General features: G+C 69.3%; 37 protein-coding genes and 1 pseudogene. 22 read left to right on the forward strand and 16 right to left on the reverse strand.

Translation table 11 applies throughout. The features are described from left to right. A partial coding sequence (locus tag WH85_RS49370) for an aldo/keto reductase (RefSeq protein ID WP_211275568.1) occupies positions 1-428 on the forward strand: 428 nt, incomplete at its 5' end. 116 nt (positions 429-544) lie between these two features. Here WH85_RS49370 and WH85_RS37400 read toward each other — a convergent pair. Beyond that, on the reverse strand, positions 545-913 hold the full coding sequence (locus tag WH85_RS37400; RefSeq protein ID WP_045746869.1) for a VOC family protein: 369 nt from the start codon (positions 911-913) through the stop codon (positions 545-547). A gap of 94 nt (positions 914-1,007) precedes the next feature. Here WH85_RS37400 and WH85_RS37405 point away from each other — a divergent pair, with 94 nt between their 5' ends. After that, positions 1,008-1,973 (forward strand): helix-turn-helix transcriptional regulator, encoded by a 966-nt coding sequence (locus tag WH85_RS37405; protein ID WP_045746870.1) that lies wholly within the window; start codon positions 1,008-1,010, stop codon positions 1,971-1,973. Between the two features lie 231 nt (positions 1,974-2,204). Further along, on the forward strand, positions 2,205-2,543 hold the full coding sequence (locus WH85_RS37410; RefSeq protein WP_045746871.1) for a hypothetical protein: 339 nt from the start codon (positions 2,205-2,207) through the stop codon (positions 2,541-2,543). On the opposite strand, the gene WH85_RS37415 is transcribed toward WH85_RS37410, so the two are convergent. The 4 genes from WH85_RS37415 to WH85_RS51060 form a co-directional block, all read right to left on the reverse strand. Continuing rightward, the gene (locus WH85_RS37415; protein ID WP_045746872.1) at positions 2,513-3,397 is read right to left on the reverse strand and encodes an IS3 family transposase; all 885 of its coding nucleotides are present in this window, start codon (positions 3,395-3,397) and stop codon (positions 2,513-2,515) included. The genes WH85_RS37410 and WH85_RS37415 overlap by 31 nt on opposite strands. Next, positions 3,394-3,705: a transposase gene (locus tag WH85_RS37420; protein WP_045746896.1), complete on the reverse strand. Its 312-nt coding sequence runs from the start codon at positions 3,703-3,705 to the stop codon at positions 3,394-3,396. The genes WH85_RS37415 and WH85_RS37420 overlap by 4 nt, the downstream gene beginning before the upstream one ends. A gap of 61 nt (positions 3,706-3,766) precedes the next feature. Then, positions 3,767-4,480 carry an IS3 family transposase gene (locus WH85_RS51055; protein WP_157411461.1) on the reverse strand — a complete coding sequence of 238 codons (714 nt, stop codon included), beginning with the start codon at positions 4,478-4,480 and terminating at the stop codon, positions 3,767-3,769. Positions 4,481-4,530: 50 nt separating this feature from the next. Next, positions 4,531-4,848, reverse strand: a complete 318-nt coding sequence (locus WH85_RS51060) for a transposase (protein ID WP_045746873.1) — start codon at positions 4,846-4,848, stop codon at positions 4,531-4,533. A gap of 345 nt (positions 4,849-5,193) precedes the next feature. Here WH85_RS51060 and WH85_RS53410 point away from each other — a divergent pair, with 345 nt between their 5' ends. Next, positions 5,194-5,460: a TetR/AcrR family transcriptional regulator gene (locus WH85_RS53410; RefSeq protein ID WP_157411462.1), complete on the forward strand. Its 267-nt coding sequence runs from the start codon at positions 5,194-5,196 to the stop codon at positions 5,458-5,460. Here the strand turns inward: WH85_RS53410 and WH85_RS37440 are convergent, their stop codons facing one another. Then, entirely contained in the window at positions 5,461-5,949 is a 489-nt protein-coding gene (locus WH85_RS37440) for a MarR family winged helix-turn-helix transcriptional regulator (RefSeq protein ID WP_157411463.1), read from the reverse strand. A gap of 161 nt (positions 5,950-6,110) precedes the next feature. Here WH85_RS37440 and WH85_RS37445 point away from each other — a divergent pair, with 161 nt between their 5' ends. The 4 genes from WH85_RS37445 to WH85_RS37460 all read left to right on the forward strand — a co-directional run bounded on the left by WH85_RS37445 (position 6,111) and on the right by WH85_RS37460 (position 8,656). Continuing rightward, the gene (locus WH85_RS37445; protein ID WP_045746875.1) at positions 6,111-6,851 is read left to right on the forward strand and encodes an SDR family NAD(P)-dependent oxidoreductase; all 741 of its coding nucleotides are present in this window, start codon (positions 6,111-6,113) and stop codon (positions 6,849-6,851) included. Positions 6,852-6,886: 35 nt separating this feature from the next. After that, entirely contained in the window at positions 6,887-7,798 is a 912-nt protein-coding gene (locus WH85_RS37450; protein ID WP_045746876.1) for an NmrA family NAD(P)-binding protein, read from the forward strand. A gap of 2 nt (positions 7,799-7,800) precedes the next feature. Beyond that, the gene (locus WH85_RS37455) at positions 7,801-8,223 is read left to right on the forward strand and encodes a DUF6069 family protein (RefSeq protein WP_045746877.1); all 423 of its coding nucleotides are present in this window, start codon (positions 7,801-7,803) and stop codon (positions 8,221-8,223) included. Between the two features lie 76 nt (positions 8,224-8,299). Then, positions 8,300-8,656 (forward strand): antibiotic biosynthesis monooxygenase family protein, encoded by a 357-nt coding sequence (locus tag WH85_RS37460; protein ID WP_045746878.1) that lies wholly within the window; start codon positions 8,300-8,302, stop codon positions 8,654-8,656. Between the two features lie 460 nt (positions 8,657-9,116). On the opposite strand, the gene WH85_RS37465 is transcribed toward WH85_RS37460, so the two are convergent. After that, entirely contained in the window at positions 9,117-11,312 is a 2,196-nt protein-coding gene (locus WH85_RS37465) for an MMPL family transporter (protein ID WP_045746879.1), read from the reverse strand. A 174-nt stretch (positions 11,313-11,486) separates the two neighbouring features. On the opposite strand from WH85_RS37465, the gene WH85_RS37470 reads away from it, so the two are divergent. The 8 genes from WH85_RS37470 to WH85_RS37505 all read left to right on the forward strand — a co-directional run bounded on the left by WH85_RS37470 (position 11,487) and on the right by WH85_RS37505 (position 24,772). Beyond that, positions 11,487-12,677, forward strand: a complete 1,191-nt coding sequence (locus WH85_RS37470) for a sensor histidine kinase (protein WP_169792542.1) — start codon at positions 11,487-11,489, stop codon at positions 12,675-12,677. Beyond that, a complete protein-coding gene (locus tag WH85_RS37475) occupies positions 12,674-13,372 on the forward strand; it encodes a response regulator (protein ID WP_045746880.1) in 699 nt (232 codons plus the stop codon). Before WH85_RS37470 ends, WH85_RS37475 begins: the two co-directional genes overlap by 4 nt. 115 nt (positions 13,373-13,487) lie before the next feature. Continuing rightward, on the forward strand, positions 13,488-15,650 hold the full coding sequence (locus WH85_RS37480) for a beta-glucosidase (RefSeq protein ID WP_045746881.1): 2,163 nt from the start codon (positions 13,488-13,490) through the stop codon (positions 15,648-15,650). 31 nt (positions 15,651-15,681) lie between these two features. Continuing rightward, positions 15,682-16,440: an SDR family NAD(P)-dependent oxidoreductase gene (locus WH85_RS37485; RefSeq protein WP_045746882.1), complete on the forward strand. Its 759-nt coding sequence runs from the start codon at positions 15,682-15,684 to the stop codon at positions 16,438-16,440. 184 nt (positions 16,441-16,624) lie between these two features. Further along, positions 16,625-18,367, forward strand: a complete 1,743-nt coding sequence (locus WH85_RS37490) for a family 43 glycosylhydrolase (protein WP_045746883.1) — start codon at positions 16,625-16,627, stop codon at positions 18,365-18,367. A 1-nt stretch (position 18,368) separates the two neighbouring features. Further along, complete coding sequence (locus WH85_RS37495) at positions 18,369-20,768, forward strand: glycoside hydrolase family 2 TIM barrel-domain containing protein (protein WP_052721077.1); 2,400 nt, start codon at positions 18,369-18,371, stop codon at positions 20,766-20,768. 31 nt (positions 20,769-20,799) lie between these two features. Continuing rightward, positions 20,800-22,089 carry an MFS transporter gene (locus tag WH85_RS37500; protein WP_045746884.1) on the forward strand — a complete coding sequence of 430 codons (1,290 nt, stop codon included), beginning with the start codon at positions 20,800-20,802 and terminating at the stop codon, positions 22,087-22,089. A 1-nt stretch (position 22,090) separates the two neighbouring features. Beyond that, positions 22,091-24,772 (forward strand): alpha-L-rhamnosidase, encoded by a 2,682-nt coding sequence (locus tag WH85_RS37505; protein ID WP_045746885.1) that lies wholly within the window; start codon positions 22,091-22,093, stop codon positions 24,770-24,772. Positions 24,773-24,809: 37 nt separating this feature from the next. Here the strand turns inward: WH85_RS37505 and WH85_RS37510 are convergent, their stop codons facing one another. The 6 genes from WH85_RS37510 to WH85_RS37535 are packed head-to-tail and all read right to left on the reverse strand — an operon-like array spanning position 24,810 to position 29,836. Continuing rightward, positions 24,810-25,493, reverse strand: coding sequence for an SDR family NAD(P)-dependent oxidoreductase (locus WH85_RS37510; protein WP_045746886.1), 684 nt, complete (start codon positions 25,491-25,493; stop codon positions 24,810-24,812). Positions 25,494-25,500: 7 nt separating this feature from the next. Continuing rightward, positions 25,501-26,241, reverse strand: a complete 741-nt coding sequence (locus tag WH85_RS37515; protein ID WP_045746887.1) for an SDR family NAD(P)-dependent oxidoreductase — start codon at positions 26,239-26,241, stop codon at positions 25,501-25,503. A 10-nt stretch (positions 26,242-26,251) separates the two neighbouring features. After that, complete coding sequence (locus WH85_RS37520) at positions 26,252-27,265, reverse strand: zinc-dependent alcohol dehydrogenase (protein WP_045746888.1); 1,014 nt, start codon at positions 27,263-27,265, stop codon at positions 26,252-26,254. Further along, on the reverse strand, positions 27,262-28,113 hold the full coding sequence (locus WH85_RS37525) for a fumarylacetoacetate hydrolase family protein (RefSeq protein WP_281179126.1): 852 nt from the start codon (positions 28,111-28,113) through the stop codon (positions 27,262-27,264). Before WH85_RS37525 ends, WH85_RS37520 begins: the two co-directional genes overlap by 4 nt. Positions 28,114-28,139: 26 nt before the next feature. Then, a complete protein-coding gene (locus WH85_RS37530; protein WP_045746890.1) occupies positions 28,140-29,015 on the reverse strand; it encodes an SMP-30/gluconolactonase/LRE family protein in 876 nt (291 codons plus the stop codon). Further along, on the reverse strand, positions 29,012-29,836 hold the full coding sequence (locus tag WH85_RS37535) for an IclR family transcriptional regulator (protein ID WP_083449556.1): 825 nt from the start codon (positions 29,834-29,836) through the stop codon (positions 29,012-29,014). The genes WH85_RS37530 and WH85_RS37535 overlap by 4 nt, the downstream gene beginning before the upstream one ends. A gap of 44 nt (positions 29,837-29,880) precedes the next feature. On the opposite strand from WH85_RS37535, the gene WH85_RS37540 reads away from it, so the two are divergent. Genes WH85_RS37540 through WH85_RS37550 form a run of 3 tightly spaced genes read left to right on the forward strand, consistent with a single transcriptional unit; the run spans position 29,881 to position 34,989 of the window. Then, a complete protein-coding gene (locus WH85_RS37540) occupies positions 29,881-31,596 on the forward strand; it encodes an IlvD/Edd family dehydratase (protein ID WP_045746891.1) in 1,716 nt (571 codons plus the stop codon). Then, positions 31,583-34,369: an FAD-binding and (Fe-S)-binding domain-containing protein gene (locus WH85_RS37545; RefSeq protein ID WP_045746892.1), complete on the forward strand. Its 2,787-nt coding sequence runs from the start codon at positions 31,583-31,585 to the stop codon at positions 34,367-34,369. The genes WH85_RS37540 and WH85_RS37545 overlap by 14 nt, the downstream gene beginning before the upstream one ends. 32 nt (positions 34,370-34,401) lie before the next feature. Further along, complete coding sequence (locus WH85_RS37550) at positions 34,402-34,989, forward strand: TetR/AcrR family transcriptional regulator (protein ID WP_045746893.1); 588 nt, start codon at positions 34,402-34,404, stop codon at positions 34,987-34,989. On the opposite strand, the gene WH85_RS37555 is transcribed toward WH85_RS37550, so the two are convergent. Genes WH85_RS37555 through WH85_RS37565 form a run of 3 tightly spaced genes read right to left on the reverse strand, consistent with a single transcriptional unit; the run spans position 34,979 to position 38,753 of the window. Beyond that, the gene (locus tag WH85_RS37555) at positions 34,979-35,818 is read right to left on the reverse strand and encodes an SDR family NAD(P)-dependent oxidoreductase (protein WP_045746894.1); all 840 of its coding nucleotides are present in this window, start codon (positions 35,816-35,818) and stop codon (positions 34,979-34,981) included. The genes WH85_RS37550 and WH85_RS37555 overlap by 11 nt on opposite strands. Positions 35,819-35,853: 35 nt before the next feature. Next, a complete protein-coding gene (locus WH85_RS37560) occupies positions 35,854-36,432 on the reverse strand; it encodes a TetR/AcrR family transcriptional regulator (protein WP_045746895.1) in 579 nt (192 codons plus the stop codon). A gap of 41 nt (positions 36,433-36,473) precedes the next feature. Further along, positions 36,474-38,753, reverse strand: coding sequence for an MMPL family transporter (locus WH85_RS37565; protein WP_063775580.1), 2,280 nt, complete (start codon positions 38,751-38,753; stop codon positions 36,474-36,476). A gap of 572 nt (positions 38,754-39,325) precedes the next feature. On the opposite strand from WH85_RS37565, the pseudogene WH85_RS53415 reads away from it, so the two are divergent. From WH85_RS53415 to WH85_RS51070, 3 genes and pseudogenes are all read left to right on the forward strand, one after another. Continuing rightward, positions 39,326-39,649: pseudogene (locus WH85_RS53415) on the forward strand (transposase); the annotation flags it as partial. A gap of 138 nt (positions 39,650-39,787) precedes the next feature. Next, on the forward strand, positions 39,788-40,066 hold the full coding sequence (locus WH85_RS53890; protein ID WP_281179127.1) for a transposase: 279 nt from the start codon (positions 39,788-39,790) through the stop codon (positions 40,064-40,066). Positions 40,067-40,211: 145 nt separating this feature from the next. After that, the coding region (locus WH85_RS51070; protein WP_211275570.1) for a hypothetical protein at positions 40,212-41,015 on the forward strand (804 nt) is incomplete at its 3' end.

Genomic DNA, 41,015 nt, shown 5'->3' on the forward strand with positions numbered 1-41,015 from the left:
GAAAGATCGTCCCGATCAGATCACACGGGCATCATGATCATGCACAGGTCAGACCACATAGGATCCCGGGTCCTCGACCACCGTTTCTGCGCCAGAGCCGTTCTTTTTACAGTCCCCTCGCCGAGGGCCGGGCCGAGCTTTTCGCTCACCCGTTGTTGAACGGGATCGGTGAGCAGCACGGCAGATCGGTGGCCCAGGTCGTGCTGCGCTGGCTGATCCAGCGGGGCGTGGTGGCGATCCCCAAGTCGGTGCGGCCCGAGCGTATGGCGGAGAACATCGCCGTCTTCGACTTCGAGCTGAACGGCGACCAGATGGCGGCCATCGCGGCCTTGGACTCGGGCGTCTCGCTGTTCATGGACCACCATGACCCGAGGATCGTTTCCTGGCTCGCTAGTAAACGCCTGAGCGGCCATATCGAAGTTCATTAGATCCCGGAGTGTTGGCGGTCTGCACATTCGCGTGTAGCAGGTGCTTGGCGTCTCGGCGAAGACGGACAACGGCAGGCGCGAAGGCTGACCGTACGCGCCTGCCGCACAGTGGCCTCTCAGTCCTTTGGTGCGACCCGGATACGGTTGCCGTCAGGATCGGCGGCGAGGAAGGTCAGCCCGAACCCCGCGTCGTGCGGCTCGTGCAGGATCAGGACGCCCTTGGCCTGCCACTGCTTGAAGACCGCGTTGATCTCGTCAGGGCTGCCACCCTCGATGGCCAGGCACACCTCGCTGGTACGCGGGACGTCCGGCGACAGGTCCTCGAACTGGCCGGACCACAGAGCGAGTTCAGCGCCTGGCCCAAGTTCGAAGGTGATGTATCCCGACGTCTCGAGCGAGGGGCTCAGGCCGAGAAGGTCGCCGTAGAAACGAGCTGCTGCGGGAGCGTCGTTCACATAGACGATGGACACGATGGAGGTGGTCATGGGTTGTTCCTCTTCCAGAAAACAGGTGGGGCATACATCAGCCTGGCTGATATATGCGCCACATAGTGTCGTAATTTCTTGAAAGACTTGGTGGGTGAACCCGGACCGCTTCTTCGCCCTAACGCTGCTTCTCGAATCAAGGGATGGCGCGACCACACAGGAGCTGGCCTCGGCGCTCGGGGTTTCTCTGCGAACCATCACCCGGGATCTGAACTGGCTCCGCGACGCCGGTCTGCCGGTGACCGCGCACCGGGGCCGCCTCGGTGGTGTGACCATGATGCCCGGGTCCGGACTCGATCTCACCCGACTCACGCCTGACGAACGTGATCATCTGTCGTTGATCGGGCTGGACGAGAAGCAGCGCGCGGATCTCAACGCATCGGTCGAAAGCCAGCGAGCACTTGCCAAGATAGCCGCTCCCCGGTCACGTCGAGATGCCGAACTCCTGCCTCTCACCGACGTGGTGTACATCGACAACCGCCCCTGGCTCCAAAACCGGGCGACTGGCACGACTCCGGCGTCGTTGATCGGCTCAGTGCGGCGAGGTCGCCGACTACGGATCGAGTACGACAGCCCGCGCGAGTCCCGCTCCCACGACCTGGTCGTAGACCCCTACGGGCTGTTCACCAAAGCCGGCACCTGGTACCTCGTCGCCGACTGCGCCCGAGTGCCACGGCTGTACCGACTCGAACGGATCACGACGTGGAAAGAAACCGGTCAGCCACGAAGGATCCGCAAGGATCAAACCCTTGCTACCGTCGCTACAGCGCTCCTCCACCAGTGGGAACACGACCATGGGATCCAGGTCAGCGTCACCATCGACCAAACCCAGATCGAACGAGCACAACGGATCTTCGGCCTACGCCTCGTCCGGGAGGACCATGACGAGTCCTCCACCGGCTCCAAGGTGACAATCCGGTTCCTACACCTGGAGGACGTCCGAGCATTGCTCCCGTTCGGAAACGCCATCACCGTCCACAGCCCCACCGAAGCTAGAGCTTACCTGCGTGACCTCGCGGCTGGCCTCGCCCGCCACTATGCGCCCTCGTCAACGCCCTAACTGCCTGCGCCGAACCTGCTGGGGCTGATACGGGACTGCCACGGCCGCGCTCGCTCCGTTCTGCAGCGGTGCCCGCCCTGCGGATCCGTCGACTTGCCCTCTGTCAGCACTTCCGGATCTGCGGGCAACGATGCCGGCGTGCGGCGAGGAGCCACCGCGAGATCGTGGATCCGGACGCCACAAAAGCCGTTTGGACACCAGTTCGGTCTCTGATTCACTGGGCGCCCTGACGTGACGAACGAGGACGTGATGAGCGAGTCGGACATCCCGACCGCCGCTACCGGCAGCGACATGATCGGGCGGCCGGGGCAATACCGGCACGATCCGAGCCGGATACCGGCACTGGGCCAAGTGCTCGACATGGCCGGTACCGACGCCGCAGATCCGCACGAGGCCGCCCTGGCCGTGAGCGGCGCCCTAAGCACCATCGATGCCCAGGCCGGTGAACCGACAGCGGCAGCGCTTTTCCACACCCTGATGTACGTGATCGAGGTGGCACCGGCCGGTGAAGTTCCACCCCGGGACCGGACACCGGAGTTTCATGCCGCGAGGGCGATGGGTGGACGATAGCAGACACGCGCTTCGCGTGGTGTCTGGTGTTTCACGGTGGAATGCAGTCTTTTGTTGTTGTAGTAGTTGATGTAGGCGAATACCTCCCGGCGGGCTTCGGCGCGGCTGGCGAAGACCCGGGTGCCGATCTCGGCCTTGAGGCTGGCGAAGAACGACTCCGCGACGGCGTTGTCGAAGCACGAACCGGTCCGGCCCATCGACGGCCGCATGTTCAGCCTGGTCAGCGTGGCCCTGAAGTCCTTCGACGTGTACTGGCTGCCGCGGTCGGAATGAAAGATCGCGTCCGGGCGGACCAGGCCGCGCCGGTGGGCCAGCGCGACGGCGTCGCTGACGAGTTCGGCACGCATGTGGGTGGCCATGGCGTGCCCGACGACCTCCCGGTTGAACAGGTCGATCGTGGTCGCCAGGTACAGCCACCCCTCGGCCGTGGGCAGGTACGTGATGTCCCCGGCCAGCCGCACACCGGGCGCCGGCGCGGTGAAGTCACGCCGGATCAGGTCCGGCGCCGGCGCCGCCTTCGAGTCCTGCCTGGTCAACGACCGGCGCCGACGGCGGGTGATCCCGGCAAGGCCGCGCTCGCGCATCACCCGCTCGACGCGCTTGCGGTTGACCCGCAGCCCTCGACGGCGCAGCTCAGCGGTGACCCTTGGTGCCCCGTAGCCGCGGTGTTCGGCCTGGATATACCGGATCAGAGCAGCGAGATGCTCGTCGTCGGCCTCGCGGGCCTGCCTCGCCGGTGCGGCGGCCAGCCACTCGTAGTAGCCCTGCCTGCGCTTGACCGCCAGAACACGGCACAGCAGCGTCACGCCGTACACCTCGGCAAGCTCGGAGATGAACCGGTAGCGGCCGGTCAATGACCCATCTCCCTCGCAAAACAGGCGGCCGCTTTCCGGAGGATCTCCTTCTCCAACTCCAGCTCGGCCACCGTCTTACGCAGCCGACGCAGTTCGTCACGCTCGGCACCGCTCAACTCGTCACCGGCCGGGCGACCTACACCGGCACGCTGCTCGTCGGCGCGTTTGGCGGCAGCGACCCAGTTACGCAGGGTCTCGTGATTGACACCGAGTTCACGGCCGACATCGCGGATCGTGCGACCCGAGGACCGCACGAGCTCGACCGCGTCCCGACGGAAATCCTCGGAATACTTCGAAGGGCGGGGCACCCGGACATCCTTCCCCCAGACCACTGTCTGGTTTCAAGGTGGCTGACTCGAAGGTGGAACCTCAGCCGCGCCACGGTCCTTTATTGCGGACGAGTTCGGCCTTGAACAGGGAGTTGAACGCCTCGGCCATGGCGTTGTCGTAGGAGTCGCCCTTCGACCCGACCGAGGCGACGGCGCCGGCGGGCCGCTGGCTGTAACGGATCGCTCGGTATTGGACGCCGCGGTCGGAATGGTGAACCAGTCTGCGCAGGTCAGAGCCCTGAGTTTCGCGGCGCCACACGGCCGTTTTCAAGGCGTCGAGGGCCAGGTCGGTGTAGAGCGAGGTGGATACCTGCCAGCCGACGATCAGCCGGGAGTACACGTCGAGGACGAACGCGGCGTAGACCCAGCCGACGCTGGTGCGTACGTAAGTCAGGTCAGCGACCCACAGCTGGTTCGGCCGCGTCGCGGTGAAGTTCCGTTTGACCAGGTCACGCGGCCGATCGGTCTCCGCAGCAGGCCGGGTCGTGCGCGGTGACTTGTCGCGCAGCAGCCCGCGCAGCCCTGCGGCGCGCATGAGTCGCTCGACGGTGCAGCGGGCCACCGGCACGCCCGTGCGGCGCAGCTCGTGCCAGATCTTGCGGGCGCCGTAGACGCCGTAGTTCTCCTTATGGACCTGCTTGATCGTCGCGGTCAGTTCGATGTCGCGGACCGTCCGGGCGCTGGCCGGGCGGGTCTTGGCTGCGTAGTAGGTCAATGGTGCGATCTGTGCCGGCGTGTCTCCGAGGGCCTGCAGGACCGGCTGGACACCGTGTTCTTCCTATTGGGAGTCGACGAAGGCGACCCTCATCGCGACGGACGGTCCAGCTCCGCCGCGACGAAAGACGCCGCGGACTTCAGGATCTGATTCGCCCGGCGCAGCTCACGATTCTCGCGTTCCAGCGCGGCGAGGCGCTCCGCGTCGCTGCTGGCCGTGCCCGGCCGATCACCGGCATCGACCTCAGCCCTCTTCACCCACGTCCGCAACGCTTCGGGATGAATCCCGAGCTGATCAGCGATCCGCCGGATCGCCCCGACGCTGGATACCGGATCCCGGCGGGCCTCGACCGCCAGCCGGGTCGCCCGCTCACGCAGCTCATCGGGGTACTTCTTCGGTGCCGCCATAACGAGATTCTCTCCCAGGTTTGGATGTCTCCATCAAACCCGGGGCGGAACATGCTCACCAGCGGGTGCGGTCAGCGGCCCGGCAAGGGTAGGTAGGCGCGACAGTCAGGCTGTGACATGAACGGGGTGACGGGGACTGTAACTCGTGTTGTGCACCCTCCTGCCCCGGTCGTTGTCGGGGCCGCCTGCCTTATCGCGGTCGGCGCCGCTCCGGGCGGCCTGCTGAGGCGGCGCTGCGTGTCCGAGCCGGGATTGTGGCAGTCACCGAAGCGCGGCGGCCGGAAGCGTTGTGACCGGGCAGGTTCGCTTCCGGCCGCCTCGATCGTTCGGTGGCTCGACAGGTGGTTGCGGCGTCCGCTCTGCGTTTCTACGAGAGCAAGGGGCTCATCGTCGCCGAACGCAGAGGGAGCAATCAAGGTCGTCGACGCCATCGCGGCGACCGTCGACGACCCCGAGGCCCACCTGCGCGCTTCCCTGGCCGGCGCCATGATGATGGGCATCGCCGCCCAGCGCTACCTGCTGCGCATGCCGCACATCGCCGACGCCGGCCTCGAGGATGTCCTGCGACTGGCCGAGCCGGCGATCCGCGCCGTCATCGCCCCGACGGCCTAGTCACACCGCACTGCGGCCGGCGGCCTCGAAATCACCGAAGATGGCCGGCACCTGCTCGGCCATGATGATGCTGAACGCCGTCTCCTCGAACTGCTGCCGCTCATCGGCCGGCAGATGCGCCACGACACCCTGAAGACTGGCGGTCACCTCGGCGTAGAACGCCTCGGTCACCTTCTTGCCGGTCCGGGTCAAAGAAACCATTACGGTACGCCGATCGTTCGGCCGCACCTCGCGGCGAAGTAGCCCGCGTCGCTCGATGCGGTCGGCCAGGCCGGTGAGCCCGGGCCGCTCCAGGCCGAGCATGTGGGTGAGCTCGGTCATCCCACGCGGCTGGTCCTTGATGACACACATCAGCTGCGCCTGCGCCGGGCTGAGATCGTGCCGGGAGCAGGCCTGCGCGTAGAGACGCTGCACCAGGAACGACAGCCGGACCAGCGCCGCCGAGATGCCCGAGTTGTCCGGCACGGTTCCGTCCCCTCGTTGATCCAACTTGTCGATCTTACCGCCCCGAGTCCAGGGTTGCGAAAATTCGCGACGCGAAGTAACTTTATTCGTGGCGCGAATGTTTGAAGAAGTTTGCGCACCTCAGACGGCATATCCGAATGCGGTTCCCCTTCTCTGCCGTCGCACAGCATCGGAAGAGGCGCACCATGACCAGTCTCAACGGCACCGAACTCAAGGGGTACGACACCGTCGTCGTCGGCGGCACCGGCAACGTCGGCTACTTCCTGGTGGACGGCTTCCTGCGGGCCGGCGCCCGCGTCCTGGTCCCGTCGCGATCCACAGCGAACGTGGACCGGCTGCGTTCCCGCCTGGGATCGGCGGCAGACCGCCTCGTACCGGTCCTCGGTGACATCGGCACCGCCGACGGCGCGGTGCAGGTCCAGGAGCAGGTGCGGCAGCTGTCCAGCGAGCTCTTCGCGGTCGCCTCCGCCCCGGCCAGCTGGCACCAGAGCCACTCGATGCTGCACGCCGGCTTCGCCGAGTTCAAAAACGTCATCGAGACCCGGCTCTACCCGCACTACCTCGCCGCCGAGGCGCTGCTGCCGCTGATCGCCCTCGGCGGCTCGTACACCACGATCAACGGACCGGCCGGTTTCATCAACCCGCCGCCGCCCGGCATCGGTGCGATCGCCGTCGCTGCCGCCGCGCAGAACAAGCTCATCCAGGCCATCGCCGCCGAGACCGCCGGAACCCCGAGGGTCAACGACGTTGTGATGAAGGCCTTCCTCGGCCCGGACGGTACCCGGCCCGGCTCCCCGCTGCGTGGCGAGCAGGTCGGCGACTTCATCGCCGCGCTCGCCGCGCACGGCACCAGCGTCCACAACCGCACCATCCAGCTGACCGAGACCGGCCAGGTCACCGAGGCACTGTCCGGCACGTTCGCCTGAGCCCACCCGCTCCCCTCCACCGGAAGAAGAACATCATGGACACCAAAGTCATCGCCCTGGTCGGCGGCAGCGGACAACTCGGCAAGCTCATCGCCGACGAGGTCCTCGCCCTACCGGACACCCGGCTGCGCCTGTTGGTACGCCCCGGCAGTCGCAACAAGGTCGCCGACCTCGAACGCCGCGGCGCCCAGATCGTGGAGGGCTCGATCGAGCCCGGCGCCGACGGCCCCCTGGCCGCGTTCACCGCCGGCGCCACCACCGTCGTCTCCGCCGTGCAGGGCGGCCCGGACATCATCGTCGACGGGCAGGCGGCCCTGCTGCGCGCCGCCCGCAACGCCGGGGTGCGCCGCTTCATCCCGTCCGACTTCTCGCTGGACATGTTCAAGGTCGCGCCCGGGCAGATCACCAACTCCGACATCCGCCGCGCCTTCGCCGGCCACGCCGCCGCCGAACGCGGCGACGTCGAGGTGGTCCACGTCCTCAACGGCCAGTTCCTCGACCGCCGCGTCATGTTCGGCTTCATCCGGGTCGTCGACCCCGAGGCCAAGGTCGCGTACGTGTGGGGCGACGGCGAACACGCGATGGACTTCACCACCTACGCGGACACCGCCCGCTTCACCGCGGCCGCCGCTGCCGACGACAACCCGATCGGCAAGGTCCTCGGTGTCGCCGGCGACAGCCTCACATTCCCCGAGATCGTGAGCGCCTACGAGAAGGCGTCCGGCAGCACCCTGCGTGTGGAGCGCCTCGGCTCGCTGGCCGACCTCGACTCCCGCATCGCCGAGTTCCAGGCCGGTGGCCCCGCGAACTTTCTCAAGTTCCTCCCGCTCATGTACTACCGGGCCCAGCTCAACGGCACCGCCAAGATCAACCCGGTGATGAACGACCGCTACCCCCAGATCCAGCCCACCACTGTCGAGCAATACGTCATCAACGAAGGACTCTGATAATGAGCAGCACCCCGCAGGCCGCCGCACACGCCAAACGCAGCACGGCATCCGACCCCTTGCGGATCGGCGTCGCCACCGTCGCGGCCGTCGTCGCCAACCTGGCCATCTTCTGGATCGCCGACGCCGCTGGCGCTTCCCTGGAAATCGACGCGCCGTACGATCTCACCGCCTTCGCGGTGATCCTCTCCACCGCCGTGCCGCTGCTGCTCGCCAGCGCCGTCGTCCTCTACGTCCTGGTCCCCCGCTTCCCGGCCGCACACCGCTGGCTCGCCTGGGGCGGCGCCGCTTTCGCCCTGGTCACCGCAGCGATGCCGTTCACCGTGGCCGAGGACACCGGCACCGCCGTCGCCCTCGCGCTGATGCACGTCGCGGTCGGCGCCGCCTGGCTCTTCGCCGTCGCACCGCGCGAAACCGCCCGCTGAACCGAGACACCTCGGCGATGTCCGTGCTGCCCGGCAGGGGCGCGGGTCACCCGAACGCCACAAGGAGCACCACACCATGAGCGACAGCAGCATCAGCATCCGCGTCGGCGCCGACGGCGCCACCACAATGATCAACCTGTTCACCGTCGAACCCGGCGACCAGGCCGAACTCGTGCGGCTCGAGGTCACCGGCATGACCGACATCGCGAGCAAGATGCCCGGTTTCGTGCGGGGCAGCATCCATCGCAGCCTCGACGGCACCCGCCTGGTGAACTACATCCACTGGGCGGACAGCGACGCCTGGCGAAACGCGCACGAGACGCTGAAGGCGAACCCGGAATACCTCGAACACATGGCGAACGTCCGGCGTATCGCCACGGCCGACCCCCATCCGTACGAGGTCATCGCGGTCATCGACGGCGCTGGCGCCTGATTCCTCGCCTACGGCCCTACCCGGCCCGCCTGCATCGCCACCGAAGCCGCCGTGAGGCTCACCGTGATCGCGGCGAACCACACGGCCCGCGGGGTGCTGGTTGGCGACAGTGTCGGTGGCCGGGTCGCTGTAGACGGCCGGACCGTAGGGGGTGGCCAGTCTCGTGAGTGTCTCGGAGGCCAGCAGGTGGATTTTTAGGCTCACCTCGTTCGGCAGGCCCAGCCGGCTTTCGAGGTCCCACACCGGGCTTGCATGGCGAAGCGCTTCAGCGGCCTGACCGGCGGCGGCCAAGCGGCCGATCCGGTAGGCAGGAAGATCGCGGCGACGAGCATGAGTTCGCGGATCGCCGGTCACCAGTGGGATCCGCGTTGCTGTAGAGACAGTCTCACCGGAGGGCTTTCTCGGACGCCGCGGGGTCGCGGGCGGGCCTCCACCCGCCCGCGACCCCGGTGGTGGTGAGTCAGGCCCTCGTGGTGGCGAACTCCTGGTCAGTGGACTCCTGCTCGACGGCGGCGAGTTGCTTGGTGAGCTGCTCGCCCTCGACGTCGACGTTGGGCAGGAGTTTGTCGAGCCATCCGGGCAGCCACCAGGCGGAGCGGCCGAGCAGGGACAGCACAGCGGGGACGATCGTCATACGTACCAGGAAGGCATCGACGGCGACGCCGAAGGCGAGCCCGAGACCGAGAGATTTGATGATGGTGTCGTCGGCGAAGATGAAGCCGGCGAAGACGCTCATCATGATCAGCGCGGCTGCGGTGACGACGCGAGCGCCGTGGCTCATGCCGGTGACGACGGCGTCGTCCGGGGATGCGCCGTGCACGAACTCCTCGCGGGTGCGGGTGACCAGGAAGACCTCGTAGTCCATCGCCAGGCCGAACAGGATGCCGACCAGGAAGATCGGCATGATGCTGACGATCGGGCCGGTGGACTCGATGCCGAGCGCGTCGGCGAGGTGGCCCTGCTGGAACACGAAGACCAGCGCGCCGAACGAGGCCGCCACGCTGAGCAGGAACCCGACGGTGGCCTTGATCGGCACCAGGATGCTGCGGAACACCAGCATGAGCAGGATGAACGCGAGCCCGACCACGATCACCAGGTACGGGCCGAGAGCGTCGGTGAGCTTGTCCGAGACGTCGATGTTGATGGCGGTGGTGCCAGTGACCGCGAGGGTGGCGCCGGTCAGGGTGCTGGCGTGCTCGCGGATGTCCAGGACCAGGTTCTTGGTGGCCTCGCTGGTCGGGGCGCTGGCCGGGATGACAGTCAGCAGCGCGGTGTCGCCGGCCTGGTTCAGGGTCGGCGGGGTGACCAGGACGATGTCGTCGAGCCCGGTGATCGTCTTCTGGGCCTGTTCGGCGGCGGTCTTCGCGGTGCCAGCGGTGGCTTCGACGACCACGATCAGTGGGCCGTTGAAGCCGGCGCCGAAACCGGCGGCGAGTTGGTCGTACGCCTTGCGCTGGGTGGAGTCCACGGCGGCGGTGCTGTCGTCGGGCAGCGCGAGACGCAGGTCCAGGGCGGGCAGGGCGAACGCCGCGATCAGACCGAGCGGCAGCAGCACCGCGGCGACCCGATGCCGCAGCACGCCACGGGCCCACCGCTCACCGAACGGCGCCTTCACCGCGGGCTTCTCGTGCTGGCCGGTGTTACGGTGCCGCTTAGCGATGATCTTGCGGCCGGCGAAGCCCAGGATCGCCGGAACCAGGCTGAGCGTGACCAGCACCGCGATCGCGACGGTGCAGGCGGCGGCGATGCCCATGGCGGCCAGGAACGGGATGCCGGTCACCGAGAGCGCTGCCAGAGCGATGACCACGGTCAGTCCGGCGAACACCACTGCCGAGCCGGCGGTGCCGACCGCGCGGCCGGCGGCCTCCTCGCCGTCGCGGCCGTCGGCCAGCTCCTGCCGGTAACGGGACACCACGAACAGCGCGTAGTCGATACCGACCGCCAGGCCGAGCATGGTGGCCAGCGCGGACGTGGAGCCGGAGAGATCGAAGAAGCCTGTGGCGATCTGGATACCGAGCATGCCGAGGCCGACACCGACCAGCGCGGTGAGTAGTGGCAGGCCGGCCGCGACCAGCGAACCGAACGTGATCAGTAGGACGAACGCCGCGATCACGATGCCGAGCGCCTCGGTGCCGCCGCCCTCCTCGGCGATCTGGCCGACCTCGCCGGAGTACTCGACGCCGAGCCCGGCGGACGTCGCGGTGTCGCCGGCGGTGTGCAGCGCTTCGCGGGACGTGTCGGTGACGTCGGTCGCGGCCACCGTGTAGGTGACGGTCGCGTAAGCCGTCTTCTGGTCCTGGGAGATCGTCTTCGCCTCGAACGGGTCGGCCACCGACGCCACCTGCGGGGCCGCCTCCAACTGCTGGACCGCGGCCTCGATCGCGGCCTTCTGGGCGGCGCCGGTCAGCTTGGCGTCACCGGAGACGGTGAAGACGACCTTCGCGGAGGCGGCATCGTCGCCGGTGCCGAATTTCTCAGCGAGCACGTCCATGGCCCGCGACGACTCAGTGCCGGGGATGGAGAACGCGCTGCTGGTCGGTCCGGACAGCTGTGCCGCCGCGAGGCCGAAGACGGCGAGCAGCAGAACCCAGGCAGCCAGGGTCAGCTGGCGTCGCCGGAACGAGAACCGGCCCAGCCGGTACAACAGGGTCGCCACGAAAGTCCTCCGTCGAGCTCGCTCGGTATGACCGTTCAAAGATCGCGAGAATCGGCGCGGGAGTCGTCCTGTCAGCGCAGGCGGGGGCGTACTGCGGATGCCGTACGCACACGGGGCGCCGATACTGCGGCGACAGGACGATGTGGCTGCACCCGGCGGCATACCGTCGTGATCATGCAAGACGTCGCCGCGCCGTGGATTCCGCCCTGGCTGCACCAGCACCGGGCCCGGCTGGGTGACGCGCTGCTGGCGGCCGTTCTGTTCGCGCTGGTGCTGTGCATGGACCAGCGGCCCGTCACCGCGTGGACGTTCGGGCAGGCCGGGTTCGCCGTCGTCGCCACATCGCTGCGGCGCCGTTACCCGGAGCGGGTCCTCGCGGCGGCGACCGCGTTCACCGCGCTCGCGATCCTGTTCGGTCCGCCGGCCGCGGGGCTGTTCGTCACCCTGGGGGTGTTGACCTTCTCCGCCACGCTCTACAGCGGGCGCCGCCGGCCCTGGTTCTATGCCGCGCTGGTGTGGGTGACGCTGATCGTGGCGGGATCGATCGCCTACTTCTCGCAGTGGTGGGGGCCGGATCAGTTCGGCCTGTTCGCGTTCATCTTCGGTGGGGCGGGTGCCGGGGATTCGACCCGGATGCGGCGGGCGTACATCGACGAGGTGACCGAGCGTGCCCGGCAGGCCGAGCAGTCTCGGGAGCAGGAGGCTCACCGCCGGGTGATGGACGAGCGGCTGCGGATCGCCCGGGAACTGCACGACGTCGTCGCACACCACATCGCGGTGATCAGCGTGCACGCCGGCGCCGCAGGCCACGTGTTGCGTAACCAGCCGGACAAGGTGTGGCCGGTGCTGGCGCACATCCGTACCGCCGCCGACACCGTCCTGGAGGAGATCAAGTCGGTGATCAGTGTGCTGCGCGACCCGGACGAGATGGACAGCACCGAGCCGACGCCGGGGATGGACCGGCTGCCGGACCTGCTCGACGGCCTGCGGACGATGGGCTTCCCGGTACGCCATCAGCAGCGGGGCGCCGCCCGCCCGCTGCCCGCCGTGGTGGACCTGGCCGCGTACCGGATCGCGCAGGAAGCCCTCACCAACGCCCACCGCTACGGCGACGCGGTGCTCGACGTCGAGTACACCGCCGACGCGGTCGTCATCACGGTCACCAACCGGATCGCCTGGCCGCGGCCGTACCGCGCCGGATCCGGGTTCGGCCTGCTCGGCATGCGCGAACGTGCCGCCGCAGCACACGGCACCATCACCACCGGCCTGCTGCCCGGCGGAGCGTTCCGGGTGCACGCCCGGCTGCCCGCCGACGAACACCCGGCCGGGCGCCTCAGCACCGTCGACGAAGGAGTCTACCCGTGACCATCCGTGTCCTGCTCGCCGACGATCAGGCCCTGATCCGGGCCGGCTTCAAAATGATCATCGACGCCGAGCCTGACTTCGAGGTCGCCGGAGAGGCCGCCGACGGGCGCGAGGCCGTCGATCTCACGCACACTGCCCGCGTCGACGTCGTGCTGATGGACATCCGGATGCCGCACATGGACGGCATCGAGGCGACCCGGCGCATCTGCGCCGACGAACGCCTGGCCGGGGTACGCGTCCTCGTGCTCACCACGTTCGACAACGACGACAACGTGGCCCTCGCGCTGCACGCCGGCGCGAGTGGCTTCCTCGGCAAGAACGTGGCGCCGGCCGAACTCGTCGCCGCGATCCGGGTGGTGGCCGCCGGCGAGGCCCTGCTGTCTCCGCGGGCCACCCGGGGACTGATCAGCCGGTTCGGCCAGCAGAGCGCTCCCCCGGGGAAGTCCCGGCTCGCCGCCCTAGACCTGGTCACCGAACGGGAACACGAGGTCCTCGTCCTGGTCGCGCACGGGCTTTCCAACGACGACATCGCGAATCGGCTCTACGTGTCGCCACTGACCGTGAAGACGCACGTCAACCGGACCATGATCAAGTTGGGCGCGCGCGACCGTGCTCAGCTGGTCGTCATCGCGTACCAGAACGCTCTGGTGAGGCTGGGCGACGCCCTGCCGGAACCGCCTCGGTTATCTTCCTGACGGTAGATAAAACCCGGAATCCGTTGACCAGCCCGCAACGCGTCCGTAACGTTTATCTACCGGACGTCAGATACACGGGCGGCTCCGAGCGTTTCGACCCGAGAGGAACACCGCGGTGGCATCGCAGAACACGAGCACTACCGTCACCTTCACCTTCGCCGAGGGCGTCCAGCGGATCCGGGCGGGCGAGGTGACCGCGGCCGAGGCCGCCGACCTGCTCATCGGCGAGATGACCGACGACGAGCTGTTGTGGCTGCTGGACGGCGACACCCCGGCACGGTCGATGACCCGGCTTCCCGGCAAGATCAAGGCCGGGCCGATCGCCGGTGGCGCCGTCGAGCGGCTCGGCATCCCGGGCGTGCTGTTCACCGACGGCCCCCGCGGCGTGGTCATCGACGGCTCGACCGCCTTCCCGGTCAGCATGGCCCGCGGCGCGACCTGGGATCCCGAGCTCGAACAGCAGGTCGGCACCGCGATGGGCCTGGAGGCCCGGGCCCGTGGCGCGAACTACTCCGGCGCGGTCTGCATCAACCTGCTGCGGCACCCGGCCTGGGGGCGGGCGCAGGAGACGTACGGCGAGGACCCGGTGCTGATCGGGCTGATGGGCGCCGGGCTCACCCGTGGCCTGCGCCCCAACGTGATGGCCTGCGTCAAGCACTACGCCCTCAACTCGATGGAGAACGCCCGCTTCCGCGTCGACGTCACCGTCGACGAGCACGCCCTGCACGAGGTCTACCTGCCGCACTTCAAGACGGTGATCGACGCCGGCGCTGAGTCGGTGATGAGCGCCTACAACTCGGTCAACGGCAAGTTCCTGGACGTCAACAAGGTCCTGTTGACCGATGTCCTGCGCGATGAGTGGGGCTTCGACGGGTTCGTCACCAGCGACTGGGTCTTCGGCACCCACGCAGGCCTGGAGAGCCTGGAAGCCGGCCTGGACGTCGAGATGCCGCTGCGGTTGCTGCGCGCCCGGGAGTTGCCGGCGGCGCTGAAGGACGGCCGCCTGTCCCGCGACACCGTGATCCGGTCCGCGCACCGGATCCTGCGCACCACTCTCACCCACGCCGCCAGCCGCGACCAGGCCGAGCCGTCGGCTGACGTTGTCGCCGGCGCCGCCCACCGCGCTCTCGCCCGGCGGGTCGCCACCCAGGCCATGGTGCTGCTCAAGAACGACGCCGTGGACGGCGTCCCGGTGCTGCCACTCGACCCGTCGATCACCCGGATCGCGGTGATCGGCAAACTCGCCGAGCAGGCCAACACCGGCGACCACGGATCGTCGCTCGTGCATCCGCCGTCCACCAGCACGCCGCTGGACGGGCTGCGCGAGGCGCTGCCGGGCGCCGAGATCGCGTACGCCGACGGCTCCGACATCGCCGCGGCCGTCGCGGCGGCTGGCGCCGCGGACGCGGTGGTGCTGGTCGTCGGCATGGACCACGACGACGAGGGCGAACGCGTCGAGAACGACGACATCAACCTCGACGTCTTCGGTTTCCCGTTCACGTTCGGCCCGTTCAAGTGGGCGATGGGCAAGCTGGCGAAGATGGGCAGCCAGTTCGGCCGCGGCGGCGACCGCGAGTCGCTGACGCTGCACCCGGGCGACGAACGGCTCGTCGCGGCGGTCGCGGCGGCGAACCCGCGGACCACCGTGGTGCTGATCGGCGGCAGCGCGATCATCGTCGAGGCCTGGCGTGCCAAGGTCCCCACCATCCTGCACGCCTGGTACCCCGGCATGGAGGGCGGCCGGGCCCTCGCCGACGTGCTGACCGGCGCCGCCGAGCCCGGCGGCCGGCTGCCGGTGTCCATCCCGACCAGCGACGCCCACCTGCCGTTCTTCGACGCCGAGGCCACCACCATCGTCTACGACGCCTGGTGGGGCCAGCGCAAACTCGACCGCGACGGGAACCCGGCGGCCTTCCCGTTCGGGTTCGGCCTCGGCTACACCACCTTCGAGCAGCAGCTCGTGGGTCATCAGGCACAAGACAACGACGGAACAGCGACGGTACGCGTACGCAACACCGGCAGTCGCACCGGCTCGACGGTGGTGCAGATCTACGCCGCCGACACGTCGGCCGGCCGTCCCATCCCGCAGCTGATCGGCTTCCGCCGCGTCGAGCTCGACCCGGGAGCCGAAGCCACCGTGGACGTCGCTCTCGACCTGACCCCGACCCGGCAGCGCGACCCACGAACCCGCGCCTGGTCACGCCGCCCCGGAACCTGGGGAATCGTCGCCGCCGCACACAGCCCGCGCGTCTTCGACGACGCGCGGCCACTCACCTGAAGTCGTCAACCACCAGCAGAAGGAGTTCAGCATGGGCACTCTCGACGGGAAGGTCGCCATCGTCACCGGCGCCGGCGGCGGGGTAGGCCGCGGAATCGCGGTCGCTCTCGCCAAGGAGGGCGCCTCGGTGACCGTCGTCGACATCAACGGCGACGGGGCGAACGAGACAGTGGAAACGATCGAGAAGGCCGGCGCGGCGGGCCTGGCGATCACGGCCGACATCAGCGACTCCGCGGCCGTCGACGCCGCGGTGGCCGCTGTCGTCGACCGCTTCGGCACGGTCGACATCCTGGTCAACAACGCGCAGGCGTCACGGTCCGGCGTACCGTTGGCCGAAGTGACCGACGCCGACCTGGATCTGGCGTTCGGCACCGGGCCGCGGGCCTGTTTCTACTTCATGCGCGCCTGTTTCCCGTACCTGAAGGACGGTTACGGGCGCGTGATCAACCTGCGGTCGGCGTCGGAGCTGCTCGGCATGACCGGGTACGCGACCTACGTGTCGGCGAAGGGCGCCATCGGCGCGCTGAGCCGTTCGGCCGCCCGGGAGTGGGGCGCGTTCGGCATCACGGTGAACTGCATCGCGCCGGGGGTCATGACGCCGGGCGCCGAGGCGCACTTCAAGGCCAACCCGGACGACTACAAGGCTGTCGTGGCGACCATGTCGATCCCGCGGTTCGGCGACGCCGAGAGCGACATCGGCCGGGCCGTGGTCTTCCTGGCCGGGCCGGACGCCTCCTACGTCACCGGCACCACCATGTCCGTCGACGGCGGGGGCGCGTTCTACGCGTGACATTGCAGAGGGGCGTCCGGCTGGGCGCCCCTGTTCTGTGTCATGTGCAGCGCGAATACCTCGCCGCATCAATTTATCTTCCGCACGGTAGATATTTTCGATTGCCCCGTTGACCTGACGGCAACGTCGTCGTAACTTTCATCTACCGTTCGGCAGATAATCGCCCGGAAGGGTCATACCCGCTATGAGCAGCACGATCTCGAACCCCATCGACATCCCGTACCGGTTCTCCGACATGTCGGTCGGCCCGTTCTGGCGTGGTGTGCTGCGGGAGGCCGCCGACCCCTCCGTGGTCCTCTTCAACGACCACTACTACCTGTTCCCCTCGATGTCCGGCGGGTTCTGGCACTCGGCCGACCTCACCACCTGGGAGTTCGCAGCGACGCCGGACATGCCGACCTATGACTACGCGCCGGACGTCCGGGAGATCGACGGGCACCTCGTGGTGTGCGCGTCGCGCAGCCTCAAGCCCTGCTCGTTCTTCCGCACCGCCGACCCGCTGGGCGGCGTGTGGGAGGAGATCCCGGGAACGTTCGCCTTCTTCGACCCGAACCTGTTCCAGGACGACGACGGCCGGGTCTACCTGTACTGGGGCACCTCGAACAAGAAGCCGATCCAGGGCCAGGAACTGGACCGCAGGACGTTCCGGCCGCTCGGCAAGCCGGTGGCGATCATCAGCGGGGACGTCGCAGCGCACGGCTGGGAGCGGCCCGGCGAGAACCATGATCCCGGCCAGGCCACCGGCATGGGCGCTCTGATGACGAGGATCGCCGGGACCGACCCGTACATCGAGGGCGCCTGGATGACCAAGCACGACGGCGTCTACTACCTGCAGTACGCGGCTCCCGGAACCCAGCTCAACACGTACGCGGACGGCTACTACACCGCGAGCTCACCGCTCGGCCCGTTCACCTACTCGCCGCAGTCGCCGTTCTCGTCCAAGCCCGGCGGGTTCATGACCGGCGCCGGGCACGGTTCGACGATCCAGGACCGGCACGGCAACTGGTGGCACATGGCCACCATGCGGATCTCGGTCGAGCACATGTTCGAGCGCCGGATCGGCCTGTTCCCGGCCGGTTTCGACGCCGACGGTGTGCTGTTCTGCAACCAGGAGTTCGCCGACTACCCGATGACCGTGCCGGACAGCCCGGCCGACCCATGGACGCTGTCCGCTCGGGCCATGCTGCTGTCCTACCGCCGGCCGGTCACCGTGTCGTCGGCCGACCCCGCCCACGGTGCCGATCTGGCGGTGAACGAGGACGCCCGGACCTGGTGGGTCGCCGCCGACGCCGAACCCGCCCAGTGGATCTGCGTCGAACTCGCCGAGGGCTCGGTCGTCTCGTCCGTGCAGATCAACCTCGCCGACCACGAGGTCCGGCCGCCGAAGCCGAAATGGGGCGACACCCGGCAGACCCTGGTCTGGCGCCGCCGCATCGACCTGACCGAACCCGCGGTGCAGGTGCTGCTCGAAGGCTCTGCCGACGGCACGACCTGGGAGCCGCTGCACGACACCCGCGGCGCGAAGTCGAGCCGCACGCACCTGTTCGTCGAACTGGACGAACCCCGCGCCTTCCGGCACATCCGCCTCACCGGATTCGCCCAGCCCTACGGAGCCAAGCTGGCCGTCAGCGGCCTGCGCGTCTTCGGCCACGGCGCCGGTGACCCCCCGGCACCGGTCACCCCGCGAGTACGCCGCACCGGGCCCCTCAACGCCGCCGTCAGCTGGGACGCCGTGCCGGGCGCGCAGGGCTACAACGTCCGGTACGGCCTGGCCGCCGACAAGCTCTACCAGAGCTGGCTGCTCTACGACCGCACCGGCCTCGACCTCAGCGCCCTCAACGCCGGGCACGACTACTGGATCGCCGTCGACTCCTTCAACGAGAACGGCATCACCCGCGGCGGGCCCGTCCACGTCGCGGCGGTCTGACATGGGACTGTCGCTATTCCACGCGGACTGGCGGGTGCAGCGCCTGCCGGACGGCGAGGCCACGCCGGTGGTCCTGCCGCACGACGCGATGCTCGGCGAGGGCCGGTCACCCGTCAGCCCGTCCGGCGGGCACGGCGCCTATTTCCTCGGCGGCGCCTACCGTTACCAGAAGACCTGGCACGCGCCGCGGGACCTCGCGGGCAAGCAGGTCAGCCTGCTGTTCGAAGGCGTCTACCGGCACAGCCAGGTGTTCGTCAACGGGCACCCGGTCGGCGGCGCGGTCGGCGGCTACACCGAGTTCGAGGTTCGCATCGACCCGGAACTCGTCCTGGGCGCCGACAACCTGATCGAGGTGACCGCAGACAACTCCCGGGTGCCGAACGCGCGCTGGTACACCGGCTCCGGCATCTACCGCCCGGTCTGGCTGCGGGTGCAGGACCCGGTGCACATCGTTGCCGGCAGTGTCCGGTTCCGCACTCTCTCGATCGGCGACACCGCACGCGTCGACGTGGCGATGGAGATCGCCAACCCGGACGACGAAGCGCTCGACGTCCACGTGACGATCGGCGACACTGCCGCAACCGCCCGCACGACCGGCGCTAACGCCCGGCTGGAACTCGCGGTGCCCGCTCCCCTGCTGTGGTCGGCCGAGCGGCCGCACCTGTACGACGCCACGATCCGGCTCAGCACCGGCGGCCGGGTCCGCGACGAGCACGCCGCGCGGATCGGCCTGCGCACGATCGAGGTGAGCGGCCGCGGCGGGCTGCGGGTCAACGGCGTGCCGACGCTGCTGCGCGGCGCCAACGTGCACCACGACAGTGGGGTGCTGGGCGCGGCCACCTTCCGCGCTGCCGAGTTCCGGCGGGTCCGCATCCTCAAGGAGAACGGGTTCAACGCGATCCGCAGCGCGCACAACCCCGCGTCGCGCGACCTGCTCGACGCCTGCGACGAACTCGGCATGTACGTCATGGACGAGCTCTACGACGGCTGGTACGACCACAAGTCCGAGCACGACGACGCCCCGCACTTCGCCGCGACCTGGCAGGCCGACGCCGGCGCGATGGTCGTCAAGGGCCGCAACCACCCCTGCGTGATCATGTACTCGATCGGCAACGAGAACAGCGAACCGGCCACCCCGTACGGGGTCGAGACGGCACGCCGGCTCGCCGAGCACGTCCGCGCCCTCGACCCGGACCGACCGGTCACCATGGGCGTCAACCTGATGGCCGCTACCCTGAGCTGGCCGACGACAGTAAAAGACGCCCCGGCACAGCAACCGGCCGGCAAGGCCGCGCCGCCGCTGAACAGCACCATGGTCAACGTCCTGACCAACCAGTTCGGCCGGCTGATGAAGACCGTCCCGCGCCTCAAGCGCGCTGACAAGGCGACCCGCGCCGTCTTCGACCTGCTCGACGTCGCCGGGTACAACTACGGCACCGTGCGGTACGAGACCGACGCCCGCCTGCACCCGGACCGGGTGATCGTCGGCACCGAGACGATGCCCGGTGACATCGCCGCCAACTGGGCCCTCATCCGGCGGCTGCCGAACGTGATCGGCGACTTCATCTGGTCCGGCTGGGACTATCTCGGCGAGGCCGGCATCGGCACCTGGGCGTACGGCACCCGCCGAGGCGGTCTGCACAAGCCGTACCCGCAGCTCGTCGCCGGGTGCGGGGCGATCGACATCACCGGTGTGCCCGGCGCTCCGGCGTACCTCGCGCAGGCCGTCTGGGGTCTGCTCGACGCGCCGGTGATCGCGGTCCGGCCGCCCGATGTCGTCGGCCGGCCGGTCAGCAGGACCGCGTGGCGCTCGACCGACGCCGTACCGAGCTGGTCGTGGCGCGGCTGCTCCGGGTTGCCGACCGAGATCGAGGTCTACAGCGCCGATGACGAGGTCGAGCTTCTGATCAACGGGCAGCCGGTAGGACGACGTCCGGCCGGCCGGGATCACGGCTTCGTCGCCCGGTTCCCGGCCGTCTATCAGCCCGGTGAGATCACCGCGGTCGGTTACCACGCCGGTATCGAGAACGGGCGGTCGTCGCTGCACACCGCCGGCATGACCCGGCTCCGGCTGACCGCGGACGACGTCGAACTGGCCGCCGACGGCCACGACCTCGCCTTCGTCCAGGTCGAACTGGCCGACGAGAACGGCGTACCCGAGATGCTCGACGACGACCTGATCCAGGTGAGCGTCGACGGTCCGGCCACACTCGCCGGTTTCGGCAGCGCCGCACCGGCGACCGAGGAGTCGTTCACCGTCGCAGAGCACAGCACCTACCGTGGCCGCGCTCTCGCCGTCGTGCGGGCCGGCCACGAGACCGGCGACGTCGTCGTGACGGCCACCAGCCGCACACACGGCACCGCCTCGATCCAGATCAAGCAGGTCGAACCCCCGTACTGATTCTTTTGCTCTGTCCAGAGAGATGGCCCATATGTCCGCCGAGCTGCCCGAACCCCTGGCCCAGCCCACCGTCCTCGACGACCCGGTCACCGCCGAGTCCACCGTCCGCTCCCGGGTCAGCCAGCGCCGCCTCGGCTACGGCCTGTTCCTGCTCGGCTTCGGCTGGGTGTTCGCCAACAGCGCGCTCGGCGGCGTCCTGGCCGCCGCGAAGATCGCCGTTCTGGCCCCCGACGACAAAGTGTTCCTGCTCGGTGTCGGCACCGCACTCAGCGCGGTGGCCACGACGATCGCGCTCTTCGTCTGGGGCGCCCTGTCGGATCTGACCCGTACCCGGTGGGGGCGCCGTACCCCGTTGATCGTCGTCGGTGCGGTCGCCGGCGCCGCGATGCTGGCCCTGATGCCGCTCACGCAGTCGATCGGATCGTTCTTCGCGGTCTGGATCGCCTACTGTCTGCTGTTCAACGCCCTGCCCGCGGCCGCCCTGGCGATCTTCCCGGACCGGATCCCGGCCGACCGGCGCGGCACCGCCTCGGCGATCTACGGTGGCGCCCAGGTGATCGCCGGCGCGATCGGGTCGATCGCCGCGTCGCGCTTCATCAGCGACCCGGACCCGCTCTTCCCGATCCTGGCGATCGCCCTGCTCGTGATGGCGTTGCCGTTCGTGCTGATCGCACCCGATTTTCCGAGCACCGATCAGCCGCGGGCCAAACTCGACCTGAGCGGGCTGCTCGACGCGTTCCGGTTCCCGTCCGGCGCACCGGACTTCTACTGGGCCTTCGCCGGGCGCTTCCTGCTACTGCTCGGCCTGTTCATGATCCAGAACTTCATGCTGTACCTGCTCACCGACTACATCGGGCTCTCCGACCATGACGCCGGCACCATCGTGGCGATCGCCGGAGGCGCCAGCCTCGTCACGATCACGCTCGGCACCGTGGTCGCCGGGCCGGTCTCCGACCGGATCGGCCGCCGCAAGATCCCGATCTTCCTCGCCTCGGCCCTATTCGGTCTCGCCGTGCTGTTCCCACTGATCTGGCCGACGTCGGCATCGATGGTGATCTTCTCGGCGGTGTCCGGGCTCGGCCTCGGCGCGTTCCTGTCTGTCGACTCGGCCCTCATGACGGAGGTCCTGCCGTCCGAGGACACCCGCGGCAAGGACCTCGGGATCCTGAACACCGCCAACACCGTGCCGCAGGTCCTCGCTCCCCTGGTCACGTCGGGCATCGTCTCGACCGGACTCGGCTATCGACCGGTGTTCCTGCTGTCCCTGGTGATCATCTCCGTCGGCGCCGTCAGCATCTTCAAGATCAAGTCGGTACGCTGACATGGGCCTCACCGCCGAGCACCTGCGCACGAATACCCTCGACCTGCCGCTCGGCGTGGACACCGCCCGCCCCGAGTTCGCCTGGCGGCTCCCGACCGGGCAGCAGGACGTGATGCAGACCGGGTACGCCGTACAGGTCACCACCGACGCCGAGTTCCACGATCTGGTGTGGGACAGCGGGCAGGTCCGGTCCGCGTCGCCGTTCGGCGTCCGATACGACGGCGCGCCATTGACCTCGATGCGCCGGTACTGGTGGCGGGTACGCGTCTGGTGCACACTCGCCGGCGCGGCCGAGACGGCCAGCGACTGGAGCGAACCGGCCTGGTTCGAGACCGCGATCCTGGACCCCGCCCGGTGGCAGGCCACCTGGATCGGCGGCGCCCGGCCCGCGTCTAAGCAGGACGACGCCGTGGTCTATCTGCGCGGCGCCCTCGGCCTCGGTGCGGACGTGATCCGGGCCCGGGCCTACGTCAGCGCGCTCGGCTGGTACCGGCTCTTCGTCAACGGCGCCGACCAGACCGGGCATGCCCTCGTACCCCGGTGGACGCCATTCGACAAAGCGGTCGAGTACCAGACCTACGACGTAACCAGCGCCCTGACCCGAGGCGACAACATCCTCGCCGTCGCCGTCGGTGACGGCCGCTACCGCGGCGGTCTCGGGCTGACCGGCAGCCGCAACAGCTACGGCACCCGGACCGGCGCCTACGCCCAGATCGTCGTCGACCTGGCCGACGGCACCACCGTCACCGCCGGCACCGATAGCACCTGGAGCGCCGGTCCGGGCCGGATCACCGGCTCGGACCCGAAGAACGGCGAACGCGCCGACCTTCGCATCACCGACAGCGACTGGCTCACCGACCCGGCCCCGCCCGCCCGGTTCGCCCCTGCCGAGCCGCTGCCCGAGCAGGCGCATCCGCTGATCGCCGAAGAGGTGCCCCGCGTCCACGACGTCCGGCGGCTGCGGGCGAGCGTGAGCCGCGCCCCGTCCGGCGCCCAGATCCTCGACTTCGGCCAGAATTTCACCGGCGTCACCCGGATCCGGCTCAGCGGACCCGCCGGCCGGACCGTCCGGCTGACCCACAGCGAGCTGCTCACCCCCGGCGGCGAGCTCGACACCGACTACAACCTGGCCAGCTCCCCGAAGAAGTGGTACCAGCGGGAAACCGTGGTCCTCGGTGGCCACGACGAATGGTACGAGCCGTGGTTCACCATCCACGGCTTCCGCTACGTCGAGGTCACCGGCTTGGACACCGACATCGACCCGGCCGACGTCGAGGGCGTCGTGCTCTCCTCCGATCTGCCGTACACCGGCATCTTCGAGAGCTCCGACCCGCGACTGAACCAGCTGCACGCCAACGTCGTGTGGAGCATGCGGTCGAACTTCACCGACACCCCGACCGACTGCCCGACCCGGGAGCGCTCCGGCTGGACCGGCGACATCCAGGTGTTCGGCCCCACCGCCACCATGCTCGCCGACTCGCAGGCCTACCTGCGCCGCTACCTGCGCAATCTGGCCCTGGAACAGGCATCCGACGGCCGGGTCCCGTTGTTCATCCCGTCCGAACAGCCTGTCGGCAGCCGCGGCCTGGGCCGCCGTCTGCTGGGCGCGATGTCACGATCGGCGGGGTGGGCCGACGCGGCCGTCATGCTGCCCTGGACGCTGTACGAGTACTACGGCGACCGGGTCGTGCTGGAGAAGCAGTACGACAGCATGCGCGCCTGGGTCGTCCAGATGGCCCGGGCCGCCCGCAATCCCGGCCGTGGCTTTCCGCTCGCTGCCGTGTACCGGCGTGACCTGCGCAAACAGGAGCGCTACATCCTCGACACCGGCTTCCATTTCGGCGAGTGGCTGCGCCCGCAGGAGAACGTCGCCAAGTCCGCGCTGCGTAATGTGTTGCGGCCACCCGCGGCCATCGCCACCGCTTACTTTGCGCACTCCGCGCGGCTGCTCGCCCGTACCGCCGAGATCTTGGACCGACGCGAGGACGCGGAACGATTCGAACAACTCTCCACCAGGGTCCGCGCCGCCTGGCGGGCCGCGTTCGTGCAGCCGGACGGCCGCATCGGCTACGGCCGCCAGGACGACTACGTCCGCGCCCTCGCCTTCGACCTGCTCCTGCCCGAGCAGCGGCGTACGGCGATCGACCGGCTGGCCGGCCTGATCGAGACCGCCGACGGTCACCTGGACACCGGTTTCCTGTCCACTCCGCTGCTGCTCGGCGTCCTCGTCGAGGGCGGCCGGACCGACCTGGCGACCCGGCTGTTGTTCCAGACCACCAACCCCGCGTGGCTCTACCAGGTCGAACGCGGCGCCACGACGGTCTGGGAGACCTGGGAGGGCTATCACCCCGACGGCCGCGGCAGGGAGTCGCACAACCATTACGCGCTGGGCAGCGTGGCCGGCTGGCTCACCGAGGCCCTCGCCGGGCTCTCCCCCGCCGAACCCGGGTGGCGCACCATCAAGATCGCGCCCCTGGTCATCGCCGAGCTGTCACACGCGGCGGCCACCGTCGAGACGCCGTACGGTCCGGCGCGCAGCGCGTGGCACCGCCACGACGGCCAGGTCGACGTCGAAGTGTCCGTCCCGCCCGGCGCCATTGCGGAGATCCACACCCCGGACGGCGTGGTCCATGCCGGTTCCGGCGACCACGAACTGACGTGGAAGGCGCCGGCCACTTCCTGAAACCCCACCGCCCAGGACACCTCAGGTGTCCTGGGCATCAGTAGGTCGCGCGGCCACCGCTGATGTCGTAGACGGCCCCAGTGGAGAAGCTGACCTTGTCGGAGGTGAGCCAGGCGATCAGCTCGGCCACCTCCTCAGCCCGGCCGAGGCGCTTCATCGGGATCAGCCCGGCGATGTGCGCGAGCGCGTCCGGGCCGGTGGCCGCGTTCATCGGGGTCTCGATGACCGCCGGAGCGATGACGTTGGCCAGCACTCCGCTGGTCGCGAGTTCCTTGCCGAGCGACTTGGTCAGGGCGATGACGGCGGCCTTCGACGCCGAGTACGGCGACATGCCCGGGTTGCCGTCCTTACCGGCCATGCTGGCGATGTTGACGATGCGGCCCCAGCCGCGTTCGCGCATGCCGGGAACGAAGGCCTTGCAGGCGTTGAAGGTGCCACGCACGTTCACCGCGAACGTGCGTTCCCACCCGTCCAGCGGGATCTCCCACAGCGGCAGGTTGGGCCCGACGATCCCGGCCGAGTTGACCAGGATGTCGACCGGCCCGGCACCGGCGGCGGCCGCCTGGACCGCCGCCTCGTCGGTGACGTCGACGTGCAGGTCGGCGCCGCCCGCGACATCAAGGGTGATGACACGGATGCCGTCGGCAGCAAGCCGGGCGGCGGCGGCCGCGCCGAGTCCGCTCATGCCGCCGGTGACCACGGCCGTCCGGGAAGCGCTCATCAGAGCCTCACACTCGTAGCGAAGTCATCCCGCCGTCGACCCGCAGGACGGCGGCGGTCGTGGACGCGGCCAACGGCGACGCCAGCGAGGCCACCGCGTGGGCGATCTCGTCGGCGGTCACCAGGCGCCCGAGCGGCTGGCGGGCCCGCAGCGCCTCCGCGGCCGCCGACGGATCCGGCGCGGCGTCGAGCAACCGGCCGACCCACGGGGTGTCGGCGGTGCCCGGCGCGACCGCGTTGACCCGGATGCCGTCGCCGACGTGATCGGCGGCCATCGCCAAGGTCAGGCCGACGACAGCGGACTTGCTGGCGCTGTACAGAGCCCGCTGCCGTACGCCGACGAACGCCACCGCCGAGCACATGTTGACGATCGCGGCGTGCGGCGAAGCGCGCAGGTACGGCAGGGCGGCGCGGCTGACCCGGGCGATCCCGGTGACGTTGACGTCCAGGACCCGGGCCCATTCGGCGTCGTCGTTGTCGCTGATGTCGCCGGCCGCGCCGATGCCGGCGTTGTTCACCAGCACGTCGAGGCAGCCGAGCCGCTCCGCCACGCTGGCGACGGCCCGGTCGACGGCGTCGGCGTCGGTCACGTCGCAGGGCACCGCGAGCACACCCTCGGGCGCGCCGGCGGTGTCGCGGTCGAGGACGGCGACCCGGGCGCCGCGCTGCAGCAGCAGCGCCGCGGTGGCCGCGCCGATGCCGCTGGCCCCGCCGGTGACGAGGGCGACGAGGCCCTGGAAGTCGCTCATGTCGTGGTCCTCACAGGCGGGGGTCGATGTGGATTTTCGGGCCGGGTCCGGCTCCGGGCAGGGGTTTGCCGGCCAGGACCGCGCCGACCTGGTCGAGACCGACGGTGGCGGCGACCAGGGGCCGGGGGTCGACCGCGCCGCTCGCGTACGCCGCGATGGTGGCGTCCAGGCCCGGTGAGGCGGAGAGGATGCCGACGGCGGTGACGTCCTTGAGCGCGAGGCGCCGGGTGTCGATCTCGCTCGGGCTGCCGGCGAGACCGATGTAGACGACCCGTCCGGCCGGTTCGACCAGGTGCAGTGCCTTGGCCGGCAGCGGCGCCGCGTTCGAGGCGTCGATCACCGCGTCGTACGGCAGGTCGGGCAGTTCGTCCTCGGTCCAGGCGTTGGTGAAGCCGATCGAACGAGCGAAGGCCAACGACGACTCGGAGCGGCCCATGAGATGCACCTCGGCACCCGCGGCCTGGGCGAACATGGCCGTCAGCAGCCCGATCGTGCCCGGCCCGAGGATCAGGGCCCGGTCACCCGGGCGCAGGTCGGCGGCCTGCGCTGCCCGCCACGAGTTGCCGCCTGGCTCCACCAGCGCGCCCAGCACCGCGTCGACGGAGTCGGGCAGTTCGTGCAGCGAGGTGGCCGGGACCGCCAGCTGTTCGGCGAGGGCACCGGGCCGGCCGCCGCGGATGCCGACCTCGGTGCGGTACTCGCAGACATGCTGATGGCCACGCAGGCATCGCCGGCAGGTGCCGTCGCCGAGCATGGTGTCACCCATCACCCGCCGTCCGATCCACCCCGGGTCGACGCCGTCGCCGACGGCAGAGACGGTGCCGGCCCATTCGTGGCCGAGTTGCATCGGGAAGTGGGCGTGCCCGTCATGCAGATAGGCCATCTCACCGGTGAAGAACTCGACGTCGGTGCCGCAGACGCCGACCCGTTCGACGTCGACGACGACCTCGCCGCCAGCCGCCGCCGGCGCGGGCACGTCCTGCACCGAACAGACACCCGGCCCGCTGAGCACTGAGGCCCTCATCGGGGGCCGATCACGTTCTGCCGCTGGGTGCCGAGGCCCTCGATGCCGAGCTCGATGACGTCGCCGGCCTGCAACCAGACCTGCGGGCGGAAACCCATGCCGACACCGGGCGGGGTGCCCGTGTTGATCAGGTCGCCGGGCTCCAGGACCATGAACTGGCTCAGGTGGTGCACGATGAAGTACGGGTCGAAGATCATCGTCTTGGTATTGCCGGTCTGCCGGCGCTCACCGTTGAGGTCGAGCCACATGTCCAAGTTGAGCACGTTGCCGATCTCGTCGGTGGTGGCCAGCCACGGGCCGGCCGGGTTGAAGGTCTCCGCGGACTTGCCCTTGCTCCACTGGCCGCCGCGTTCCATCTGGAAGTACCGCTCGCTGACGTCGTTGACCACGACGTATCCGGCGATGGCATCGCGGGCCTCGTCGACCGAGTTCAGATAGCTTGTGCGGCGGCCGATGACGATGCCCAGCTCGATCTCCCAGTCCGGTTTCGTCGAGCCGCGCGGGATGCGCACGTCGTCGTTCGGGCCGACCAGGGTGTTCGGCGATTTGGTGAACAGGATCGGCTCGTCCGGCACGGCCTGGCCTGTCTCGGCGGCGTGGTCACGGTAGTTCAGGCCGATGCAGAGTATCTGGTGCGGCCGGGCGATCGGGGCGCCGATCCGCTCACCGGCGAACGCGGTGACCTGCTCGGCGGCGGTGCGTTCGGCGACGACCGGAGCGATCCGGGCGAGACCGCCGCTGCCGAAGAACGCCTCGTCGAAGTCGTCGACGAGGTCGGACAGGTCGACGTAGGTGGTGTCGTCGACGCGGGCGACAGGCTTTTCGGCGCCGGGGGCGCCGATGCGCATCAGGTACACGAGTGGAGCTCCAGAAACTAGAAGGTGGGACGGCCGGACCAGGCCGGTACCGGATGGCCGGGAACGTCGACGCGAACGGTGAAGATCCGCCCGGAGTCGGGGAATTGCAGACGCTGATCGATGGTGAGTTCGTCAGTGGCGCTGGTGATCACCAGTCGGCGCAGGTCGTCGCCGGCGAAGGCGACGCTGGAGGTGTGCGGCGCGGGCACGCTGATGCGTTCGACGCAGACGCCCCGCGGGTCGTAACGGCGGACCTCGCCGGCGCCCCAGACCGCCAACCACAGGTGGTCGGCGGCGTCCATCGCGATGCCGTCGGGATAGCCGTCGTCCAGGTTCACGAACGTCTGCCGTGGCCCGAGCCGCTCGTAGTCGCGGACGAAGACGGTACGCCGGAACGTGTCGACGCTGAACATCCGCCGGCCGTCGGTGGACCAGGCCAGCCCGTTGGACAGGGTCAGGTCGTCGTCGATGACGGTGATCTCGCCGTCCGGTTCGAGCCGGACCAGCGTCTCGTGCTCGGAGCCGGGGCCGTCGAGAGACAGGGTGCCGACCAGGAAGCGGCCCGCCGGGTCGGTCTTGCCGTCGTTGAGCCGCCGTCGTTGATCGGCCGGCACGATCCGTGGCCCGACGAATCGGCTGCCGTCCGGTCGGACCAGCACGAGATGTTCCTGTTCGGCGACGAGCAGGGCCCCGTCGGCGCCGGCGGTGACCGCGCCGACCATGCCGGCGGAGCCGATGCGCTGCTCGACCACGATCTGATCGCCGTCGAAGACGCCGCTGAACACCGCACGGCCGACGATGTCGACCCAGAGCAGCCGTCGCCGGGCGCTGTCCCACACCGGTCCTTCGGCGAGCCGATGGATCTCCACGGTCGCGGCGGTCACCTCGCTCATCGCTGGACGCCGATCTCGCCGAGGGCGAGACGGATGTCGCCGACCGCGGCGACCAGCGACGCGAGCGGCATCCGGTAGGTGAGCCCGCTGACGCTGACCGCCCCGGACGGGGTGGCCGGCGAGGTGAGGTACGCCGGAACGGCCAGACAGTTCACGCCGATCTCGTTCTCCTGGTCGTCGACGGCGAAGCCGCGTTCGCGGATCGCCAGGAAGTCGTCGTGCAGCGCCTGCGCGGTGCATCGGGAGTTCGGCGTCCGCCGTTCCAGCGTGGCGTCACCGATCCAGTCCTGAACCGCTTCGAGGGTGGTGAGCCGCGGTGCAAGCAGGAGTTTGCCGACCGCGGTGAGATGGGCGGGGTTGCGGCCGCCGACGGTCGAGGTGAGCCGGACCGCGCCGCGCGGCGGGTCGGTCTTGGCCCGGTAGACGACCTCCCGGTGGTCGAGCACGGCGTAGTGCACGGTCTCGCCGTAGCGCTCGGCGAGCGCTTCGAGAACCGGCCTGATCCGCACGTGTTCCGGGCGGGCCTCGTGGTGGGCGAAGGCCATCCGCAGGAACTCGTCGCCGAGCACGTAGTGACCGCGGGTGTTCTGGTCGGCGAGCCCGGCGCGACGCAGCGCGACGAGACCGCGGTGCACCGTCGGTTTCGGGCTGCCGATCACCCGGGTCAGGTCTTCCAGGCCTATGCCGTCGGGGTGCCGGGCCAGCTCCTTGAGGACGGCGAGCACCCGGTCGGAGCCGACGAGCCGCGCGTCGTCCAGGGAGGAAACCTCGGCGACATCAGGTAGTGACGCGGCGGCAGCATCTCGCGTAGGCTTCGGCATATTCCAAAAGTTAGTCCATCGTTCCGATTATTGGAAGTGATCTCGTGGCCGCACTTCGCAGCAGCCAGTGGTACTCCGGCGACGACCGCAACGCCTACATCCACCGGGCCTGGATGCGGCGCGGCGTCCCCGGCTCCGCCTTCATCGGCCGGCCGCAGATCGCCATCGCGAACACCGCCTCCGACCTCACACCCTGCAACGCCCACCTGACCGAGGTGGCCCAATCGGTGAAGAACGGCATCTACGAGGCCGGTGGCATCCCCCTCGAACTCCCGGTCGTCTCGCTCGGCGAGACGCAGGTGCGGCCCACCGCGATGCTGTGGCGCAACATGGCCGCGATGGCCACCGAGGAGATGCTGCGCGCCAACCCGATCGACGGCGTCGTGCTGCTCGGCGGCTGCGACAAGACCATCCCGTCGCTGTTGATGGCCGCGGCCTCGGCCGACCTGCCGGCCGTCGTCGTGCCCGGCGGCCCGATGCTCACCGGCACCTTCCGCGGTGTGCCGCTCGGCTGTGGCACCGACGTGTGGCGGCTGTCCGAGGAGGTCCGGGCCGGCACCCTGTCGCAGGAGGCGTTCGTCAAGTCCGAGTCCGCGATGATCCGCAGCAAGGGCCACTGCAACACGATGGGCACCGCCTCCACCATGGCGCTGGTCGCCGAAGCCCTCGGCACCATCGTCCCCGGACTGGCCGGCACTCCCGCCCCGGACAGCCGGCTGCTCGAAGCGGCACACGACACCGGCCGTCTCGCGGTGGACCTGGTTGCCGCCGACCGCCGGCCCAGCAATCTACTGACCAGGGGCTCCTTCCACAACGCGATAGTGGCCCTGGCCGCCATCGGCGGGTCGACCAACGCCGTCGTGCACCTGCTGGCCATCGCCGGCCGGGCGGGCATCGAACTGACCCTCGACGACATCGACCGGGTCGGCTCACACGTACCCCTGCTTGTTGATCTTCAGCCCGCGGGGCGGTTCCTGATGGAGGACTTCCATCGCGCCGGCGGCCTGCTGGCCGTGCTGCGCGAGGTCCGTGACCTGCTCGACCCGGACGCACCGACCATCACCGGGCGGCCGCTGGTCGACTACCTCGACGACGCGCCGATCTGGGACCCGGAGGTCATCCGCACCCGCAAGGAGCCGCTGATCGCCGAGGCCGGCATCGCGGTGCTGCGCGGCTCGCTCGCCCCGGACGGCGCCCTGATCAAACCGGCCGCCGCCTCACCGCACCTGCTGCAGCACCGCGGCCGCGCCCTGGTCTTCGACTCGATCGAGGACTTCCACGCCCGCGTCGACGACCCCGATCTCGACGTGGACGCCGACTCGATCATGGTGCTGCGCGGCTGCGGGCCGAAGGGCTATCCCGGCATGCCCGAGGTCGCCAACATGCCGCTGCCCCGCAAACTGCTCGAACAGGGCGTGCGCGACATGGTGCGGATCTGCGACGGCCGGATGAGCGGCACCGCGTACGGCACGGTGGTCCTGCATGTCGCCCCGGAAGCCGCCGCCGGTGGCCCGCTCGCGCTGGTCCGGACCGGCGACATCATCTCCCTCGATGTGGCCGGCCGCCGCCTCGACCTGGAGGTGCCCGCCACCGAGCTCGCCGAGCGTCGGATCGACGCGGCCACCGCCGCCGGGTTCGCCGATCCGAAACGCGGCTGGGAGCGCCTCTACGTCGACCACGTGACGCAGGCCGACACCGGCGCTGACCTGGACTTCCTGATCGGTTCCAGCGGCTCGGCGGTGAGCCGTGAGTCCCACTGACCTGATCGCCGCCCTGGAGCGGGCCGCGCCCGGTACGGTCACCACCCGCGCCTCCGACCGGCTTGCCTTCGCCCACGACGCCTCGCACTACCTGCTCACCCCGCAGGCGGTGGTGACACCCCGGGACGCCACGCAGATCGCCGGGTTGCTGCGGGCCGCCACGGAGCAGCGCATCCCGCTCACCTTCCGCTCCGGCGGCACCAGCCTCTCCGGCCAGGCCACCGCCGACGGCGTCCTGGTCGACACCCGCCGACACTTCCGGTCCATCGAAGTCCTCGACGACGGTGACCGGGTGCGGGTCCAGCCAGGCGCGACGGTCCGCGCGGTCAACGCCCGCCTCGCCCGGCACGGCCGCAAACTCGGACCCGACCCGGCCAGCGAACTGGCCTGCACCATCGGCGGCGTCGTCGCCAACAATTCCAGCGGGATGGCCTGCGGCGTCGAGTTCAACACCTACCGGACGCTCGAATCCGCGGTCCTCGTGCTGCCCAGCGGCACGGTGATCGACACCGGCGCCGCCGACGAACGGCTGCGCACTCTCGAACCCGCATTGCACGCGGGCCTCGGCCGCTTACGCGACCGGATCCGCGACAACCCCGCCTCTGCCGCGACCATCCAACGCCTGTTCCGCATCAAGAACACCATGGGGTACGGGGTGAACGCCTTCCTCGACCACACCGACCCGGTCGACATCCTCACCCACCTGGTCGTCGGCAGTGAGGGAACCCTTGCGTTCGTCGCCGAGGCCACCTTCCGGACCGTGCCGATCCGCCCACACGCGGCCACCAGCCTGCTGATCTTCCCGGACCTGGCGGCGGCGACCGCGGCGCTGCCCGGCCTGGTCGCCGCCGGTCTGGCCACCATCGAACTGCTCGACGCCACCAGCCTGCGCGTCGCCCAGCAGGACCCGAAAGCCGGGCCCGAGCTGCGTGGCCTCGCCGTCGACCAGCACGCCGCGCTGCTCGCCGAATTCCAGGAACCCAGCGCCGAAGCCCTGGCCGTGCGTCTGGCCGAAGCCACCGGCCCGCAGAGTTCCGGCCCGCTCAGCGCAGCCGTCTTCAGCAGTGATCCGGCCGAGCGGGCCGCGCTGTGGCACATCCGCAAGGGCCTCTACACCGCTGTCACCGGCGCCCGCCCGTCCGGCACCACCGCCCTGCTGGAGGACATCGCCGTCCCGGTCGAGCGGCTGCTGCCCACCTGCCAATCCCTGATCGAGCTGTTCGACAAGCACGGCTACGCCGGCAGCGTGATCTTCGGTCACGCCAAGGACGGCAACATCCACTTCCTGCTCAACGAGGACTTCGACCGGCCCGAACTGCTCCAGCGCTACCTGGCCTTCACCGACGACTTGGTCGACCTGGTCCTCGGCCACGGCGGCACCCTCAAGGCCGAACACGGCACCGGCCGGATCATGGCCCCGTTCGTCCGCCGCCAGTACGGCGACGAGATCTACGCGGTGATGCGCGAGGTCAAACACCTGCTCGACCCGGACGGCCTGCTCAACCCCGGCATCCTGCTCACCGACGCCCCGGACACCCACATCCGGAACCTGAAATCCACCCCGACCGTCGAGACCGAGGTCGACCGGTGCGTGGAGTGCGGGTACTGCGAGCCGGTCTGCCCGAGCAAGGACATCACCACCACCCCACGGCGGCGCATCGTGCTGCGCCGCGAGATCGCCCGGGCCCGCGACGCCGGCGACAGCGCGCTGCAACGCGAGCTCGAGGACGACTACGGGTACGACGCTGTCGACACCTGCGCCGTCGACGGCATGTGCCAGACCGCCTGCCCGGTGCTGATCGACACCGGCGACCTGATCCGCCGGTTGCGTGCCGAGAACAACAGCCGGGTCGAACAACGCGCCTGGGCCACCGCTGCCCGGCACTGGGACGGCACCACCCGTGCCGCCTCAACCGCACTGAGCGTGGCTTCCGCCGCACCCTCGGCTCTTCCGGCCTCGGCCACCGCCATAGGCCGGCGGATCCTCAAAGCCGGCACCGTGCCGGCCTGGTCTGCCGAACTTCCCGGCGGCGGAAGCCGCCGCCGTCCCCGCGCCGCCGCCGAACCCGCCGCGGTGTACTTCCCCGCCTGCGTCTCCACGATGTTCGGCCCGGCCGCAACCGGGCCCGGCGTGCGTGACGCCTTCCTGGCCCTCTGCGACGCCGCAGGTGTCGCCATCCGGATCCCGGACGGGATCAGCTCGCTGTGCTGCGCCACACCGTGGAAATCCAAAGGCCTGACCGACGGGTACGCCGTCATGCGCGCCCAGGTCGTCCCGGCCCTGCGAGAAGCCACCGACGACGGGCGGCTGCCGATCGTGGTCGACGCCGCCTCCTGCACCGAAGGCCTGATCACGCTGCTCGACGACAATCTGACCGTCGTGGACGCGGTGGCGTTCGTCGACCGTGAGGTGCTGCCGCACCTGCCACCGGCACGGCGGCTGGCCTCGATGGTCGTGCATCCCACCTGTTCGTCGACGCAGCTGGGCCTCAACCCGGCGCTGCTGCGCGTCGCCGCGGCTGCTGCCGAGCAGGTCATCGAGCCGGAGGACTGGGGGTGCTGCGCGTTCGCGGGCGACCGGGGCCTGTTACATCCCGAACTCACCGCCTCGGCGACCGCCGCCGAGTCCGCCGCGCTGCGCCAGCAGCCGGCCGCGAACGCCTACGCCTCGGTGAACCGGACGTGTGAGCTGGGCATGACCCGGGCCACCGGGCAGCCGTACCGTCATGTCCTGGAGATCCTGGCCGAGGCCGTTTTATCTACCGAGTGGTAGTCTCGTGACTCCATGGGGTTAGGAGTCCTGAGATGTCGTTGGCCGCTTCCTCAGAAACCCGTCGCAAGGTGCGCCTCAGCCCCGAGGTGCGCCGTGAGCAGATCATCGTCGAGGCGACCCGGCTGATCAGCGCGGCGGGTTTCAACGCGGTGTCGCTGGCCGATGTCGGCGAGGCCTGCGACATCCGCAAGCAGTCCGTCCTGCACTACTTCCCGTCGATGAGCCATCTCCTGCTGGCGGTGCTCGAACACCGCGACGCCCAGGACTTCATCACCGCCGGCGAGGAGACCCTGCCCGAGGCGACTGCGGCCGGGGCCCGCCGCTATCTCGACCGGATCGTCGCACGCAACGTGAGTCAGCCAGCGATCATCCGGCTGTACTACATCCTCGGCGCCGAGGCCCTGTCGGCCGACCACCCGGCGCACGAGTACTTCGCCGAGCGGTCCCGCCGGGCCCGGGCCGAGCTGACCAGGGTGTTCGGCTGGAAGCCCGACCCGGCCGCCGCAGCCGTCGAACTGCTCGCGTTCTGGCAGGGCCTCGAGATCGAGTGGCTCCGCGACCCAGGCCTCGATTTCCTCGCGGCCTGGACCGCGTTCTGCGACCGCTTCTTCAGTTCGTGACGCCGGGCCGCTTCTTGAACTCCGTGCCGGCCTGGGTGCCGCCGTCCACCAGGATGTCGACGCCGGTCAGGTAACCCGGTGCGGTACCGGCGCAGAAGGCCAGCACCGCGGCGATCTCCTCCGGCTTGCCGAACCGTTTGATGGCCGACACCTTCAGCAGGTCGGCGGCACCGTGATCGGCTTCGAGCCGGCCCATCGCGGTGTCGAAGCTGCCCGGCGAGACGGAGACGATGCGGGCGCCGCGCTTGCCGAAGGCGACCGCCTGCGAGCGGGTGTACCAGAGGACGAACGCCTTGCTGATCCCGTACGCGATCCCGGAGTGCAGCTTGCGCCCCCCGACCCGGGCCCGCCGGACGATCGCCCGCTCGAACCCCGCCGGATCCGTCTCGGCCAGCCGGAACGCGCCGATCGGCAGCAGGATCCGGGGAAGCTGGTGACCGGCGACCGAGGCGACGTTGACCAGCACGTCACCCTCGCCGGCGCGGGCCAGGAACGCCCGCGTCACATGGACGGTCCCGGTGCCGTTGACCCGGGCCACCAGATCGGCCGAACCCATCTGCGGGCTGACGCCGGCAGCGTGCACCAACGCACGGACGTGGTGGCCGCCACTTCCCGCGTGGTCGAGGAGCTTCTCGACGGAGGCCCGGTCGGTGATGTCACACACCGCTGATCTCGCTTCGATGCCGTCGCTGGTGAGTTCGGCGACCGCGGCGTCCAGGCGCTCCTGGCTGAGGTCGGCGATCACCACGCGGTGATCCGCGCCGAGGAGCTTCGCGGTGGCCAGGCCCATGCCACCGGCTCCTCCGGTGATGACGGCGGTGTTCGTCATGGTTGTGCTGCCTTTCATGTGGTTCGGGGCTCAGATCAGCCCAGCAGGGTGCGGATGACCGCGGAGGTCGGCGCGGGGCAGGCACCGGGCGTGAGCGCACGGAAGAGCACGGTCCCGATCAGGGCGTCCGCGATCGCTGTGACGTCCGCGCGTGGACCCACCTGGCCGGCCGCCGCTCCCTGAGCGAGCCGCTCGACAAGCGCGGCGTGGTACGGCCCGGTGCTCATCTCGTAGAGCAGCCGGGCGTCCTTCTCGTTGTCGGACGCCGCGGTCACCAGAGCCAGCATCAGCACCCCGGCCTGCGGGTCGTCCAGGGAGAGCACGATGGTGTCGAGCCAGGTGGTCAGGTCGCCCTCGAGACGACCGGTGTCCGGAATCGGCACCGCGGGCAAGGTCAGCTCGCCGCTGGTCACCAACTCCGCGACGATGAGCTCCTTCGACGCCCACCAGCGGTACACCGTCTGCCGGCCGCTGCCGGCGCGCGCGGCGATCGCCTGGACGGTGAGCTGCTCGAACCCGGACTCGGCGATCAGCTCCCGGGTGGCCGCCAGGATCGCGCGCCTCGACTGCTCGCTGCGGGGCCGCCCGCGGCCCTGCGGTCTCTCCTCGATCACACAATTACGATACACGTGACTCGTAAATATGGGACGTCAGGTCAACGCCGCTGGTGAGGCTCCTCGGCGGTTCGGTCCCGCATCGCGGCGGCAGGATCGAGTCCGATGCTGCGATTCGCGTCGGCGACGTCCCTGATGTCGCCGGCGTGGTGATGCAGGTGGGCGCTCCCACCCGCCGCGGGTTGCACCAGGGCGGCGCCTTCGATGTCCACGTTCGGCAGGATCCGTCCTAGCCACTGCGGTAGCCACCAGGCACTACGGCCGAGCAGGTGCAGGACCGCCGGCACCAGGGTCATCCGAACGATGAAGGCGTCGACGACGACGCCGATGGCCAGCGAGAAGCCGATGGCCTTGATGGTGGCGTCGCTGCCGAAGATGAAGGCCGCGAACACCGCCGTCATGATCAGGCCGGCGGCGGTGACCACCCGGGCGCTGTCCCGCATGCCGTCGCTGATCGCCTGCCGGGCGTCGCCGTGGTGGGTGAAGGCCTCCTTCACCCGAGAGACCAGGAACACTTCGTAGTCCATCGCCAGGCCGAACAGGATGCCGATCACCAGGACCGGCAGGAAGCTCAGGATCGGGCCGGTGGCCTCGATGCCGAACACCCCGCCCAGGTGTCCCTGCTGGAAGACGAACGTGACCATGCCCATCGAGGCGCCGAGCGACAGCAGGAAGCCGGCAGCAGCCTTAACCGGGACCAGAATCGACCGGAACACCAGCAACAACAGCACCAGAGCGAGGACGACGATCAGCACCAGGAACGGCGCCAGGGCACTGCTGAGCTTGTCCGAGACGTCGTTGTTGAACGCGGTGGTGCCGGTGACATAAGGGGTGATGCCATTTTCCTGGGCCTGCTTGCCGGCTGCCCGGATCCGATTGACCAGCTCCTTGGTCTCCTGCGAGTCGGGTCCCGACTTCGGGATGACCGACAGGATCGACACGTCGCCGGCCTTATTGGTGGCCGCGGCGACCGCGACGGCGATGTCCGCGTCACCGCTCAGTGCCGCCGCGGCCTTGGTGGCGACGGCCGCCATGTCGGTGCGGCCGGGACCGGACAGGACGAGCGTGAGCGGAGCGTTGAAGCCATCGCCGAAGCCTTCGGCGAGCAGGTCATAGGCCCGGCGTTCGGTGGTCCCGGTGGATTTCGTGCCGTCCGAGGGCAGCCCGAGGTTCATGTCCAGCACCGGGAACGCCATCGCGCCGACGACCGCCAGGCAGGCGATCACGGTCAGCCAGGGCCGGGCCGTCGCGATCCGGGCCCACCGCTGACCGAACGGGTTGGCCTTCGGCTCGCCGCGCTTGCTCAGGAACCCGATGTGGCTGGTGGCGATCCGCGCGCCGGAGAAACCGAGGATCGCCGGGATGAGCGTGATGGCGAGCAGCACGGTGACCGCGACGGTGGCCGCTGCGCACAGGCCCATCACGGTCAGGAACGGGATACCGGCCACCGCCAGACCGCACAGGGCGATCACCACGGTGACGCCGGCGAAGACCACGGCACTGCCCGCAGTCCCGTTCGCGATGGCAATCGACTCGTGCACGTCCATGCCGTCGCGGACCTGCTGGCGGTGCCGGGCCACGATGAACAGGGCGTAGTCGATACCGACGGCAAGGCCCAGCATCGTCGCGAGAGCCGGCGCGGTCGAATTGAGCGTGACGAACCCGGTGACCACCTGGATGCCGAGCATCCCGATACCGACGCCGAACAGGGCGTTGAGCAGCGGCATCCCGGCGATCACCAGACCGCCCAGGGTCAGCGCCAGCACGAAGTAGGCGATGATCATGCCGTACAGCTCGCTGCTCGATCCGGCCTCCTCGGTGGTGGAGATGACGCCGCCGGAGAACTCGACCTGCAACCCCGCCGCCCGGGCCGGCGCGACGATCGTCTCCAGCGCCTCCTTGGACTCGTCGGTGATGTCGGCGACCGCCACGGCGTAGCTGACATCGGCGTACGCGATCCGCTTGTCCGCGCTCAGCGTCGACTCGGTGAACCCGCTGACCGAGATGACCTGCGGCGCCTTGGCCAGCGCGGTCAGGGCGTCGGAGGCGAGAGTGGTGTAGGTGGCCTCGGTGAGCACGTGCCCGGTGGGTGCGGCCACCACGATCCGGGCGCTGGCCCCGCCGGTGCCCGGGAACTTCTCGGCGAGCAGTTCGATGGCACGCTGCGACTCGGTGCCGGGAATCGTGATCGACGAACTGGTCGGCTTCGACAGGGTCGCCGCACCCACGCCGGCCGCGGCCAGCACCGTCACCCACGCCACCAGCACCAGCCAGCGACGCCGCGCCGCCACAGCACCCAGCTGGTAGAGGAAGTTCGCCACAGAACCGCTCCCTTACGTATACGGGCTCCGGCGCATGCCGTGCCGCCGCCGAACGACGCGCTGAGCCCGCACGCTTGACCGCCCCGGGCTTCCGGCCCATCCACCGCACGTGGCGCGACGACGAAAGCAGAGGTTCGTTCAAATCATTCTTTGCACGCAGAGGATCTTTCGTCCTGAAAACGCCGGAGAATGGGCAGGAGGCCGAGAGCGGCCGGTCGCCACGAGGCGCGCGCCCGATGATGCGTTCGCCTCGTGACCGGCAACGACAGTCTCGTCACCGCTCAGCCAGGACGTTCTGTCCTCGCGAGTCGGGGGCCGGCGACGACCGCGGGTGCCGGGGTGTCGGCGATGCGCAGTCCCAGCAGCCCCGCCGCGAGCGCGGCAATCAGCAGTACCACGAAACCACCGTGGTTCGGGCCAACTGCCCGCCGACCGGGACCAGGCCTGCTTTCCCAGCCAACTTGCCGCGTTAACCCCAGCGAACCTGGCCGTGCCGGAGGACGCCGCGAACATGAGCCCCCGCTCGTAGTGGCACAGAACTACGCACCGTCCGGTGATGTCGGGCGATGCACGACGCGACGCCGGACAAGATGCAGGGTTTGCTGGTCAGCTCGTGTTTCGATCGGGACGAGATCCGCGATCAGGTGCGGTCCGCGCTCGTGGCGGCGATCGGTGACGAGGTTGGGGTGCTGATCGCCGACGAGACCGGATTCATCAAGAAGGGCAGAACGTCCGCGGGCGTGCAGCGGCAGTACACCAGCACCACCGGGAAGATCGACAACTGCCAGCTCGGAATGTTCCTGACCTACCACACCCGGCGTGGGCGGGCGTTGATCGACCGGGAGTTGTATCTGCCGCGGTCCTGGACCGACGACCGTGACCGCTGCGGGTCCGGAATCCGGCCCAGGGCCTCGACGAGCCCGGCGTGTTCACTATCGGTGACCGGTGATGGTGGCGTGTCGGAGCCGGGGGTTGTCACGGTCAGTGCGCGAATCAGAGATGATGCCATCGGCGGGTGGAGTTCCTCGGTGGTCGTGCAGCGTGAAGAACTCCATGATCACCTTGAGGGCTTCACCCGCTTCCACTGCCTCCACAGAGGCCGATCACCCCACGAAATCCCTGTTCAACGGGTCAAGGACCGAGAACGCAACAGCCCTGCCTTCAACGGCGAGGTCTACCGGCAGAGAAACGTCGTGGAACGCTGCTTCAACCGGTTCAAACAATGGCGAGCGCTGGCCACTCGCTACGCCAAACGCGCAGCCATCTACCGGGCATCACTACTGCTCATCGCTGCTTTGATCTGGCTCCGATGATCGGCAGGACACGGCCTAGGCCCCTAGACCACGAGACACCGGGAACTTACAGCATTGCCCCGCCCCTGAGCCCGCCAGTTTTCGGGGCGTGGGCAAGCACCCGTCCGCGTTCCCGCCCCGCCGGCTGAGCTACGCGGATCGCGGCATGGGAGTGAAGCTGGATGCACCCGCACGACTATTCCGGTATCACTGGGACATGGGCGAGAACACCGAGGCAACTGGCGTCCCAGATTGGGTGCAGAACTTATGGAGTGAACTGCGCTTCAAAGAGATCGTAGGGCGGGAGGGTGGCCTTGGATTCCAACGACTGTTTCAACAGGTCATGAAGGCGGTCGACCGCGATGACTTTCTCGACGTCCGCCCCGTAGGCAGGCATGGTGACTTCAAGTGCGACGGCTGGGGATTTTCCTCGCAGACCTGCTACGCCGTGTATGGGCCGTTCAGCCAAAGGAGCCGTGCTGCAATCCAACGCAAGGTCGCAGGCGACTTCGAAGGCGCCGTCGCGGCGTGGCCCGATATGAAGAACTGGCGACTCGTACATAACGACTTTGGCGGCCTCAGCTCAGTTGTAGCCGCGGTCCTGGTCCCGCTCAGGGAGGAGGCGAAGTCCATCACGCCGAACGTGACGCTTTTGCCACCGTGGGGACCTGGAGATCTTTGGTGGATGCTCCGGCAGGCGCCTGCCGCAGATCGGTCCAAAATCCTCGGCACAGATGGTCAGCCGCTCAAGGCACCGCAACTCGGCGAGTTTGCGGACATCGGGGATGACCACGTTTCAGTCTCGGCCGGCCAATCCGTTATACAGCTTATGGGTGGGTTCACATCGGGCGGTATCGTCGATCCATTAAGTGCCACTGACGTGATCTCAGCGAGCGGCGGTCAGGTATCGGTATTCGAAATGGATGAGGTGAAGTGCTGCGGCGACGATGTCGCCGATCCGGCTCGGGCT

Origin of the sequence: Actinoplanes rectilineatus, from assembly GCF_000962825.1 — a bacterium.
GTDB classification, from domain to species: domain Bacteria; phylum Actinomycetota; class Actinomycetes; order Mycobacteriales; family Micromonosporaceae; genus Actinoplanes; species Actinoplanes rectilineatus.

Bases quoted from the DNA above. Each gene is read 5' to 3' on its own strand.
- WH85_RS37400 (WP_045746869.1), bottom strand. From the start codon at position 913: ATGACCACCTCCATCGTGTCCATCGTCTATGTGAACGACGCTCCCGCA.
- WH85_RS51060 (WP_045746873.1), bottom strand. From the start codon at position 4,848: ATGGCGGCACCGAAGAAGTACCCCGATGAGCTGCGTGAGCGGGCGACC.
- WH85_RS37445 (WP_045746875.1), top strand. From the start codon at position 6,111: ATGACCAGTCTCAACGGCACCGAACTCAAGGGGTACGACACCGTCGTC.
- WH85_RS37450 (WP_045746876.1), top strand. From the start codon at position 6,887: ATGGACACCAAAGTCATCGCCCTGGTCGGCGGCAGCGGACAACTCGGC.
- WH85_RS37455 (WP_045746877.1), top strand. From the start codon at position 7,801: ATGAGCAGCACCCCGCAGGCCGCCGCACACGCCAAACGCAGCACGGCA.
- WH85_RS37460 (WP_045746878.1), top strand. From the start codon at position 8,300: ATGAGCGACAGCAGCATCAGCATCCGCGTCGGCGCCGACGGCGCCACC.
- WH85_RS37470 (WP_169792542.1), top strand. From the start codon at position 11,487: ATGCAAGACGTCGCCGCGCCGTGGATTCCGCCCTGGCTGCACCAGCAC.
- WH85_RS37485 (WP_045746882.1), top strand. From the start codon at position 15,682: ATGGGCACTCTCGACGGGAAGGTCGCCATCGTCACCGGCGCCGGCGGC.
- WH85_RS37490 (WP_045746883.1), top strand. From the start codon at position 16,625: ATGAGCAGCACGATCTCGAACCCCATCGACATCCCGTACCGGTTCTCC.
- WH85_RS37495 (WP_052721077.1), top strand. From the start codon at position 18,369: ATGGGACTGTCGCTATTCCACGCGGACTGGCGGGTGCAGCGCCTGCCG.
- WH85_RS37500 (WP_045746884.1), top strand. From the start codon at position 20,800: ATGTCCGCCGAGCTGCCCGAACCCCTGGCCCAGCCCACCGTCCTCGAC.
- WH85_RS37505 (WP_045746885.1), top strand. From the start codon at position 22,091: ATGGGCCTCACCGCCGAGCACCTGCGCACGAATACCCTCGACCTGCCG.
- WH85_RS37510 (WP_045746886.1), bottom strand. From the start codon at position 25,493: ATGAGCGCTTCCCGGACGGCCGTGGTCACCGGCGGCATGAGCGGACTC.
- WH85_RS37515 (WP_045746887.1), bottom strand. From the start codon at position 26,241: ATGAGCGACTTCCAGGGCCTCGTCGCCCTCGTCACCGGCGGGGCCAGC.
- WH85_RS37520 (WP_045746888.1), bottom strand. From the start codon at position 27,265: ATGAGGGCCTCAGTGCTCAGCGGGCCGGGTGTCTGTTCGGTGCAGGAC.
- WH85_RS37525 (WP_281179126.1), bottom strand. From the start codon at position 28,113: ATGCGCATCGGCGCCCCCGGCGCCGAAAAGCCTGTCGCCCGCGTCGAC.
- WH85_RS37530 (WP_045746890.1), bottom strand. From the start codon at position 29,015: ATGAGCGAGGTGACCGCCGCGACCGTGGAGATCCATCGGCTCGCCGAA.
- WH85_RS37535 (WP_083449556.1), bottom strand. From the start codon at position 29,836: ATGCCGAAGCCTACGCGAGATGCTGCCGCCGCGTCACTACCTGATGTC.
- WH85_RS37550 (WP_045746893.1), top strand. From the start codon at position 34,402: ATGTCGTTGGCCGCTTCCTCAGAAACCCGTCGCAAGGTGCGCCTCAGC.
- WH85_RS37555 (WP_045746894.1), bottom strand. From the start codon at position 35,818: ATGACGAACACCGCCGTCATCACCGGAGGAGCCGGTGGCATGGGCCTG.